The organism is Paenibacillus sp. FSL F4-0087 (genome assembly GCF_038020215.1).
Taxonomy (GTDB): Bacteria; Bacillota; Bacilli; order Paenibacillales; family Paenibacillaceae; genus Paenibacillus; species Paenibacillus taichungensis.
Genome location: NZ_JBBODJ010000001.1, coordinates 5,997,836 through 6,055,506, shown reverse-complemented (window position 1 = coordinate 6,055,506; position 57,671 = coordinate 5,997,836). Strand labels below are relative to the sequence as shown.

At 42.2% G+C, this 57,671-nt stretch carries 54 protein-coding genes and 2 pseudogenes (2 of these 56 running past the window's edge); 13 read left to right on the top strand and 43 right to left on the bottom strand.

What is annotated here, in order from left to right; genetic code table 11:
- The 4 genes from MHB84_RS27635 to MHB84_RS27620 form a co-directional block, all read right to left on the bottom strand.
- Positions 1 to 15, bottom strand: partial view of a LuxR C-terminal-related transcriptional regulator gene (locus tag MHB84_RS27635; RefSeq protein ID WP_143764641.1) — the beginning only. Its footprint begins 4,290 nt before the window's first position; only the first 15 of its 4,305 coding nucleotides appear in the window; its start codon is at positions 13 to 15; its stop codon lies beyond the left edge, outside the window.
- Between the two features lie 486 nt (positions 16 to 501).
- A complete protein-coding gene (locus MHB84_RS27630) occupies positions 502 to 1,017 on the bottom strand; it encodes a DUF2750 domain-containing protein (RefSeq protein ID WP_076288763.1) in 516 nt (171 codons plus the stop codon).
- Between the two features lie 236 nt (positions 1,018 to 1,253).
- Entirely contained in the window at positions 1,254 to 1,835 is a 582-nt protein-coding gene (locus tag MHB84_RS27625) for a TetR/AcrR family transcriptional regulator (protein ID WP_076288764.1), read from the bottom strand.
- A gap of 92 nt (positions 1,836 to 1,927) precedes the next feature.
- On the bottom strand, positions 1,928 to 2,938 hold the full coding sequence (locus tag MHB84_RS27620) for a fumarylacetoacetate hydrolase family protein (protein WP_076288765.1): 1,011 nt from the start codon (positions 2,936 to 2,938) through the stop codon (positions 1,928 to 1,930).
- Between the two features lie 165 nt (positions 2,939 to 3,103).
- Between MHB84_RS27620 and MHB84_RS27615 the strand changes: the two genes are divergently transcribed.
- The gene (locus tag MHB84_RS27615; protein ID WP_076288766.1) at positions 3,104 to 4,126 is read left to right on the top strand and encodes an MBL fold metallo-hydrolase; all 1,023 of its coding nucleotides are present in this window, start codon (positions 3,104 to 3,106) and stop codon (positions 4,124 to 4,126) included.
- 214 nt (positions 4,127 to 4,340) lie between these two features.
- Here MHB84_RS27615 and MHB84_RS27610 read toward each other — a convergent pair whose 3' ends face one another.
- From MHB84_RS27610 to MHB84_RS27590, 5 genes are all read right to left on the bottom strand, one after another.
- Complete coding sequence (locus MHB84_RS27610; RefSeq protein ID WP_076288767.1) at positions 4,341 to 5,300, bottom strand: L-threonine 3-dehydrogenase; 960 nt, start codon at positions 5,298 to 5,300, stop codon at positions 4,341 to 4,343.
- Positions 5,301 to 5,337: 37 nt separating this feature from the next.
- Positions 5,338 to 6,528, bottom strand: a complete 1,191-nt coding sequence (locus MHB84_RS27605; RefSeq protein WP_076288768.1) for a glycine C-acetyltransferase — start codon at positions 6,526 to 6,528, stop codon at positions 5,338 to 5,340.
- Between the two features lie 822 nt (positions 6,529 to 7,350).
- Entirely contained in the window at positions 7,351 to 8,052 is a 702-nt protein-coding gene (locus MHB84_RS27600; protein WP_076288769.1) for a hypothetical protein, read from the bottom strand.
- Positions 8,053 to 8,168: 116 nt separating this feature from the next.
- Positions 8,169 to 9,551: a sensor histidine kinase gene (locus MHB84_RS27595; RefSeq protein ID WP_076288770.1), complete on the bottom strand. Its 1,383-nt coding sequence runs from the start codon at positions 9,549 to 9,551 to the stop codon at positions 8,169 to 8,171.
- 41 nt (positions 9,552 to 9,592) lie between these two features.
- A complete protein-coding gene (locus tag MHB84_RS27590) occupies positions 9,593 to 10,300 on the bottom strand; it encodes a response regulator transcription factor (protein WP_076288771.1) in 708 nt (235 codons plus the stop codon).
- A gap of 158 nt (positions 10,301 to 10,458) precedes the next feature.
- On the opposite strand from MHB84_RS27590, the gene MHB84_RS27585 reads away from it, so the two are divergent.
- Positions 10,459 to 10,716 (top strand): GlsB/YeaQ/YmgE family stress response membrane protein, encoded by a 258-nt coding sequence (locus MHB84_RS27585; RefSeq protein ID WP_024630063.1) that lies wholly within the window; start codon positions 10,459 to 10,461, stop codon positions 10,714 to 10,716.
- 194 nt (positions 10,717 to 10,910) lie between these two features.
- On the opposite strand, the pseudogene MHB84_RS31455 reads toward MHB84_RS27585, so the two are convergent.
- Positions 10,911 to 11,018: pseudogene (locus tag MHB84_RS31455) on the bottom strand (alpha/beta hydrolase); the annotation flags it as partial.
- Positions 11,019 to 11,269: 251 nt separating this feature from the next.
- Between MHB84_RS31455 and MHB84_RS27580 the strand changes: the two are divergent.
- Positions 11,270 to 12,169: a dihydrodipicolinate synthase family protein gene (locus tag MHB84_RS27580; protein WP_076288772.1), complete on the top strand. Its 900-nt coding sequence runs from the start codon at positions 11,270 to 11,272 to the stop codon at positions 12,167 to 12,169.
- An 834-nt stretch (positions 12,170 to 13,003) separates the two neighbouring features.
- Here the strand turns inward: MHB84_RS27580 and MHB84_RS27575 are convergent.
- Positions 13,004 to 13,603, bottom strand: coding sequence for a TetR/AcrR family transcriptional regulator (locus MHB84_RS27575; RefSeq protein ID WP_076288773.1), 600 nt, complete (start codon positions 13,601 to 13,603; stop codon positions 13,004 to 13,006).
- A 211-nt stretch (positions 13,604 to 13,814) separates the two neighbouring features.
- On the opposite strand from MHB84_RS27575, the gene gap reads away from it, so the two are divergent.
- Positions 13,815 to 14,825 (top strand): type I glyceraldehyde-3-phosphate dehydrogenase, encoded by a 1,011-nt coding sequence (gap, locus tag MHB84_RS27570; RefSeq protein WP_076288774.1) that lies wholly within the window; start codon positions 13,815 to 13,817, stop codon positions 14,823 to 14,825.
- 270 nt (positions 14,826 to 15,095) lie between these two features.
- Positions 15,096 to 15,341 carry a hypothetical protein gene (locus MHB84_RS27565; protein ID WP_217504757.1) on the top strand — a complete coding sequence of 82 codons (246 nt, stop codon included), beginning with the start codon at positions 15,096 to 15,098 and terminating at the stop codon, positions 15,339 to 15,341.
- A gap of 216 nt (positions 15,342 to 15,557) precedes the next feature.
- On the opposite strand, the gene MHB84_RS27560 is transcribed toward MHB84_RS27565, so the two are convergent.
- Both MHB84_RS27560 and MHB84_RS27555 read right to left on the bottom strand, forming a co-directional pair.
- Entirely contained in the window at positions 15,558 to 16,304 is a 747-nt protein-coding gene (locus tag MHB84_RS27560) for a methyltransferase domain-containing protein (RefSeq protein ID WP_083678858.1), read from the bottom strand.
- Between the two features lie 588 nt (positions 16,305 to 16,892).
- Positions 16,893 to 17,798 carry a LysR family transcriptional regulator gene (locus MHB84_RS27555; RefSeq protein WP_076288775.1) on the bottom strand — a complete coding sequence of 302 codons (906 nt, stop codon included), beginning with the start codon at positions 17,796 to 17,798 and terminating at the stop codon, positions 16,893 to 16,895.
- A gap of 145 nt (positions 17,799 to 17,943) precedes the next feature.
- Here MHB84_RS27555 and MHB84_RS27550 point away from each other — a divergent pair, with 145 nt between their 5' ends.
- Together MHB84_RS27550 and MHB84_RS27545 are read left to right on the top strand one after the other, a co-directional pair.
- Complete coding sequence (locus MHB84_RS27550; RefSeq protein ID WP_076288776.1) at positions 17,944 to 18,963, top strand: alpha/beta fold hydrolase; 1,020 nt, start codon at positions 17,944 to 17,946, stop codon at positions 18,961 to 18,963.
- 43 nt (positions 18,964 to 19,006) lie between these two features.
- A complete protein-coding gene (locus tag MHB84_RS27545; RefSeq protein WP_076288777.1) occupies positions 19,007 to 19,306 on the top strand; it encodes a DUF3221 domain-containing protein in 300 nt (99 codons plus the stop codon).
- A gap of 284 nt (positions 19,307 to 19,590) precedes the next feature.
- Here MHB84_RS27545 and MHB84_RS27540 read toward each other — a convergent pair whose 3' ends face one another.
- From MHB84_RS27540 to MHB84_RS27525, 4 genes are all read right to left on the bottom strand, one after another.
- Entirely contained in the window at positions 19,591 to 21,333 is a 1,743-nt protein-coding gene (locus MHB84_RS27540) for a hypothetical protein (protein ID WP_076288778.1), read from the bottom strand.
- 176 nt (positions 21,334 to 21,509) lie between these two features.
- Positions 21,510 to 23,576 (bottom strand): hypothetical protein, encoded by a 2,067-nt coding sequence (locus MHB84_RS27535; RefSeq protein ID WP_076288779.1) that lies wholly within the window; start codon positions 23,574 to 23,576, stop codon positions 21,510 to 21,512.
- Positions 23,554 to 23,991, bottom strand: a complete 438-nt coding sequence (locus MHB84_RS27530; RefSeq protein ID WP_179087151.1) for a hypothetical protein — start codon at positions 23,989 to 23,991, stop codon at positions 23,554 to 23,556. Before MHB84_RS27530 ends, MHB84_RS27535 begins: the two co-directional genes overlap by 23 nt.
- Positions 23,992 to 24,737: 746 nt before the next feature.
- Positions 24,738 to 26,366, bottom strand: a complete 1,629-nt coding sequence (locus MHB84_RS27525) for an SGNH/GDSL hydrolase family protein (protein ID WP_076288781.1) — start codon at positions 26,364 to 26,366, stop codon at positions 24,738 to 24,740.
- Between the two features lie 512 nt (positions 26,367 to 26,878).
- Between MHB84_RS27525 and MHB84_RS27520 the strand changes: the two genes are divergently transcribed.
- A complete protein-coding gene (locus MHB84_RS27520) occupies positions 26,879 to 27,250 on the top strand; it encodes a helix-turn-helix domain-containing protein (protein ID WP_179087152.1) in 372 nt (123 codons plus the stop codon).
- 683 nt (positions 27,251 to 27,933) lie between these two features.
- Here the strand turns inward: MHB84_RS27520 and MHB84_RS27510 are convergent.
- The 8 genes and pseudogenes from MHB84_RS27510 to MHB84_RS27475 all read right to left on the bottom strand — a co-directional run bounded on the left by MHB84_RS27510 (position 27,934) and on the right by MHB84_RS27475 (position 37,184).
- Positions 27,934 to 29,084, bottom strand: a pseudogene (locus MHB84_RS27510) (IS3 family transposase).
- Positions 29,085 to 29,873: 789 nt separating this feature from the next.
- Positions 29,874 to 30,914: an NADH:flavin oxidoreductase gene (locus tag MHB84_RS27505; protein ID WP_179087153.1), complete on the bottom strand. Its 1,041-nt coding sequence runs from the start codon at positions 30,912 to 30,914 to the stop codon at positions 29,874 to 29,876.
- A 206-nt stretch (positions 30,915 to 31,120) separates the two neighbouring features.
- Entirely contained in the window at positions 31,121 to 31,696 is a 576-nt protein-coding gene (locus MHB84_RS27500; RefSeq protein ID WP_076288785.1) for a TetR/AcrR family transcriptional regulator, read from the bottom strand.
- Positions 31,697 to 31,794: 98 nt separating this feature from the next.
- Positions 31,795 to 32,358, bottom strand: a complete 564-nt coding sequence (locus MHB84_RS27495; protein ID WP_076288786.1) for a GNAT family N-acetyltransferase — start codon at positions 32,356 to 32,358, stop codon at positions 31,795 to 31,797.
- Positions 32,359 to 32,518: 160 nt separating this feature from the next.
- On the bottom strand, positions 32,519 to 34,492 hold the full coding sequence (locus tag MHB84_RS27490) for an elongation factor G (protein WP_076288787.1): 1,974 nt from the start codon (positions 34,490 to 34,492) through the stop codon (positions 32,519 to 32,521).
- A 220-nt stretch (positions 34,493 to 34,712) separates the two neighbouring features.
- Positions 34,713 to 35,795, bottom strand: coding sequence for a nucleotidyltransferase domain-containing protein (locus MHB84_RS27485; protein WP_076288788.1), 1,083 nt, complete (start codon positions 35,793 to 35,795; stop codon positions 34,713 to 34,715).
- A 156-nt stretch (positions 35,796 to 35,951) separates the two neighbouring features.
- Entirely contained in the window at positions 35,952 to 36,218 is a 267-nt protein-coding gene (locus tag MHB84_RS27480) for a CD3324 family protein (protein WP_076288789.1), read from the bottom strand.
- A gap of 294 nt (positions 36,219 to 36,512) precedes the next feature.
- The gene (locus MHB84_RS27475) at positions 36,513 to 37,184 is read right to left on the bottom strand and encodes a GntR family transcriptional regulator (protein WP_076288790.1); all 672 of its coding nucleotides are present in this window, start codon (positions 37,182 to 37,184) and stop codon (positions 36,513 to 36,515) included.
- 179 nt (positions 37,185 to 37,363) lie between these two features.
- Between MHB84_RS27475 and MHB84_RS27470 the strand changes: the two genes are divergently transcribed.
- Both MHB84_RS27470 and MHB84_RS27465 read left to right on the top strand, forming a co-directional pair.
- Positions 37,364 to 37,897, top strand: coding sequence for a YbhB/YbcL family Raf kinase inhibitor-like protein (locus MHB84_RS27470; protein WP_076288791.1), 534 nt, complete (start codon positions 37,364 to 37,366; stop codon positions 37,895 to 37,897).
- Positions 37,898 to 38,348: 451 nt separating this feature from the next.
- Entirely contained in the window at positions 38,349 to 39,752 is a 1,404-nt protein-coding gene (locus MHB84_RS27465; protein ID WP_076288792.1) for an MFS transporter, read from the top strand.
- A 479-nt stretch (positions 39,753 to 40,231) separates the two neighbouring features.
- On the opposite strand, the gene MHB84_RS27460 is transcribed toward MHB84_RS27465, so the two are convergent.
- From MHB84_RS27460 to MHB84_RS27425, 8 genes are all read right to left on the bottom strand, one after another.
- The gene (locus MHB84_RS27460) at positions 40,232 to 41,002 is read right to left on the bottom strand and encodes a stalk domain-containing protein (protein WP_076288793.1); all 771 of its coding nucleotides are present in this window, start codon (positions 41,000 to 41,002) and stop codon (positions 40,232 to 40,234) included.
- Positions 41,003 to 41,176: 174 nt separating this feature from the next.
- Entirely contained in the window at positions 41,177 to 41,419 is a 243-nt protein-coding gene (locus MHB84_RS27455; protein WP_076288794.1) for a tautomerase family protein, read from the bottom strand.
- A 29-nt stretch (positions 41,420 to 41,448) separates the two neighbouring features.
- Complete coding sequence (locus MHB84_RS27450; RefSeq protein WP_076288795.1) at positions 41,449 to 42,186, bottom strand: SDR family NAD(P)-dependent oxidoreductase; 738 nt, start codon at positions 42,184 to 42,186, stop codon at positions 41,449 to 41,451.
- A gap of 58 nt (positions 42,187 to 42,244) precedes the next feature.
- A complete protein-coding gene (wrbA, locus tag MHB84_RS27445; protein WP_076288796.1) occupies positions 42,245 to 42,904 on the bottom strand; it encodes an NAD(P)H:quinone oxidoreductase in 660 nt (219 codons plus the stop codon).
- An 88-nt stretch (positions 42,905 to 42,992) separates the two neighbouring features.
- Positions 42,993 to 43,622 (bottom strand): DsbA family oxidoreductase, encoded by a 630-nt coding sequence (locus tag MHB84_RS27440; protein WP_076288797.1) that lies wholly within the window; start codon positions 43,620 to 43,622, stop codon positions 42,993 to 42,995.
- Positions 43,622 to 44,161, bottom strand: a complete 540-nt coding sequence (locus MHB84_RS27435; RefSeq protein WP_076288798.1) for an NAD(P)H-dependent oxidoreductase — start codon at positions 44,159 to 44,161, stop codon at positions 43,622 to 43,624. The genes MHB84_RS27440 and MHB84_RS27435 overlap by 1 nt, the downstream gene beginning before the upstream one ends.
- A gap of 50 nt (positions 44,162 to 44,211) precedes the next feature.
- The gene (locus MHB84_RS27430; protein ID WP_076288799.1) at positions 44,212 to 44,535 is read right to left on the bottom strand and encodes an NIPSNAP family protein; all 324 of its coding nucleotides are present in this window, start codon (positions 44,533 to 44,535) and stop codon (positions 44,212 to 44,214) included.
- Between the two features lie 350 nt (positions 44,536 to 44,885).
- Positions 44,886 to 45,455, bottom strand: coding sequence for a TetR/AcrR family transcriptional regulator (locus tag MHB84_RS27425; RefSeq protein WP_076288800.1), 570 nt, complete (start codon positions 45,453 to 45,455; stop codon positions 44,886 to 44,888).
- A gap of 327 nt (positions 45,456 to 45,782) precedes the next feature.
- Here MHB84_RS27425 and MHB84_RS27420 point away from each other — a divergent pair, with 327 nt between their 5' ends.
- Together MHB84_RS27420 and MHB84_RS27415 are read left to right on the top strand one after the other, a co-directional pair.
- Complete coding sequence (locus MHB84_RS27420; protein ID WP_076288801.1) at positions 45,783 to 46,637, top strand: alpha/beta fold hydrolase; 855 nt, start codon at positions 45,783 to 45,785, stop codon at positions 46,635 to 46,637.
- 358 nt (positions 46,638 to 46,995) lie between these two features.
- On the top strand, positions 46,996 to 47,868 hold the full coding sequence (locus MHB84_RS27415; RefSeq protein ID WP_076288802.1) for a LysR family transcriptional regulator: 873 nt from the start codon (positions 46,996 to 46,998) through the stop codon (positions 47,866 to 47,868).
- Between the two features lie 65 nt (positions 47,869 to 47,933).
- Here the strand turns inward: MHB84_RS27415 and MHB84_RS27410 are convergent, their stop codons facing one another.
- Positions 47,934 to 48,809 carry an enoyl-CoA hydratase/isomerase family protein gene (locus tag MHB84_RS27410; protein ID WP_076288803.1) on the bottom strand — a complete coding sequence of 292 codons (876 nt, stop codon included), beginning with the start codon at positions 48,807 to 48,809 and terminating at the stop codon, positions 47,934 to 47,936.
- Positions 48,810 to 49,019: 210 nt separating this feature from the next.
- Here MHB84_RS27410 and MHB84_RS27405 point away from each other — a divergent pair, with 210 nt between their 5' ends.
- On the top strand, positions 49,020 to 49,265 hold the full coding sequence (locus MHB84_RS27405; protein ID WP_143764646.1) for a hypothetical protein: 246 nt from the start codon (positions 49,020 to 49,022) through the stop codon (positions 49,263 to 49,265).
- Between the two features lie 180 nt (positions 49,266 to 49,445).
- Here MHB84_RS27405 and MHB84_RS27400 read toward each other — a convergent pair whose 3' ends face one another.
- The 9 genes from MHB84_RS27400 to MHB84_RS27360 form a co-directional block, all read right to left on the bottom strand.
- Positions 49,446 to 49,877, bottom strand: coding sequence for an organic hydroperoxide resistance protein (locus MHB84_RS27400; RefSeq protein ID WP_076288804.1), 432 nt, complete (start codon positions 49,875 to 49,877; stop codon positions 49,446 to 49,448).
- Positions 49,878 to 49,930: 53 nt separating this feature from the next.
- On the bottom strand, positions 49,931 to 50,890 hold the full coding sequence (locus MHB84_RS27395; RefSeq protein WP_076288805.1) for an aldo/keto reductase: 960 nt from the start codon (positions 50,888 to 50,890) through the stop codon (positions 49,931 to 49,933).
- Positions 50,891 to 50,929: 39 nt separating this feature from the next.
- Positions 50,930 to 51,544 carry an isochorismatase family cysteine hydrolase gene (locus MHB84_RS27390; protein WP_076288806.1) on the bottom strand — a complete coding sequence of 205 codons (615 nt, stop codon included), beginning with the start codon at positions 51,542 to 51,544 and terminating at the stop codon, positions 50,930 to 50,932.
- A gap of 105 nt (positions 51,545 to 51,649) precedes the next feature.
- Entirely contained in the window at positions 51,650 to 52,231 is a 582-nt protein-coding gene (locus MHB84_RS27385; protein WP_076288807.1) for a TetR/AcrR family transcriptional regulator, read from the bottom strand.
- 370 nt (positions 52,232 to 52,601) lie between these two features.
- The gene (locus tag MHB84_RS27380) at positions 52,602 to 53,216 is read right to left on the bottom strand and encodes a DUF1349 domain-containing protein (RefSeq protein ID WP_076288808.1); all 615 of its coding nucleotides are present in this window, start codon (positions 53,214 to 53,216) and stop codon (positions 52,602 to 52,604) included.
- Between the two features lie 81 nt (positions 53,217 to 53,297).
- The gene (locus MHB84_RS27375; protein ID WP_076288809.1) at positions 53,298 to 54,272 is read right to left on the bottom strand and encodes an aldo/keto reductase; all 975 of its coding nucleotides are present in this window, start codon (positions 54,270 to 54,272) and stop codon (positions 53,298 to 53,300) included.
- 51 nt (positions 54,273 to 54,323) lie between these two features.
- Entirely contained in the window at positions 54,324 to 55,937 is a 1,614-nt protein-coding gene (locus tag MHB84_RS27370) for a glycoside hydrolase family 13 protein (protein WP_076288810.1), read from the bottom strand.
- 48 nt (positions 55,938 to 55,985) lie between these two features.
- Positions 55,986 to 56,822: a carbohydrate ABC transporter permease gene (locus MHB84_RS27365; protein ID WP_076288811.1), complete on the bottom strand. Its 837-nt coding sequence runs from the start codon at positions 56,820 to 56,822 to the stop codon at positions 55,986 to 55,988.
- Positions 56,822 to 57,671, bottom strand: the 3' portion of a protein-coding gene (locus MHB84_RS27360; protein ID WP_076288812.1) for a carbohydrate ABC transporter permease. The gene runs 20 nt beyond the window's last position; 850 of the gene's 870 nt are visible here — the last part of the coding sequence; its start codon lies off the right edge, out of view — the gene reads right to left on this strand; the stop codon is at positions 56,822 to 56,824. The genes MHB84_RS27365 and MHB84_RS27360 overlap by 1 nt, the downstream gene beginning before the upstream one ends.

The following is a 57,671-nucleotide window of genomic DNA, read 5'->3' as shown; positions in this document are numbered from 1 at the left end:
TACCATTTCCGTCATTATAATTGACAATTCAATGAACACAGCAAGCTCTACAGGGGGTTGCGTGATGTATTCTCTTAAAATCTTGATGACGATGCACACCTATCTGGGTTATATTTTCGTTTCGAGAAAAAGCATATTTCAGAATATAATAAAAATTGGGTTAGATAAAATCGAGTTATCACTTTGCCTAAATAAATCTTAATCTATGATGCATCTAGAGTCTAGCCTGGGTGATATATGTATTCATCGCAAATAATACTTATTGTATCGCTCTCTCCTATATTTACCCTTTGCTAGGGCGATTCTTCTTAAAAGAGTCATTCACCCTGCGTATGATGGTAGGATCCTGATAAAAGAGCATCAGATCCGCGCATTGGCTTTCTATACCTTTTTTTGCCGGGCAACACCCACTGTTTTCCCTTTATATCCAGGTACGTGATCGCTGACCCGCACTTGGGGTGTCCTGGTCTACGGAGGAGCCCTTTTTTGTGATTTAAATACTCATATACAAAAAAGGATCGTCAGCATTTCTGCAACGATCCCTGTTGACAGTCCGCTAGTTGAAATCAGCAACTGATCAATTTGATGCCTTCTTAAGTTTATTAAGCTAACGTTCCCCGTCGTAACGAAGGAACAATACTTTTTGAGTTCCTTCACTAAATCATTTAGTAGCACTTGAATCTCAAGAACTGCAGAATCATCTCTGTTCCAAAAGATCGACAGCTTATGCTGATCCTCCACCATATTGGTTAACCAGTCACTAATGAACTCGTCTAATGAGATACAATGTGCTTTATAATTTGACCACTCTTCATAAGCACAGTACTCTGCAAACTCTTTCCTAGGCCAGAATGAAATAAGCAATCTCTCTTTATCATCTGAAGACATTGCCCAACCGTTATCATACAACCCCCAAATTGCTCCTGAATCAGTAACCTTCTTTATAAAATATTCATATCGAATGTTCGCAGGGAGTTTAATAAGAGCTTCAAACTCTTTCGAGGTTATCGAATTCATTTGCAGCCTCCTTGTTAGAACTTTAATTTAAATATACCACGCTAACCTGCCCGTTAGTTATATAAAGGCAGCCGATCAATGATCACCATATTTATGGTATATAATCTACGTTAATACTGATAAATGCAGACTAGTTTTTGAGTATAAAAACGCTGAGATGAAGAAGTTCCACGGTATAGCAACAGCCTAGTACCGAGGTCCATTTCGTATGCGAATACAGACATATCTCACAAACCTTATGACTGAGACAAAATTCCTTTTACAAACAATGAGACACTGTGCTTGTAGAAATCTTTCTCGGTGACGAGTTGGGACTGATATTGCCCGTGAATCAGCTCGCTCATCTGAAATCCGTAGCACATAGAGAGAAAAGACATGGCGGCAAGGCGCTCATCCTGTCTGGCTATAACTTTTTTCTTCTGCAGACGTTCAAAATATTCAACCAGCAAGGAGTGCAGCTTCACCGGCGGATCGGCCAGCACTCTGTCTAATTCGGGAAACATTCCTTTGTCGCGGATGCCAATTAAAATGATGTCCGCATTTTTATGGAAGAACAATCGGTACTGCTGACTTACATTCAGCAGATCGACTTCCGGATTATCGGTCGCGTCCTCTTTTAACAGCTTCTCAAATTGCGGGATATCCGAATGTCTTTCAATGATGGCTTCCAATATGCCTTGCTTGCTTCCAAATTGCCGGAAAATCGTAGATTCATTGACTTTAGCTTCCGTTGCAATGGCTTTGGTGCTTACTCCCCGATAGCCGTTCTTTTTGATGAGCTGTGTCGCGGCTTCAATGATTCTGTCTGAAGTTTGCATTGTATTTCTCCTTTTGCATATGTTAAATCTATTCTACTACAAGTTTTGTATATGCAGCAGGGTAGGGGTTCATCATTTTCATAAACGTTTATTTAAGGTAAATCACTTCTTTTATCCCAGCGGCTTGGTTCCGTAATTTTGATATGATCAGGCACCAATTGCGTGAGCGTGCCTAATTTATCAAATGTAATCTGGATTCGGTCAGAGGGCAACAGCCATTCTTCGGTCTCGATTGCGCAGCAATCCGGTATCGTCCCCATTCCTATAATCGTGCCCGGGAGTGGCGTGAAAACTTTGAGAACCTCCTCCATCACTTTTGCAGGGTGTGCAGAATACTCGGATGTGCTTCCCTTCCAGTGCAGTCTCTCCCCGATACGCACATCCACGTCCAATGCTAGAGGGTTGTCGATTTCATCCGGCGTTACCAGAAATGGTCCTATTCCTTTGCTGCGATCGAAATCTTTGCAGCGCGTCGGTCCGGTCATCGCCTGGAAATCCGGCCACTGCACATCGCGGACAGTACTGTCGTTAAAAATAACATAACCTGCAACGCAGTTCCCTTTCCCTGTAACAAAGGCCAGCTCCGGCTCAATATCCAGGTATGAAGAGTATGATGGCCAATGAATCGTATCCCCATCGCCAATTACAGCATTATGGTTACACTTGTAATAACTGAAATTCACTTTATTCGGATCTTGCTGGAATTTTTCGGCGATTTTCCGTTTAAGTTCTTCTCTTTCCGGCCCTGTATATTCTCTTTGCAGCAGATTTACGCCAGCATTTCTCAGATGTCTTGGCGTCAGCCCAAAATCGATAAGCGCAGCCGGATTCGGAACCGGCGGTAGCAGGTTTACCGCTGAAATCAGGCTGATTTCATTTTCATTGAATTGATGCAACTGTTCGATAGCATATTGCATCATTTCCTTAGCAGCATCATAACTCTCCGGCAAATAATGAAGATAGCTGTCCATACTTTCAAGACTGTCAGAGAACGTTCCCTGCTTTTTCATGATTGCAGCAAAAGACACGATAAATCTCTCGTTAATTACAAGCCCAAACAAAGGTTCCTGGGATGTATTGGTTTGAAAGGTTACTAGTTTCATATTGCAGCGCCTCCATCCATGTAGTGTGATGTTGTTCTGTTAGTAGCATACAGTATGGAATCAATGCATGCAAGTACATGCTTGTATTTCTGTTTTCCATTTTCTATAATGAGGACATAGTCAGTATGACTTACCAAAAAAACATATACACGAAGGAGAATTTTTATGAAGTATGGACGTATTATTCAAAAACCTCGCGTTAAATTTTTTGAAGTCGCAGATGGCGTCTTTGCCGGTATTTCGCCGTATCGCGGCATCAGTTGGGCCAATGCCGGATTCATCAACAAGGGTGAAGGGCTGGTGTATGACACGTTCTTCGATTTGTTCCATGCGCGGGAAATGCGGGAGGCTTTTAAGGAAGTAAGCAACGGCGGCTCTCCCGCATATGTGGTGAACTCGCACTATAATAGCGACCATGCCTGGGGAAACAAAGTGTTTGAAGATGCTTGCATTATTATGCACAAGGAAGCGTCCAGAGAGCGTCTTACCGAAAATATCGCCTGGATGGACAGCGTCATCAAAAGAGGAAAGGATTCTCCGGAATCGACTTCGGGCGAGCGGTTTTTTGCAGCGGAATTTGAAGGATTCGACCTGGAAGGCGTAGAATGGTTGCTCCCGAATATTGAGATAAAAGACGATATCAACATCCGTCTTGGCGATACGGAAGTAATGATTTACAACGTTGCTCCAGCACACTCTGACAGCGACTTGCTGCTGTGGATGCCAAAAGAAAAAGTGCTGTTCGCCGGCGATGTCGTGTTTAACGGGTGTACTGCATACAGCGAAGAGGGAACCCTCAATTGGGTTAAAGTGCTTGACCGCATTATTGATGAAATTAAACCCGAAATCGTTATTCCAGGACATGGCGCCATCTGCGGCCTGGACTTCGTGAAGGAGCAGAGAGACTACCTCCTGAACCTGATCAGCGAGTTCAACAAGCATTACAATGACGAAATTGATGCCTTGTCCCTGACCAAGCAAATTGATATTTCCCGCTTCCTTCATTGGATTCAGCCAGAACGCTTGTATGTTACAGTGGACATCCTATTGAAAAGCAAACGAGGGTTACCCCCTCTTCCAATTTGGAACGAGGTGCCTGCTAAACTGGAAGACATGAAAGTTTTTTTGACCGCAAAATATGGTAATCAAATCAAGCCATGGGACCCTATGAGTGTTTGGCAAGTGTGAATAGCAATTTGAAGTTAGCCTACGAAAAACAAAAAACGACCCTGTCGCAAACGATGCGAACAGCGGCCGTTTTTTTGAATTGTTCCACGGAATTAAAATGGGTGCTTAGAAACCGATTATGAAGAAAAATGGAGTTGGACTTATGACTTACTAGTAGAACTCTTCAGCTTCTTTTGTATTTCTACTCGGTTTGCACAGCGAATTCATAATAACTTTAAGCCTTGCGAAGCATTTGTCTCTCGCTTAGCTGTGAAAGCATATCCTTCGTCATGGCCTTCAGGTCGTAACGGGCATGAAATCCCCATTCTGTTTTCGCTGCCGTCGCATCAATGGAATGCGGCCAGCTATCGGCAATCGCCTGTCTCTTCGGATCAACGTCATAATCGAGGATAAAGCCGGGAAACTCATCCCGTATCGCTGCAGCGATCGCCTCCGGATCCACGCTCATTGCGGTAACATTAAATGAATTTCGGTGTATCAACCGGGAAGAATCCGCTTCCATTAATTCGATGATAGCGTTCAGGGCATCCGGCATATACATCATGTCCATGTTTGAGTCCTTGGCGATATAAGATGTATACCGGCCAGTCGTCACGGCTGCGTAATAAATTTCCACAGCGTAATCTGTCGTTCCTCCGCCGGGAGGCGTCATATAAGATATCAAACCCGGGAATCGCAGCCCCCTAGTATCCAGGCCATATTTGTGAAAATAATAATCACAAAGCAGTTCGCCGGACACTTTATTCACACCGTACATCGTATTGGGCCTCTGGATCGTATCCTGCGGGGTATTGTCTTTCGGAGTCGAAGGACCAAAAGATCCAATGGAGCTTGGAGTGAAAAATTGGCAGCCGAGCTCCCTGGATATTTCAAGTGCATTCATCAATCCGCCCATATTCAAATTCCAGGCAAGCAGCGGTTTCTCCTCTGCGGTAGCCGACAGCAGCGCAGCCAAATGGATGACGGTATCAACTTCGTACCGCTTGGCGATTTCGAACATCGCCTTATCATTCGTCACGTCCAGCAGCTCGAATGGCCCGGATCGGGTAATTTCGTGGGCTGATGACCTGAGATCCGTTGCAACGACGTGATCCGCACCATAGATTTCACGTAATTTAACAACTAACTCAGAACCGATTTGGCCCAGTGCTCCAGTCACCAAAATCTTGTTCATAAGACATTCCTCCCGAAATATACTCCCGCGAATGCAGCTAAATCAGCTTCATTTCCTTGCCAACTTTCTCATAAACGGAGATCACCTGATCGAGCATCTCCTTGGTATGGGCAGCTGTCGGCATGTTACGTATTCTTCCGGTTCCCTTCGGAACTGTCGGAAACAGGATTGCCTTGGCGTAAACGCCTTCTTCATAGAGCCGTTTGCTGAACTGTTGGGTGGTTACTTCATCGCCAATGATACAAGGTGTGATCGGCGTTTCGCTTTGGCCTACATCATATCCAAGCAGGCTCAAGCCATTTTTCAATTTATTGCCGTTCTCCCACAGCTTCTCGATCAGTTCTTTGTCATTCATCAAAATGTCGACAGAAGCGCTGCAAGAAGCGATTACAGCCGGAGGTAGCGATGTCGAGAACAGAAACGGACGGCTTCTCAGCTTCAACCATTCGATCAGTTGTTTTTTACCCGCCACATAACCTCCGACAACGCCGATCGCCTTGGAAAGAGTACCAATTTGAAAGTCAATGCGGTCGGACAATCCAAAATGCTTCACGGTTCCCGCACCTGCTCCGAGAACGCCCGAACCGTGGGCATCATCCACATAAGTAATCAGATCGAATTCTTCTGCTATTTTCACGATTTCGGGCAGCTTTGCTATATCACCATCCATGGAGAAAACCCCGTCGGTGATGACCATAATTTTATGGTACTGACCGGATTCCTTGGCATCTTTCGCCTGCTGTCTTAAATCATTCATATCCGAATGCTTAAAGCGAATCACCTTGGCTCTCGACAGGCGGCAACCATCAATAATCGAAGCGTGGTTCAGCTCATCAGATAAAATCGCATCATGCTGGTCCATTACCGCGGATATAGCAGCCATATTGCAGTTAAATCCCGATTGATACACGATAACGGCTTCCGTTTTTTTGAAACGGGCCAGTTTTTCTTCAAGCTCAATATGAAGATCCATCGTACCATTAATGGTTCTCACAGCCCCTGCGCCTGCCCCGTATGTCTGCGACGCCTTAACTGAAGCATCAATCAGGCGGTGATCTGTTGCCAGTCCCAAATAGTTATTGGAAGACAAATTGATTAGGGACTTTCCGTCGATACGAATAACAGGACCATTTGCACCCTGCAGCGTGTCGATGACGTTATATAGACCTTTAGTCTTTAGATCCTCGATGTTCGAAATTAAAAATTGGTCCAATGCTTGACTTGACATTCCATTCCCTCCTCGATATACGTATGTCCTCGTACAGGAGACATAGTATTCTTTAAAAAAACCCTGTTATAAAAGGAGTTAAACTAATTTCAATGTATCATCTTTTTTATTTTTTGTACACATGTGGAGGACAAAAAAATAAAAATATCCGCACGAAAACATAGCGATTGCTTCCCCATTTCCGGAAGCAATCGCTACTAAATCTTTGCTTGATACAAACGAAGTTCTGGTCGAAGAAGCGAAAGTATTTCGAAATAGATTTGTATTTTCATCTGGACAAACAATTAAGTGGGTTGGAAAGAAATATGTGTTCCGGCGTGAAAACTATTTAGATCAACATCAAATCGGAAATGACTCAATGTTCTTGTCCTTGGCTCAACGCGAACATGTCGATTCTAGCCAACGTACGTCCTAATGGTAGTGTGTGATGGGCCGAGCGTTCTCTCTTCATCAACGGAGCTCGCTTCGAATTCATGCTAGTTGGATTTTCAGGCGTCTTCCTTACTGTACTCAGCAATTTTCATGTGGTTTAAGAATGTTTATTTACGGTACTTAACTAATCGGTAATGGGAACAGGTTCTTATCCATTTCGGTAATCGAACTATGTTCTTGTCCTCCGACAACTAAGCAATTGTTGTCGCCGTTCACCTAGAATTATTTTATCAAGCTAAAAGAGTTCTGAAATTAAGTGGTCCACACTTGCTAGAACGTTGAAAGTTCGTTCAAAACTTCTATTTTTGATTCGTTATATAAGAAAATACCTGCCCTCTCACAGGCAGGTATTTAAATCGTATAATATCTTACCAACATCGATACTAATTATTAGTCCAAAAGGCTGTAGATCTGAATGCTCTCCACCTTGGCATCTTTGATATGAAACGACATCACATCCACATAATTGGATGGCTCGTAACGGAAGTCATCCTCCTCATTAGCGGCTCCATCACCAAGCAGTTTCCCCTCAGGGTAGGCGTCTTTGAGTGTATCCAGGCTATCTCCTGCTTTAATGTTTCGCACTGTCGCATACTTAGGATCTGTAATTTCGATATGAAAGATGGAGTCTTGTTTCCCCTCCGGTATACTGATAGTTTTAATCTCCAGACCAGGATACGTATAAACCTTTTCTGTAAAACCGATTAACGTATCCATGTTTGTTCCATCGTCAGCACTGTACGTATGAGATTTCACGTTATCCGGTTTGCCCAGCATCTGTTCCATCTGATCTTCATTCGCTGTATCCGAAATCGCAATGGTGTGCTCATTATAGACAAAAGCAAGCTCCTTCAGCACCACATTGCCTTCCTTCTCCATCGAACCTTCTTTAATAGCTTCAGTACCCTTTTCTTCAGAACTTTCGGAAGCAGGCGCATTAGCATTTGTTGCACCTTCGCCGGTGTTCTGTTCATTTGCTGTGTTCTGTCCGGTTGCTGGAGATGTAGCTTCACTAGATTGACAGCCCGTTAATGCCACCGTTAGTAAAGCACCTAGTACGATAAAACCTGCAGCTTTCTTTGTTAATTTCATCATGATCCCTCCATAAATGTGTGATTTCTTCTTATGAAGTGATTATAAAAAAAGCATTTGTTAGTCTCATAACAGAATTGTATCAATCTTGTAACGTTAACTATTTAAGCGAGTGTTTACGCACGGGGTAACACAATCGTAACGGTCGTTCCTTCTCCGATTTGACTTTCCATGTCGATATATCCATTAAACCGCTCTACAATCTCTTTGCAAATCGAAAGTCCAAGACCTGAACCGTTCGCTGTGCTTGCATTTTTCGCCCGGTAAAAGCGTTCCTGCACTCGCTCCAGCTCATCGCCCGCGATACCGATCCCTTGATCACGTATCCGTATAACTACCTCGCTTGGCGTATGTTCCAACTTTAATTCGATTAGCGATGGACTGCCTGAATATTTGATGGCATTGTCCACAAGGTTGACGATCGCATGGGACATCAGCATTGGATTCACGTTGGCGTGGACTCTTGTCAGAAGCTTATCCTCCAGTTCCGCTTCCGCCTCTCTGAACATAATCTCGATTCCTTTATCTTTAGCCTTGGCACCCATACTCGTAGCAACTTGCTGAATCAGTTCGTTTATTTCCGTCTTCTCGACTTCCAGTTCGTTAGAACCAGCCTTGTCGAATCGGGATAGCAACAACAATTCATTAATCAAGCGCGTCAGCCGATCTGATTCCTGCAGCAGATGAGCATAGATTTTTTGCAGTTCCTTGTTCTCGTTCTCCCCTTCAACCAAGTACTGAGAGAAACCACGAATTGCTGCCAAGGGTGTTTTTAACTCGTGAGATACGTTGGAGACAAATTGTTTCTGGTACTGAATGTAATCATGAAGCTGCCGCCCCATGGAATCCAGCCCATCTGCCAGCATGCCCAGCTCATCCTTCCGGTTTAGTTGAACTCTCCGAAACTCCTGTTTAGAGAAACTTTGTGCAGCGCCAAGCAACAGTTTAATCGGCTTGGTTGTGTTGCGGGCAATCCACAGACTGGATAACGTAATCAGTATAATAAATCCGCCTGCGCCGACAAACAGGATAAAACGGATTTGATCCATAATCGCATAAAAGTAGGAAATGTCCTCCACGAATTCATACACATAGGCGTTTTCGTAGAATTGATCCTGAATGGGCGTCGCAAAATAAAGCAGATGATCTTCCGTGACGGTGTAGGCATAACTGCCGCTCAGTGCTTTCTCTATATTTTTGTCAAAAATAAGCGGTTTGCCATCATTAATGATGATGCCATCCACAGCCAGGCCGAGCAACTGCTTGGAGCTGTCATAGATACGTACTTCCTTGCCTGAAGCTTTCAGCTTCTCCAGAGCAAGTCTGACAATTTCCTTCGTCTGGGGCTCACCTGACGATGACCTATGCTGTGCCAACACCTCACGGAAGGACAACTCCGACAGATCTGCCTTCTCCATCATCTGTTTCTCAATGGTAATGAAGCTGTAGTAATCGATAGCTTTATTTACCGCAAAAATGATGATGCCAAAAGACAGCACGGAGAAAAATAAATAATTCAGCAGTAACCGGGTTGCATACTTCAGGCTTCGCCACCTCCAAGTTGATAGCCAAATCCATAGATCGTCCTGACGTACTTTGGTTCGTCGGCGTTATCCTCCAACTTCTTCCGTAATCGCATGATGGTCATATCCACACTGCGACTATCTCCCATAAAGTCATATCCCCATCCGATCTGCAGCAGCTCATCCCGGGTAAAGATTTTTTCTGGCCTTTTCAGTAACGTTTCCAGAATTTTAAACTCTTTGGCCGTTAAAGACACGGGTACACCGTTTTTCATCACTCTTCGGCTCTCCAGGTCAAAAGTCAGCTCTTCATGAATGATACGTGTCGATTGTACTTCTGTCCCTTCACTTGTGTCCTCCCTGCTCTCGTTTCTTCTCAGAATCACCTTGATTCGAGCGAGCAATTCACGATTGTCAAAGGGTTTCGTCATGTAATCTTCCGCCCCTAGCTCTAGTCCCAACACCTTGTCGATTACCTCATTTTTGGCAGAGAGCATGATCACAGGAACGGCGCGTTTCCCGGTGATTTCCTTGCACAAGTCATATCCGGAGCAGTCTGGCAGCATCAGATCAAGTACCACTAAATCGGGTTGAAAAGACTCGAGCAGCTGCAGGCCCATTTTGCCATCCTCTGCGGTCTGCACATCGTAGTTTTCTCGTCTTAGCACCAGCTCAATTAAATCTCGAATTGCGATTTCATCATCAATGACTAGGATTCTCTTCAAATGTACACCCCTATCTAGCCTTGTTTTCACCAGCTTCAATCATCATTTATCCTCATCTTAGCACAGGCACTTTAGATTCCTCCACCAACTGGAAGATGAGGTATATTCCAATGAGCCCAACATAACTTGTAATAAACCCGAAGAAAGGAGAACAATCCATGGATCTGCTCTGGGTACTCATTGTTGGTGGACTTATCGGCTGGTTAAGCGGCAACTTGATTGGGCGGGACGTACCGGGCGGTGTACTTGGAAACATTATTGCGGGTTTTATCGGTTCCTGGTTAGGAACGGAATTGCTGGGACCAAGGGGGCCGGTGATTGGCGGATTTCATATTATTCCAGCCATTGTTGGCTCGATTATTGCCCTGCTCATCTTCTTCGCTCTGGCACGCGGTGGAGCCTTCCGAAGACGTTAACAAAGAGAGGCGAAAACCGATACCGTCGTTCATTAGATATTTTTATAAAGATGCTGCCAGGGAATAAAGGTACAGGATAAACATAAAAGGACTGAAAGCATTCATCGATGTATGATGAACACTTACGGTCTTTTTTTATTGTTGTACTGATTTCATCCATTCTTTCAGTGCCTGAACAACCTGCTGAAGCTGTTTCAATCCTGTAACCTTAGGCATGCTCTCACTCCCTTTTGCATCACGTCGGAGCCAAATTGACCATGGTTACCACCCTTTATATTCACTAATGTCGTGTTTTTCAGAAGATTGGGTCTGGCTTTTCCTCACGCTTCCCAGTTCAGAACACCATCAGAACAAACAACGGACTAATGTTCTTATCCCTCGACCCTAATTAGTTTTTGGTCCATGTTCATGCAGGTTACCAATATGGCTACTATGAACTCATTCTGTAAATTGGCATATTAAACTTTATGTAAATTGGACCTGTTGAATCATCCAATTTGATTTATAATTCGTTGATGTAATTCTTTACCTAATTATTAGAGGAGTGAGATTAATGTTTCATGGACTATCTGCTTTTCCTTTAACCCCTATGAATGAGCAACATGTTAACGATAGAGAATTTGTAAACTTAATTCAACGTTTAGTTTCAGCAAGAGTGGACTCTATTGGGGTTCTGGGATCAACAGGAAACTATGCCTATCTAAGTCGAATGGAACGATTGCGTGTCTTGCAGCTTGCTGTTAGTGCAGCTGAAAACACCCCCGTAATGACAAGTATCAGTGCATTACGCACACTTGATGTACTTCATTTAGCGGAAGATGCCCAAAAAGCAGGAGCTAGTGCGGTACTACTTGCTCCTGTTTCTTATCAAACACTGACGGACGAAGAAGTTTACCTATTGTATGAACAATGTACAAAGTCGCTCTCTATTCCACTTTGTGTGTATGATAATCCTGGAACTACGAAATTTCATTTTACCGATGAACTGCATGGTCGAATTGCTTCCCTTCCCCATGTGCGTTCCATTAAGATTCCTGGTGTGCCTTCTAACCTTGAAGCAGCCAACGTAAGGATTAACAATCTTCGTGAGCTAGTTCCCTCACATGTTACGATCGGGGTAAGCGGTGATCCATTTGCAGCTACTGGCTTGAATGCAGGATGTGAACTATGGTACTCCGTTCTGGGTGGCTTATTTCCAAAGCTGTGTTTAAGAATGACTCAGGTCTCTCTGAAAGGTTATAGTGCGGAAGCTGATCAAATCTCCACACAAATAGAACCGATTTGGTTGCTATTCCGCCAATACGGAAGTCTTCGTGTTATTTCTGCAGCTGCAGAAATCATGGGGTTAATTTCAAGTCCTAGTCTCCCTCTTCCTCTCCAGCCTCTCAATTCATCAGCAAGAGATCTCTTGAAATCATTTCTAATAGAAATCAGTTCAATGGAAGAATCTTAGTAAGAGCCTTGTCAATCTGAAAAAGGTAACTTTTTATTAGTTAGTATCTTATTCTGAAACAGCAAACAAGATTTTTTATTTTTCTTTGTTAATGTATTAGGAGGACAACAAGATTTGGCTTGTAGCTGCAGTTGGGGCTGCGTTTTTCTTCGGCTTACGAGGTGTCTTATATCAATGGACATCTCAACGTTCTATTGATCGCAATTTCTTGTTCATTGGGATTTACATCTCAAGCACCATTCTAGTTCTAATATTAAATCGATTATTAAGCAGGCACGGAGAAAGGTATACGGTTCGGACTATTATTGTTTTTTTTCATTCCTGGCTATCACATTCTCACATAAAGGTTAGGACTCGTAAGTGGTGTGGGTATTGCTCTATTTGGAGTTATTATTCTGAAATGGATGCAGTAATACCTGATCAGCCACAAGACTAAATCATTAATAAAACCTCAAAGAAGTTTACCCTCTATATTGAATTACTTACCGAAAATATTTAGATAATAATCTAATGGTAGATGATCTATGTTCTTTTCAATTTCGGAAATCGGTACAAGTTCTTATCCTTGGCTCAGACATGAACTTGTACCGATCACAAAAAAGCCGCCAAATTAGCGACTTCATTGGGAATATGTTCTTGTCCCTCGATATTACTGCAACAAAAAAACATTCTTTCTTATAACTGCGTGAAAAATATAAAAAACACCCGTTCGGGCTAGGCTATTGCATAAGACAGCTTATACTTAAAAGAGACGATCCATCGAAAGTTTAGATTCTTGAACTTGAGTTGTCATCGATGATGCCCAGCTTTATTCCAATGTGCCAGTACATCAGATTAACTGATCTTTAAGCAGCATTCCTGCAAATAGGACGAGAAAATTTTTTTGTTCATCAGCATATGCTTGTTATCCCCATCCAACTTGCTGAGCAAAATCCCTCCCTCCAACAAGGAAAATGCAAATGATGCTAGCGCATCCACATCCAGATCCTCCTTTAACTCTCCAGCTTGAATGCCGTCACGAATAATACTTTTCATCATATCCAAGAAGTTATGCATCCCTTGCCTTGCCTGACCACAAAGCTCCAAATGAGTATCGTCACTTTCTACAGCTGTATTCTGCATGGGACATCCACCAATAAATGGGGGGTCGTTGACGACATTCTCATAGACACGAAAAAAAGATAGCAACTTTCCTGACGCAGACTGCTCTTGATCGACCGCTTCAGAAAATTTACTGGCGACCATACTGGCCGCATAATTGTAGGCTTCAAGCGCTATCTCGTCTTTACTAGCAAAATGTCGATAAATGCCCCCCTTTTTAATTCCTGTGTCGGCAATAATATCGTTTAGCGATGTACCGGCATATCCTCTCTGGTTAAAAATTTCAGCCGATTTCATAATGATGTGTTTTCGTGTTCTGTCCCCTTTTTTCATGATCTCCTCCATATGAACCGTATATTTGCTTTAAACGAATTATCCAATTCGTCCTTGCAATTCACTAATATCATGCTAATATAAAGATACCTAACGGTCTCTTTTCACATTATACAATAAGCTATTCTAGAATGAAATAGCGCTGGGTCATTTTTATTTCATTGTAGGCATTGGCTTGTTGGAATAAATAAAACTTATAGGGGGATTTTCAGTGACTGTAAAAGTAGGTATAAACGGTTTTGGACGAATTGGACGACTCGCTTTTCGCCGAATTCAAGATGTGGAAGGCGTCGAGGTAGTAGCGATTAACGACCTTACGAACGCTAAAATGTTAGCTCATCTGCTCAAATATGATACGACGCAAGGTACTTTTCAAGGTGACATTGAAGTCCATGACGGAACCTTCAAAGTAAACGGCAAAGAAGTTAAGGTTTTGGCTAAACGGAATCCTGAAGAGCTTCCTTGGGGAGAGCTTGGCGTTGATATTGTCCTCGAATGTACAGGCTTCTTCACTTCAAAAGAAAAGGCCGAGCTTCACCTGAAAGGCGGAGCGAAGAAAGTCGTCATTTCCGCCCCTGCTACAGGAGACATGAAAACGATTGTATACAACGTGAACCATGACACACTGGACGGAACGGAAACCGTCATTTCCGGCGCCTCCTGCACAACCAACTGCCTGGCCCCTATGGCTAAAGCTCTACACGACAAGTTTGGTATTCAATCCGGGCTGATGACGACCGTTCACGCTTACACGGGTAACCAAAACACGCTTGACGCTCCGGATCCAAAAGGAGATTTCCGAGCTGCGCGCGCCTCAGCGGAGAACATCGTTCCCTACTCCACCGGTGCCGCAAAAGCCATTGGTTTGGTTCTTCCGGAACTGAAGGGTAAACTGGATGGGGCATCTCAACGTGTACCTGTACCAACAGGTTCTGTGACTGAACTCGTTGCCGTTTTGAATACCAAGGTAACAGTTGAGCAAGTTAACGCTGCTATGAAAGAAGCTTCCGATCCAGAGACTTTCGGCTACACGGAAGACGAGATTGTATCTTCCGATATCAAAGGCATCACATTCGGTTCGCTCTTCGACGCCACACAGACGAAAGTTCTGACTGTCGGTGACCATCAATTGGTGAAAACCGCAGCTTGGTACGATAACGAAATGTCTTATACAGCCCAATTGGTTCGAACTCTGGAGCACTTCGCTAAGATCGCTAGATAAATAATCGTAAGATGAAGAGAAGTAAAATTCTATGAAGGATGCGCTCCAGAGTACGATGATCGATTGTTCGGTATTAGTCTGGTTTTGACCGGATGCGCGTCGGTTGAGCTAAACCATCAATCCGTGGCGACACCAGGCGGACTATCCTGAATTCCGAACCGAAAGGAATGCGCTCTTGAACACGGAGAAGGCGGCCATGCCTACTTTATCAAGGATCAGGAAGGGCAGAGTTTCCGTGAGTTTGTCGCCTCACTTGCGAACTTGCAGGGCTTGTCCATCGATAAGATGCGTTCGCTGTCCTACTGGCTCGTCTCTGCGATTGGCCGGCTGTTCGACACGATCTGGGACATCACACGGAAAGACGGCGATCCGCCGATCTCACGCTCGATGATACGCATGATTGGGCGTGAGTTCACCGTCAACGATGCCGCTGCACGTCGAGAGTTAGGCTATGTCGGAAGAACTTTGCGCGACACCGGCTTGCAAAGCTATGAGGAACCATCTGCTCGAAGATAGGGATTTGAAGGGCAAACGACTGCAATCAGTGGTAAGTCGATTCTTGGGCTGGCTCTTTTGGCCAATTTGGTAAACATGAGCACTACTGGATCATCAAAAGCTTATTAGCGTAATAAAGGAGCAGTCGCCGCCGACGATACTGCTCCTTTATTTTTTTGATCTAAAGTGCTCCGTTAGTTCAGTGATTTCTTCATTAAGTATGAGATAATTGCTGTTTTAGACAGTTTTGGATCCTATCCCATACTGAAAGTACTTAGAGGTGCAATGGACATGCAATTCAATTCCCACACTAGCAGCAATTTGCTCGATCTCGTTATCGTCAAAGAAATTCTTCACTATAGTAGCATGATCACCATTATTAAGCTTCCGAACCATCGTTTGCCCAGATGTCCCCACTACATGAGACTCGCGGGTTCCTGATACTTCTCGATCATCGATAAAGAACATTTTCCCTCCGGGCTTCAAACAGCATGAGACCATGGTGAAGAAGCTCGCCAGTCTTTCTCTGGGTAAATGAGATATCCAGAAAGTAAAAGCAACTGAATCGTATAACTGATCCGGAGACCAATTGAAAAGATCTGCAATGATCGTTCTTACATTGGGTTCAGATACTACCGGATTATGCGAAAGCATTTCTTCGGAACCGTCTACAAGGGTCAATATAAGGGCTTCTTTTAAGAACAGACTACTCCAAGTCCCAGTCCCCGCCGCAAGTTCAAGAAAGTCACCATGAAAATGTTCAGCTTTAAAAGCATCCTTAACCGAATTAATCTCATCGAACCAGATTTGGTTAGCTTCGTCTCCTTGATTAAATGTGCCTCGACGGTACCACCAGTCATCATACTCTGGAGCTCGTTCTTTATAATATTTCAACTGCTCCTGAAGCTGCTGATCTGTCACACTTTCGTACGAAGCATCGTTGGTTTCCTTGCTGTTCACGCAAACATCTTTCCCTTCTCCCATCAGGGCTTAAGTCAATGGCAGCTTCACACATAGTAACACCGTTCAATTGGAAGCAAGCGAATTATCCAGAACACTCTCTTGCTTCAAATGCACTGCATCAATACTCTGTGTAGTATTGTTAATATTATAATCATAGAAACAACATTTATATGATTCATCAACTTTAAAACTTGAAATTATTTATTCTAAAATCATAAGACAATGATTTCAGACATGCAGGGAAATTTAATGGACTATAAAGCATCCTTTCAAGAGATCGAAACCGCACTCCTGTGCTTTTATCTCGCCAGATGATCTACATCATGATACTATTTAGATAATTAACTAAACCGAAATGACACAATGTTTGTGTCCCGCGACAATAACACTTAAAAAACCGCTCACCCGAGTATTGGATGAGCGGTCTTTATATTTTACTTCTTGTACTGATTGCCGTGTTAATTCCAATTCTCGGTTTAAGGATCATCGATTGAATTTCTTATTTAGCATGTTCACTTCAAGAATTCAGGAAAGAATCTCCTGGTGGATTTTCATTTGGTTAACCACGTGTACGAAACGGTACCTGCTTTTGCTCATTTATACATAGTCTTACAGTTCATTCTCTTTTTGCAAACGAAAAACTTCCCTTGATGTTTCTATAAAAGATAACAGGATTGGTGAAAGCCACTTGTCTTTATGCCACAGCATCTGTGTATACACCCGCAGATCCGGAATTTTCCATGGAAGAACAACAAGTTTTCCTCGTTCAACTTCGGCTTCTACAACGATTTCAGGAAGAAATCCGATACCGATTCCCGAGATCGCACATTGTTTAATAGCCTCGGCACTTTGAAACTCTAGATACGTGATGCTATCAATGCCCTCTTTCTCAAATGACCGGTCAAACATCGTTCGATATGGACAACCCTTCTCATTCGTCAGGAACACTTCTTCATGAAAATCTTCCAAGTGCAGCACAGTTCGTTTGGCGAGTGGGTGATCTGGAGCAGCTAACAATCGGAAATTTTCTTCCAGCAAAGGTTCCACGGAAAGTCCACTCGAGCGGATGGGTTCATCCAACATATAAACAATATCCGTGGTTCCCTCAAAGAGCGTTTGCTTGAGCTCTTGATTCGGAACTGAGCGGAAGATTAGACGAACTCCCGGATGCTGCGAGCGAAACCGTTGGAAGACAGGTGGAAGCCGGTAGGAGCAAATAACCTCATTCGCACTTATCGTTAAGGTACCAGTTAGTTCTTCATTATCATGGACAGCACTACGAGCTTCGTCCATTTTTTCAAGAATACCTTGGGCGTGTGTTAAAAAGCGTTTGCCCGCAGTTGTAAGAGCGAGTTGCTTGCCCAACCGATCAAAGAGGCGAACACCCAGCTCATCTTCCAATGCTTTAATTTGCATCGTGACGTTGGAAGGAACGTAGCTCAGCACTTCTGCTGCCCGCGTGAAATTCAATGTTGTTGCAACCGTACAAAACGTATTCAGTTGACGCAATTCCATCCGATGCTCCCCCCTTCATCTTTCAATTTTATTGAATACTACCTTGAATTCTATTCACTTTTATTGAGAGTACCACGGCTCTATACTAAGTACAAGAGATCACACTGAACATGTGGTTTTTCATTTTGAAGGGAGCGACTATACGATGGACTATGAAATTTTTAATTTGGGTGATGTACTCTTACAATCAGGAGTGACGTTACCAAATGCTTTTCTTGCTTATAAAACTTACGGAAAACTAAATGAACAGAAGGATAATGTTATTGTCTATCCAACGGCTTTTGGGGATCAGCATGTTCAGAATGAATGGCTCATTGGCAGCGGGATGGCACTCGATCCAGAGAAATATTTTATTATCGTTCCCAATTTGCTGGGCAATGGGCTATCTTCCTCTCCCAGTAACACGCCTCCTCCATTTGATCGGGCTACCTTTCCACAGGTAACCATCTATGACAACGTTCGATTACAGCACCAACTGCTGACCGAAAAATTCGGTATTCAAAAGATTGCTCTCGTGGTCGGGTGGTCGATGGGCGGCATTCAGGCATTTCAATGGGGGGCAAGTTACCCGGAGATGGTCGAACGAATCGCACCTTTCGGAGGCATCGCCAAACCTTGGCCTCACACATTTGTGGTCCTGGAAGGAGTGAAAGCTTCGCTGCTATCTGCAGTCGGCTTCGACTCAAGTAAAATGAACCAACTTAGTTCTACAGACATGCGTGCAGTTGGTCGGGTGTATGCGGGATGGGGACTATCACATGCGTTTTATAGAGAAGAACTTTACCGTGAGATGGGATTTGACACATTGGAGGATTTTGTAGCTGGTGTCTGGGAAGATAGCTTTATGAATATGGATCCTCATAATGTTCTGGCAATGTTATGGACAGGCCAACATGCAGATATTAGTGCCAACCCCTCCTATAATGGAGACTTTGATAAAGCGCTTAAAAGCATAAAAGCTCTTGCCTGCATCATGCCAGGGAGCACGGATCTCTTCTGCACAGCGGACGATAATGAATACGAAGCTAAGCGTATACCTAATGCTGTCTTGAAACCAATCCAATCGATCTGGGGCCATTTTGCCGGTCGTGGAATCAACAGTGCCGATAATCAATTTATTAATGACAATCTAAAACACTTGTTGTCACTTAGCACTAATGAATAGATAGTCGCTTGCATTGGATGTCTGTCAGGGCTAGCAAGATTCCTTGTTCTATAGCCCGGTTATTTCTCTTGTTAGCCCTTGCTGGGATCTTAAAGAAGCTGAAAATGACAAGTATAAATTTCTTATCCTCCAATATATAAGTAGGGAAGATTTGAAAAATGGAAATCTTGAGGATTTTGTAAGACTAGCACAAGACCAAGAAGCTGCGTATTACTACCTCGATAAAGAGAATTTTGAGTCAATTGATGTAGGACAAAGAGTAAAAATCACTGCTGACTTTAACCAAAATGAATCCAATCCACCTATTAGAGCAGTTTTGGATATTGAAAAAATCAATGAATAAGCTATTCACCAAATTTTTTTCTCCAAATAACTTGATATGCAACGTTTCGTTTATTGAACTACAAATACACCGGTCTTTCTATACGAGTGTTTATGCATGGATTGAATATGCAGTTTAATTTCTCTTATATATATCTTTATATCTTTTATTAATTATTTTTTTCTTTCTTGAGGGTCTATTGTCCACCACTAGCATTAATGATTTATTTATATCAATGAATACTATGTATAAAAAAATGCCCTACTTCCCCTGTTAACTCAACGGGGTGTCGGGCATTTTTTTATTTAGATTGTTATCTTGTCTTCAAGCCAGTCCGTTCCAAGAACGTTACCTGTCCCACTTGTGAGTCTGAACCAACCTTTAGTGACAACCCCAGCTATAATTGTCGGCGCAGTGTTGGTGATATAATCCGACCTTTGCCAACTTCCTACTGTCGGCATAGCTGATCCCGCACCTTGTCTATTCCATCTGCCGCCTATATAGGTCCTTACACACTCATAACTTGCGTTGCTTGTATCTACATAGAACGCCCCTTCACGAGGGTTTAAAAGCGCAGTAGACGATCTACCAGGGTTTATTAACTCATCCAGCAGGATTGGTCGCCGGAAACGCAAAGTGTTTCCATCAGTTGCATACATTAGTTCGGTACGCGTACCATTTTTAAGGTGGGCTAACTGAAACCCCGCTCCTGTTGTTCCATCCTGAGTGATATTTAATTCATATCTGTTATTCGCCCGGTCACTCCTGGACAATAGGTGTTGTTGTGGGGCATAGGATCCGCCTTGTTGCAAAACAAAGTCTGAACCTACGGTTACACGCTTTATACCGCTCACCACTTCAATATGATCGGTAGTATTACCATGACCTATAATAGTCACTGGTGCAGAGGCTTGTTGTTCTCTAATACGCATCATATTGACTTTACCTTTGGTGAATGGGTAACTGTCGTTGTGAAGCATAATCGGACCGTCTAAAGCCATTCCGATATCAATAGCATAGTCACGGGGCCAGTCGGGAAGTTCCAACCACTTCCCCTTGTCCGCATCCCAACTGAATCCCATGTCCAGAATGCGAATGCCCTCGACGCGAGGATTGGCACCCATGGATGGGTCACTGTAGATTGCAGCATTTCCGACCTGCTCGAATCGAACATGATCTAGAACCAGGTCTTTCAAAAATATATTTGAACCACCTGGTTTGTTAGGCTCCGGTTCGCAATAGAAGCTGAAAGGCGAGTACCCGCAGTGACTGGAGCGCATCGATAGTGCCTCGATACCAGATGACGCATGAGTAGCAAAGTTAGCGAATGCGTTTTGGTTGACCGTGGACATTTCCACCCAGTAATCACCAGAGTTATGGGATACATACACGCCGTACCAGCAATATTCAATATTGGTGTGGAATAATTTTATATGACCAGCACTGTTTGCCCAATCCATGCCCCAACCAAAGTGACGTATTTGCAGATTTTCAAAAAGCGGCATTGCTGAATTTACTACTTTAATACCTGACCCCCAAGCTGTCCTTACCCCGCGTACATTGCGGTCATAAGTCCCCGGACCAACTACTGAGATATTGCGCCATACCTGCCTTTTTCCGCTGCTGCGGTCTACAGTTATTGCTGGGTTGCCCTCCCAAAATTCAGGAAATACTAATGTAGCTGCTTGGGGATCACCGTCCACTGATATATCCAACCCGTAAAGAGGTACGTTACACAAGTAGCGCCCACTAGGGAAAAATACAGTGCCTCCATTGTTAGGTCCTATTGTCTGCTCCGATGCCGCATCGAACGCTGCTTGTATGGCACAAACATCAATTTCGTCATTTAAAGATTTTGCCTTTGGATATTTTGTTTGTGCCTCTTCCAATGATGTATAAATGCTTGATAATGGATGTGAATTCCCGTCACCAATAGCCCCGAATAACCTGACATTAAAAAATTCTAAATCAGATAAAAAATCTACCGATTCGGCGGTTACACTGACTTCATCATTCACTTCTTCGACGTTCCCATCTTTAATTGACATATCCACAACTCCTTTTAATTAATATATATTCTTGGAGTATTAACTTGATGTAATCTACCATATAGAGGGACCAGTCACTTAACATTTAGATTAGGAGTACTTCGAGTGTCTAATTAAAATTAATTAGATAAGAATACGCCATACTCGCAGTACTCATTCAGTTTTTCTGGCATATTTTATACCGTTATTCCTTCGTGACTCAAGACTACATCACGATTTGAACCCAGAAGGTTTTTAACTGTGATGTTAGCGTTAGCCCCTAAATAAATATTGAGTTTTCCAGCCTCTGAGCCTTCAGCTGTTGAAAGATTTGCTGTAGACCCAACCGAGATAGGAAACAGTGCCTGACCAGTCGAAAAGAAAATTGCAAAGCAATCAGAATTATGCGTTGCCCAGACTGTGAATATCCCTCGTCTGCTGGCGTTACCTGCAGAGGGTATTGTCCATGTAGCGGTTGCTGCGTTAGATATGGTCTTCTTTTTCCCGGCTCTGGATGTTGATGACAAAACCCCCTCTGTCGTCAATTTCATACTGTAATCGGACCAATCATAATTCTTGTCAGTTGTCTGGGTATATCCGAATTCCAATTCATTTGTGGCTGGTTTGTGAAGCCATCCCCACTTACGTGTACGTGCTGCCGGGCTTGCCACCGTCATTTTGTCAGGGAACATAGGCGGATTGCGCGGATCAAGTAATGGACCATTTACCTGTAACGGTGTCTCTCCATTACTAACATGAGGCACCGAAGCAGACGACTGCCAAAGATCATTTATCGATGTATCAGTACCAGAATTAAGAACACCCCCATTGATAACAATGCCACCAACTGTTGATCCTAGCTCAAAAACTTTGTTAGCAACATTAGCAGTATTTTTTACGTCTTGACGCGTGATTGTGCAGTTATAGAAGTGGATAGAAGATGAATTTCGAAACTTGAACATAGGAACCATTTGGGATTCCGTTATCCCACGCTTCTCACCTTGGGTGTTGTTATGGGTGAATTGTGTGTTGTAGAAACCGACCCGGTGAGTATATTCAAGCTCAACCAATGTTGTATCCCAGTTCCGAGCCTCGAAGTGGCAACCGAAAAATCCGTAATTGTTGTGTTGAAGGGTTGCATCAGCTCCGCCTACTGAGCGAAGGAATACACCGCCTGGTAATTGCTCCATATGACATCTGTAAAACATAAGGTTGTTGGTTGGGTCTTGAGCATGTTTGAGCACATCAAAAGCAACTGGACTTATACCGCTAAAGTTGAAGAATCCGCAGTTATCAAACTTAACATCGAACATGTGACCAACCTCAAAAACTTTGTTCCAGTAATACCATTCACAATCGCGGAAATGGGACTGTTTCAGCATTACATCCCCGAGTGGGCTGGTTCCCGTTTGCTCACGTTGCGTTCTGCCCACTTTCGCAAAGATGGCCGTTCCTTTGCCCAAAAACTTAAAACCTTCCATAATAACCTGTCCATATTTCATGTCAAACATCTGTGTCGCATTCGGTCCAATTTTAATAACCGTTCCTGAAGGGCCACCACCGCCGCCTTTAATGTGCAATGTGATTGTATCCGAAACATAATCGTTACTCACCAAGGAACAATCAATTACGATTGTTTTATCAATCAGGTATTGCCCCCTAGGGAACGTCAATTCGACTGTGGAATAAGTTTTACTGTTTGTATTCACTCCGACAACTTGGTACTCTTTCAGGGCGCGGTTAATGTACTGTTGGATGATATCAGAGGAATCTGTAACTCCTGTTCTATCCAATGGTGCATTGAAAAGATCGATAATAACTCTTTCTGTTACCTTGGCTGCCTCCAAAGCTGCTGCTGCATACAAAAATTCTTTTGACATTATCCCTAGAACTCCCTTTATAGATAACATGCCGCCACCATTAGGAGCCGTGTATTCAATTCGAAGTATGCACCCAACAGGAATAATATAACTTACTAGGTCGCCGACACTTGCTTGGGTAATTTGAGCTATGTTGATATTATTTCTGACACCAGGAAGTACTGCCTTTTTACCGTTAATGTCGATAATGTAAGTGTTAAAAGTTCCCTGAGTAGCATTTGTCGATCCACCATAGTTTAAAGTAATTTCGAGATCTGTCCCCGTTGGCTCGGAAGGATATTGCACACTCCCAGCACTGGCTCCAGCAGATAGTAGTGTCACAATCTCAGGGGTAGCTACATCTTGTTGATCGGCTAATAAATTATTTTCTTGTTTGTTTGGCACATTCATCGCTCCTTATGACTTTTTTTAGAAGACTTAACGTGTTGTATGCTCCCCGACGGAATCGAATCGCCACTTCCCGAATTTCACGAATTATGCCAATGAAAAAGCAAAATTCAAAAATACTTCTCTTATTTGCAATTCGGTTAAATTTCACTTCAATTAATAAATTTATGGAATTAGCATGCCGAGGCCGGAATCTTTGAGTGCAATCCTCCTTTTTGATGTGGTCGCCTGGAAAGGCGCGAATTAACTTCTGCGGAACCGCAACCAGTTTGAGCGGCTCTTTGAACACTTCCCATTGCAGCCCTAGGTTGATGCCATAAGACGGGCCAAGTCCGTCATCCGCTTGAATCAGCAATCCACAGATTAGTTCCAATCCGTTAATAGCGCGTCTCGATTTAATCTCAGCAACCACATGAGTAACTCCGTCCCGATCAGCATTCATAGGCGGATAAATGAGGTATAGCTTTAGCTGCGACATTTTGGCCAGCCTTGGGTTGTAATATCTACAGGGGAAATAGCATTTCCGGTTAAGGTGTTACCAGGCAAAGCGGGTCTATCCGATTTGAATTCATCACCCGCGATGTTACTGCCCATGTTAAACAAACCAATTTTCATCGTTAATGCTGCTAATTCAATTGGGTAAATACGTTGTTTACTCCGTCCCCCCTCGGAAATGTGTTCGCCGCAAAGTAGTCTTAATTACCATTGACCGACAACCTCAGAACTAAGTCAACGTTACCCGCGCCTTATGCTTCGAGAATAAGCGGATTTTTGTGTAATTGCTATGTTATAGTTCTCGGACGATGTGACTATAGTCGTATTGCTGGACGGGACCGCCATCGCTTTAAAAAACTGAGGCTTCCACCGGTATCTACGGGTCAGTCCAGCTTAATTCGGCTGAAAACAGATGAACACCACCTTACTGCTTCTCCCTGGTGATCAGTTATTCTCGTTAACACCTCCGCTTCCTGCACCAGCACCGACGATCGAACCCGATGACAAACATGTTTGCGATTCCATCACCGTTAGGGATTTTGGTTCTTTAAGCCTTCCGACGCCTTAACCTAATGTCTCCGTTGTTAATCCTTGTTTCTTCGCATTCTCAACAACCTGGTCACGCGCTTTGCTTGCAAGCTGTTTGCCTTTGTCAGCCAACTATCATACGTTAGTAAGAACTTTGTACAGGCTGGATGAAATATCTTGGTGGCCGTAGTCGTTCATATGAGTGTTGTCACTTGACACATATTGTAATGTTTCTTTTGCGAATGTGAAGCTATTGTCATACCGTGCGTATGTGTCGTAGAACGCGCAATTGTTCAATAAGGCAAGCTCTCTATAAATCTTAGAATACTCCGTGATCGGTATAGATTTGTCCGCTGGCGTGATTCCAACTGGAACCAGGAGGACATCTCCGAAACGCTTGCATTGTGTGATTGCTGTTTGCGTCTGCGTTCGGAAAGTCGCTAGGTCTGTTTGTCCGCTGTAGTCGTTTGACGAAAAACAGATGATGGACAGATCTGGCTTCCAAAAATCAACTGTAGTCGGCTTGTAATTCGTTCTGTTCGTTGCTATTTGATCCGTTTTACCGCCTGCATATCCGATTTGGTGAACTTTCACCCCGGTTTGGGACGTGCTGCCGTACATCACACCGATAAGAGCAAATCCGCTTCGGGCTTTTCCCGCGACAAGCTCCGTAACCGTGATGACTGCTGTATGGCTCGAGTTTGTCAAAGTTCCGTTGTATTTGTACTCTTTAGCTGCTTCGCTGGAACCATTTGAATTGAATTCCTGTGGTGTTCCGCCATCCATTGTAATGGTGAACTTTCCGCCCTCTGAGCCCTCGATACCAACAACAGAAAATGATGTACCCGTGAATGTCACTGTCACCGATGAACCAACAGTCTCGCCGCGCTTGGAATGGATGTTTAACATACCGCCGACACTGGAATCAGCCCAGGTACCTGCGAATGTGTACCACCAGGTCCACCAGTGCGGAATGATGCCAGAACCAACATCACCTGCCTGTTTTGCCAAGGCAGAACGTAGACGACCAACAAAACCCTTTTCAAGTTTGTTTTTTCCATATGTTAAGAGACCAGCAACGCCGCCGCCCCCTGCGCCTTGCCCAACCACTGAACTAGAACCATATACGCAAATGGTGGAAAGGACGTCACCGTTCAATGCCTTAGCCAGTGCTGCACGCCAACGAAACAAACCACGTAGTCCGTTGTACAGATATCCGTCCCTGATTGATTCTGTCTGGACTCTGTCAAGGAGAGCACCCGATAGTTGATAACCTTTGTCCGCCATCAGTTTTACAACCCCCTTAATGTTGATTGTTCCTCCCCCTGTTGGTGCTGTGTATTCGACCTTGAATATGCAACCCGCCGGAACAGTGTACAATACAACATCGCCAACGTTTGCGCTTGTCACCTGAGCAAACCTTTGGTTTTGACGAATACCAGGCAATACACTCTCTCTGTTGTTGATGTCAATCAGGAAAGTGTCAAACGTTGCTGTTGTCGTTGCTGTTGACGATCCGTAATACACCACGATATCCGTATCTCTTCTTGTGACCCCGTCTTTTGGGTAAAAAGTGCTTCCTGCTGCAGCTCCTGCACCCAAAATACTGATCGGTTCCGAAGAAGCATCGCCGCCGCAATTTATCTGGTAAAGCGCAAGGGGATTATCAGCGCTCACTGGCTTGTACTGGCCAGTTTCGTCTTTGGTGTAAATCTGCTGATCCTCCGGCGGACTTCCTGACATACCATTAATGACTTCTTCCATCTAACCAACTCCTTAATTATTTTATATGTCATCGGCTTGAAGCCTAGATGTGACGTAAATTCATGCCGGAATGACTAACAGTCGAAATCTAAACTCAAGCTTTGATACGCGGCGGTACTTGATTGAGTACGGTTCCTGATGCCTTCTTTCAAAGCTCCTTGAAAGAGTTGGGCCGCCACCACCTTCAGGAATTCCAGCTTTTGCTGAGATTGTTTTAATGGGACACCTGAAGACGTGATATGGGCACGAATACGTTTGATAAGAGGAGTAAGATATTTCTTTTTTTTATCCTCAGTGATAGGACTAAGGACTCGCCGCCGTGTTGTTGTTCGTTTAAATTCCTAATTTCTAAGAATCCGTGAGTTCAATATAACTCTTAGTTTCTAAGAAATCAATCCCTTTTTTATAACCCATTATATTAAATTCCTATTTTCTAAGAATGATTTCCACGTTTCTAGGACAATATGATAAGATCGTTAATCAAGGAGAGGTGAAGGAGAACCATGCTCAAGTTGTACAGCGAACGCCTTAAAGAAGCACGGTTAAAGGCAGGTTTTACACAAATTCAAGTTAAAGATCATACGGGGATTAACAATAAAACATTGAGTGGTTATGAGAATAAAATCAGCGAGCCGGATTATGAAACATTAAAAACATTGTGTGATTTGTATGGAGTTACAACAGATTGGGTTTTAGGACATACCAATAATCCCCACAGCGATTTAAGAGAAGCTGAAAGGGAAATGGTCGAAAAAGTAGACTTGGATGATGATTCATTCATCAAAGGGGATTTCAATTTTGCGGGACGTGAACTAACCGTAGAAGAAAAGAAAGAACTGCAGGCTATGACTCGTCTGTTTCTGAATCGGAAGAAAGGGAATTAAGGAACTCTGTAATGAGTTCTTGGTTTTCTGAAGTATCTTCTGCAATAGCTCTTAGGAAGTGCTCGACATCAATGCTATTCATTAGGCATGCCCCCCGGTATGTGATACTGTAATTATATACGAACTAATGTTCTCGTGAAAGACTAAAAACTTAATAAGGAGGCATACATAAATATGGTGCTGACCTTCGGAAAGTGCTTGTTGCGCGATTGCAGGACCCGTGCAAATGTCACTCAGACTGATCTGTCTGAGTGGCTACAAAAGGAATTGGTATTGAGTGTATCCACCACCTTATTGTCACTTTACGAGAATGCCAAGAGAACCATTCCATCCCTTACTATGCGTGGTATCTGCATTATTCTTGAATGCTCTGAGAATGACATGTATGAGTGGCCGTGATAGTGCATCAGGCCGGAGCAATCAATGCTCCACCCGGAGGTTTTCATTTATCCTCGTTGCAGAACATAATCTCGGTCAATAGGAAAACTCGTTCCCATTCTCCATTCAATTCCATGTTACAATATTTGTAATTAAAAATTGGGCGTCTGAATTTTGTGCGTTCGACACCACAATTCGACAATATAAAGCATACTGAATGTGTTGTTATTTTTAATCGAATTTAAAAAGAGGTGCCACCGTGGTCATAGCCCCGTCAAGTAGACAATAAAAAAAGAGAAATTCCATTAAGCGGCGACTTTTTCCCTGAATTCAATCGGGGAGAGGTCGCCGAGTTTGTTTTGGAAACGTTCCTTTTTGTAAAACAAACTATACTCTGTAATTTGGTTCCTTGCTTGCTCCAGATTCTGAGGCTTCTCCAAATACAACTTTTCCGTCTTTAAGTGGGAGAAGAACGACTCAATACATGCATTGTCATAGCAGTTCCCACGCCGAGAATGGCTTCCTGTTAGCTTCTTCTCTTCAAGCAACTTGGCATAGCTCTGTGTTGTATACTGGAACCCCTGGTCGGAATGAACAAGGTAGGTCCACATTTCAGTTTCTTCACCGTGTCCATAACGAGTTTTAAGTCATTTCGCTCGGAGAGTTCCCAAGCTACAATCTCGTTGTTGTATAGATCCATCACAACCGAGAGAGACGCAAAATCATGCCCAATCCGGACATACGTAATATCCGTCACGAGTTTCTGCAGAGGAGCTGCCGCCGAGAATTCTCTATTTAAGACATTACGGAACAGAACGGACGGTTTCCGGCCAGCAAAATGGACGTTTCTTGCGAATCACGGAACGAATCTGGAGTTCTCTCATTAAGCGGCGTACCTTTTTGTGATTCACCATGAGGCCTTCCTTTCCTATCGCGGTTCGCATACATTTGTAGCCAAAATAAGGACGAAGCCGGTGAATGCCTAAAATATGTGCTTTTAGATCCGCATCCCGATCTGCTCGTTTCTCTCTGAGGACGATATTCTTCTTCCATTTGTAGTAACCTGCATGAGAAATTTCAGTCATTTTACACAACCAAACCACAGGTGCCCACTCGCTTATTTCTCGATCGGACTGGCACCGGATTTCGAAATCCTGCTTCCCTCTCCGGACAAATTTGGATTGAGCTTTTTTAGATATTCTACCTGCGCTTTCAGATAAGCATTTTCTTCTTCTGCACTGCTAAAGTGCTTCTTCGTCCAACGTCCTCGATAATCCTCAAAACTCTCTCCATTTTGGCTTTTACGTACCCAAGTAATAATCTGGCTCTCACTCTTAATACCAAACTTCTCCATGATCCGACTGTATGTCCAACCTTCTTCCAATCGCAGACAAACAGCCTCTTTCTTCGTTTCTTCACTATATTGATTAAAGGTTTGGCCTTTTTTAGCTGGCATAGCAAAAATCCCCTCCGGTTTTCAGTGTTGAGTTCATTTTAACATGACCTCTTTTTTCACTGTCTAGCTTGAGGGGATAATACCACCGCAATTTGACGGTGACCCCTCTTTTCATTGACATACAGGGACAAGTTTATGTTGAAGCTCTTCATATCCTGAAAATTCTTTCAACAGATCGTTGAAACCTCCCGCAGATTGGGCATTTTATTAACAATCAATCGCAGGATGTCTGTACGTCTAACTCATGCTTTGCGTTCAATTTCTACCGGGACACCCTATTCCCGAAACCAAGGCGAAATCGTCAGGCTCTTTAGATACAAATCGTTGAATTCGCCTATCTCACGAATTGTATAAGTGAGAGTATGGCTTTGCCTACCTATGGACCAACCTCAATCAGTTGAATCCGTGGATAGCTCATTCCATTCGACTTTTCTATCGCATTGAATTTTCTGACTTAAATACTAATTGTATAGATGATAAGGCCTCTTGAACCTTTGCATATTATCTAAACAAAAGAGCCGCTGCACCACGCTAACCTGCCGTTAGCTTAATGAATTAATGGGCAAAATGCGATTAGATAGACGTCTAGTCGGAAATAGGAACATGTTCTTGTCCCTCGATATTGCCATTACAAAAACACCTCCAAGATGATCTCCCTATCTTATGACAGGGCTTCATTTTCTTGAAGGTGTTTTATTTCTCCCAAGTTATGGGGTCAGTCCAACTGCTACGTTGGTATGTCACTGCTTTTCTTTATCAGATACATCTTCCTAATGAGTATAACTGCAATTAAGTAAGTACGGTCATCGCCTCTCTTGTAAATGGAACCAGATCATCGGTGCGTCCTTCTTGAATTTTTTTAGCCCATTCAGGGTCGACCAGAAGAGCGCGTCCTACAGCTACCAAATCAAACTCATCATTCTGAAGTCGTTGTACCAATCCATCGATACCGACGTTACTTGCGCCTTTACCTTCTGTGAACAGACTTGTAAAGTCACCATCAAGACCAATCGAACCAACGGTGATTGTCGGTTTGCCAGTCAGTTTTTTGGTCCATCCAGCAAAATTCAGATCAGAACCTTCGAATTCCGGCTCCCAGAAACGGCGTGTGGAACAGTGGAAGATATCGACTCCAGCTTGAACCAACGGTGCGAGAAGCTGCTCCAGTAATTCCGGTGTTTCAGCCAATTTAGCCTGATAATCATCTGTCTTCCACTGAGATAAACGCAGTACAATCGGGAAGTCCGGTCCAACTACTTCACGGCAAGCCTCAATCACTTCAACTGCAAAACGTGTGCGAGCCATCATATCTCCACCGTAACGATCCGTACGAGAGTTGGTTTTCTCATACAGGAATTGGTCGATCAGGTAGCCGTGTGCTCCATGGATTTCAACACCATCGAACCCAACGCGTTTCGCTTCTGAGGCTGCTTTTGCGAATTCCTGAACGATTGTAGCAATCTCAGCTTCCGAATAATCATTAACATGACCTTTGGCTCCCATATGCCAGATCTGTGGAATAATTCGACCGCCAGCTTCATGTACTTCAGATACAACATGTGCCCACCCATTCATTGCAGCTTCCCCATAAAAGTGCGGCACATTGGCTTGATTGGATGCATCCGGGTGATTAATTATCGTCCCTTCCGTCACAATAAGCCCCACTGCGTTCTCTGCTCTGCGGCGGTAATAGCCCGCAACATTCGAACCCGGGATACCTTCCGGAGAAAATTGACGCGTCATCGGCGCCATCACGATCCGATTGGATAATTTCAATTGACCTAACTCTATAGGCTGGAACAATGCTTCTATGGATTGAGAATAATTCATAATAACCTCCAAATATTTAGTTTTATATAAGTTGAACTAGGAGATGTTAAACAGCTACCAGCCTGGTTAACAGCTAGACGTTACTTCCAAATGAATCAATACACGATTTTTATTGAAAAGCCCCACCTCCTTCAAGGTTTCGTGGTGTATTAATCCGCCTTAAATTTATTTTTGACTTCGTAGTCAAGAATTTAACAAAAAAAAGATCAAGACATGATCATGCCAAATGAAGTACGCAGAACCGTCTCGATCTGTTCACGGGATGAACCTGATTTCTCCATAACTCTCACACCCAGGATGGTGTTATTTAGATAAGATGCAAGCTCTATACTCGTATACCGGTTGGAAATTAACTGTTGTTTCTGACCGCTACTTATGATCTTCTCTAATACCAGTTGAATCTCTTCTGCCATGAGCTCAGCTTCGCGTGTGACTTGCTCGTCCTCTGTTCCGAATTCAAGGGATGCATTCACAATTAGACACCCTTGGCAGCCAATTTCATCGTCTAAAAGGGACTCTCGTAAGGCATCCAGTTTATCACCGGGAGACGAATCCAAGGCTTCAATCTCCTTCAGTTTCGCTATAACCTGTTCACGGTAAAGTGCCAGCGCCTTCAGGAACAATGATCGCTTGTCTTTAAAAACACAGTACAAACTTTGCTTTTTGACTCCTGTAGTACGCGTAAGGTCCTCATAAGAAGTTGCTTTGAAGCCTTGATTCCAGAACACTTCCATAGACTGGTGTAATACACGATCGACATCAAATTCTCTTGGTCTGCTCATGGGATTAATATATCAGTTATTGACCATGTAGTCAATAACTGATCATTTTACGTCAGCTAATCTCTACGGAAATTTCCTGCAGGTCCCTTGAATGCAGTCTAACTCTTCCGGTAAGCAACCTTGTGAAAAGCATTGATATAACGAAACAATGCTTCACCATCATCAGGCACATGCGTGCTTTTATCCAGCGGAAACATCATTGCCTGATACGGCTCTGGCACCATTTTATATTGATGGACATAGGAGGTCAGGATGAACCCGTTACGTTGCCAGAACTGAATGCGTTCCTGATGAGCCTCCGTTGTCCCGGACTCCGCCTCGATAATCATACCTTTGATCCCGTGTTCCCTTAACGCCCAGGCTCTAAGCTGCTCCAGCATCCAGGTCCCTATGCCCAACCCGCGCAGCTTCTGTTCAACCGCGAGGTAATCGAAGATCAGAATGCGGTCCGCAGCCTTCCCCTCCAGTCCAGTAACAGCCATCGCAACCACTTCTCCATGATGCACGCCCGTGTGTAAATAACCAATCCCCCGGTCAAGCATACTGCGCAGAATCGCTTTTGTCTTAGCGCCGCTTTGAAAAGCCTCATGATAGATTCGCTCCATCCGCGCCCACAATGCTTCATCCCACTCATCTATAGTAGTAAACTCTAATTCCAGCATCTCATTCGCCCCCAGATTTCTATCATAACAAATAACGCCTCTACTAATAACAGTGTTAAACGTCTGTAGAAGGCACTCTACTGTCTAGTTCTTTTATAAATGAGTCAAAGAAAAAGCAGTGTACACCACTTGTACGCTGCTTTTTACTCGCTTTATCAGCTTACACCGAATTCAAAACATGTAAGAGATATTCCTTCCGATTTAATGGATTATGATCGTATCTTGTACATGATGGCACTTCACCATCGAAGGGCTCATAGCCATAAAATTCGGATAGCAATACACCTTCACCTTGGGTCCAACCCGGAAGTTGGTTCTTGAATGACTGAATATTCTTAATCGGGATCATGCCATATATCATAAATACCTGGTCATTCTGAATCGGATCCTGATAGGTTGAAGAGGCTTGAGTTAGTTTAAATAAAATCCTACTTAGATAATTAGCAGGAACCTCTAATTCGAACCGATGAATGGGTTCATAAATTTGAGTAGTTGCTTCAGCTAGTGCTCTCATTAACACAAGAGGCGTTAATTTTCGAAAATCACTAGCTGTACTAACTGCACTTGCATAGGCGGTATCCGTAAGTGTCACAATTAGATCGCGAACTTCCCAACCATATAGTCCTTGCTTAAGCGTCTCATAGACGGTTTCTTCAATTGCCTTATGAAACGATAAAGGTAGGGAGCCGAGCTCTACTTCTAAATGATATTCAATACCGGTTGAACGAAGATTCGGGTCAATACGAAAGCCTATAGTACTATAAAATGGGTTTCCCTTGTCTCCCATTCTCTCAACTGCCTCCCCTGTAAAGATAGGCTTTTCAATATAAATAGGCTGTGTCTCAAGAAATTCGATATCGATTTGAGCGTCTTTTTTCAGTTGATCCCGAATCACTTCTTTTTGAATTTCACCATAAAGATGAATAGATAGCTCCCTTTGAAGAGAATTCTGTTTGATATGAATAAATGGATCCTGTTCGGCTAATTTTTTCAATGCTCTGAATAAATGAATGGTCTCGTTTTCGTCAGAGGCTTTGATCGTTGTTACTAAACTAGGCGGCGAGAACAGGGTTTCGGTCGTTTCATTGGAAGGAACACCGATATCATCGCCAACCTGGCAGTCTGTTAGACCCATAATTTTTACGATATCTCCACTTGCAGCAATTGTTCCATCTGTTGTTTTTCCAGAAAAGAAGTGCTTCAACCCCGTGACCTTGTTGGTAAATTTGATAATTTCTCCTGTTTGATTCATCCGATAATAGGTAAGACTCTCACGTATTTTGATTTCACCAGAGAAAACTCGTACGTAAGCGATCTTTTCGTCGTTTTTTCCACGTTCAATTTTAAAAACTCTCCCTCTTGTAAAAGGAGTATTTTCATAATGAACGGAAGAATGGCAATTCTGTATGGCTGTAATCAAATGGGGAATGCCCCTACCAGTAATTGCTGAACCAAATAGCACCGGATAAAGCTGTGCTTGCTTGAACTGTTCTAGAAACTCCGATTCAAAGTCATCAGGGGCTAATTCTTCAGAGCTGTAAAGATATCGTTCGAGAAAGCGTTCATTATTATCAGCTAAACGATTTGCTAGGTCTTCCATAAATTTCTGATTATTTTCCGTGAACAATTCCATATGCGCAGCTGATGTGCCGATATTATAAACAAAGCCCATTGCTAAAGCATGGGGTGTCAATTTATCATGGATTTCAGTTAGTAACGATTCGTACCTAGCACCCACACGATCAATTTTATTGATAAAAAAGATTGTAGGGATTCTCAATTTAGCAAGTGTCTTCATCAAAACTCGTGTCTGAGTTTGAATACCTTCGACAGATGAAATGACAAGGATGACTCCATCTAATACTCGTAAAGCCCTCTCAACTTCAGAGATGAATTCGGGGTGACCTGGTGTATCAATCAAATTCACTTTCACATCATTAACCGTAAAAGAAACGACAGCAGATTGGATGGTAATTCCTCGTTGTCGTTCCATTTCCATAGAATCTGTTTGCGTATTTCCTTTATCTACACTGCCGATTTCAGATATGATACCCGTTTCAAAAAGTAATCTTTCAGTTAAACTCGTCTTTCCTGCGTCTACATGCGCAAGAATCCCTATATTTATATTTCTCAATCGTTATCATCCTTTTTATTTTCATATTATTCTCCTTTTGTATAGTCATAGTATTTTTTTGCATACTATTCACGCTCCTTATATGTAATACTCTTATTATACTTTTTATGAATTTTATTACAAACCTTCAACTTCAGATTCGTTATCCATCTAGATAAACTCAAAATGAAAAAGACCGTAAAGAAACTAATTCTTCACGGCCCTTTCTTTATAAGGTAGGTCAATGATTCATATAATAGTCATATAGTTGCTCGAAGGTTGTAAAGCGTTTAACTTCTCTGCCAACCTTATCATACTCGTCTAGATATTCATCCATCACTTCAAGGAACTTCTCTTTCATTACTGGTAAATTACTTGCATCAAAGTACTGCATAAGATCAAATTTCTTGGTCCCCTTCTCCACAGCCATTTCATCAAGATACCCTTGTGCTCCAAAGGCTGAAAGAAAGACGTAGGAAGCATCATTTGTTGTAACACTGTTCAAGATTTTATTGTAGTAGTTGCACCACAATTCTTCGTATGTTCCCCTCAGATTATCAAAGTTAGGAGTAGGTTTAACAATGAAGTTATCACACATCGTACTATGTAACCTTGTAACGCCATTCAACATTTTAAATGATGCTATTCGGATATCTTCAATGGTATGAGCTTCGATGATTGACATGTATAAGGATTCGAGATCATCCGGAACATAGCGAAACGAGCGTATCTCTTCCAAATATCGCTTGATTCCACGTTTGATACACGTGTTATTCATACTGACCAAGGCATTAACTAGATTGTACAGAACGTCGGCAGATGCATGTCGCACTGAACCGATATCTTCACCTAGCATCGTATCGCTGTATGCTTGCTTAGCCAGATCGATCCATTTTTTTGCTCGATTAAGACACTCTTCTCCTATCGGACTCGCAAGTGCATCAAGAGCTTTTTGCCTGAAGTCATTCAATTTCTCCAAATCCTCAGGTTTAGCATAGTAGAGTATTTTGAGCTCGGTTAGGCTCGATACGTTGGGACTCTCTAATGTCGATTGCTCTTGTATTCTTGAATCCCATGGCGTGCAATAGATGTCATATCCAACGTCATCCAAGATGAAGCAATCGGATATTCCCCATCCCCTCTCTGTATTGTTGATAATAATCAAATCAAGATCGCTCTTCTCGTGAAAGTCCCCGGTGCTAAATGAACCCGTAAGCCCAATAATGGCGATATCGTCTAGAAAATCTCTTTTTGCGCGTTCGATAACCATGTTAATCAACAGTTCATTTTTGCCCAGCAGCTTCTTCTTCATGATTTTGTTCATTCTTTACACCCCTTCATGCAAGCAGGCCGTTCTTCATCCCAACAACCTTAACTTGAGTTTATCGATGTAGAGGTGCGGTTTCTATGTATAAGTTGATTAAATCCATCTTTGCACAAAACCCGCTAAACCGTCGATACGACCATTTAGCGGGTTTCATTAGTTCTTACTATAAACAATTTTCTTTATGCTTTCGTAGGACAAGAAATACTGAGCCGCCAAATCCTCTATGCTGACTCCATTGCGAAACAAGGATTTGATCTCAGCGTTTCGAGCAGAGACCCTACTTTTGCTTTGTGTTGTCTCGCCCCATTTTAGGTGTGCCTCTTTGGGTTTGGGGATATAAATCAATTCGCCTTGAACGTATTTCTGAATGATACGTAGCAGTTCTTCGGGAAAAACGAACTCGGCATTTGAATATTTCATAAGCCTCACTCCTTATTTAATAAATCAATAAGGTGCAAAGCCAGTTAGTAGAATATTACGATTTGTCGTTGGCAATGTGATTTCCCCTAAGCTCTATGCAAAGCATTGCCATATCCTTTACTGGCTTTGCATAGAGCCATGCATATAAGAAACCTACCCCGATTGTTTTCAATAGCCTCACCTCCATAGAAAATAGTTAGATTAACCAAGAAATCGCTAATGCGAATATTAAGTATCTCCGTATTTAACCAATTCTCCAGGTAACCGTTAAGTTTTGATTTAAACTTTTGAATCTTATAAACAATGGTTGTCGAATAAGACCTCTGCGGTTAGTTGGATGTGTGCTCTAAAGATCTGTGTAGCACGTTCACCATCGCGGCTAAGAACAGCATCTGCTAATGCCTTATGTTCAGCGATTCCATCCCGTACTTGCTGTTGCGGGGGGGAACAATGTCGATAAAATTCGCTCAAATCCCAAAGGTTGCTGCAGATATCCAAGAGAACTGGATTCGGACATGCGGCAATAAGCTCGTAATGAAATTGACGATGAATCTCAGACCATTCTTCGCGGACAACAAGCTTTTCATTCCCTTCCTTGTACTCAGCCGTTTGCGATAGCTTGTGATGCACGGCAATTACATTGGATTCCCATGTGAGATCACCATAGGCGATGGATAGGCGTAAAGCTTCAGATTCATTGATTAATCTCGCTTGTATGATGTTGTTCAGCTCTTCCTCCGACGCCGTCTTTACTGAAAATCCGTGGTTAGGATTTTGCTGTACCAGACCCTGAGTCGCCAATCGCGTCAACGCTTCGCGAACAACAGCAACTGAGACTTCGAAAGCTTTAGCTAATTCCGCAACTTTTAATGGAGAGCCCGGTTCATATTGTCCAGTCAAAATATCGGATTGTAGTTTCTTCCTGACATTCTCGCTTAAGGTGGACGAACCATTCCGTTTGGCCATGAAACAGCACCTTCCTTCTTACACATTATAATTCTACGTAATTGTATGTAGATAGTTTACACCGTTATCAATAAAAAACAAACATTAAATTCGATAGTGAATTATAAAAACGATTATTGTTTACAGAATCGATTATTTAATATATTATCGAAAATGAAAATAAAAGGAGGTAATTTACAATGAACAACAATCCATTTTCCAAATTGCCAGAAGTAGCAGTCTTTCAGTTGGAGAGTAATGACATTATGGAGGGACATCCTCTACCGACCCAGCATTATTCGGAGATGTCAACACTAGAGGGAAGTAAAGATCTCTCGCCCCATTTGAAGTGGTCGGGTGCACCCGACGGGACAAAGAGTTTTGTCGTAACTGCATATGATCCGGACGCCCCAACTGGATCGGGGTTGTGGCACTGGGCCGTTATCAACATCCCTGCCAGCGTAACCGAGCTACCTACAGGCGCAGGTGACGAGTATTCCAGCGGTTTGCCGCAAGGCTCCTTGCAACTACCGAATGATTTGAGACTTGAACGCTTTATCGGTGCAGCGCCTCCAGCGGGACACGGTCCTCATCGATATTATTTTGTCGTTCATGCGCTGGACGTCGAAAATATTAGTGTCGCCCCTAATTCCACGCCAGCTCTCCTTGGATTCACCATGCTGAGTCATACGCTGGGGAGAGCAGTTCTCATGGCAACAGGGGAAATCAAGTAAACCAAGATGTTGAAGCATAGGAAAGAATGATATGAAAAATTCCGAGTATCTTATGTGTGTTTACGATTTTTTTTGCACACAACAAGGTTTGAAAAACAAAGTACTCCATACAATGCGGAGTCAAGTACGGAGGAAGTGGTGAAACTGAACGATCAGCCACATCATCATGTATGCCCCAATTGCCAGCAGCCAATTATAATTTTGAAACATACCGTCATTTGCGGCTGCGGGAGCAAGATTAAAAACAAAGTGAAATTTAAAATATATCCAGAAAAACTGAAAAGTCCTCATCATTGAGGACTTTTCAGTAAATTAGCGTTGACCATCTCTGTCAGCGAAGTATTTAAAACATTACATTGTAGGCTTAACCAGATGAAACTTTTATCATCAAAGGAATACAGGCTCGTTATTTCATCAATACAGTTTTATCCTATAGAAATGAGGCATTCCAATGCAAACTAATCATAGCGTTCAAAAAAATAAAGGAGAATTATTACTTGGTTTACTTGTCTTTACACTCATCATATCCGTCATGAATGCAACCATGTTTAATATTGTACTCCCTAATATCAGTAAACAATTTCAAATTTCTTCATCGCAAGCGAGTTGGATCATCACAGGCTATATGATTGTGTATGCAATTGGCTCGGTAACTTACGGTAAATTGACAGACAGATACAGCTTGAAGAATTTATTGACGTTTGGCCTACTACTTTTTGCAATTGGATCTGTCACTGGCTTAGTGGCTAGTGAATATTGGATAGTCATTGTGGGGCGAGTTGTACAGGCAGCTGGTGCATCAGTCATTCCGGCGATTTCTATGATTGTACCCGTTCGTTACTTTACACCTGAAAGGCGCGGTCGTGCATTAGGTACCGTTGCAATCGGATTTTCATTGGGTTTGGCCTTTGGTCCGATCATTGCCGGCGTGGTAAGCAGTACATGGAACTGGCGGGTACTATTTGTAATCTCGCTTTTATCATTACTTACTTTGCCGATGTATCGGAAATATTTAGATGATGAAAAGGGAGTTTCCAGAAAAATGGATTATATTGGCGGAATTCTTTTGGCCGGTACCATAGCCATTTTGTTACTGGCTTTAACAAACGGAAGTGTTTGGCTTGCCTTAGGCGGGATTCTTATTTTCATTTTTTTCGTACTACGTATACGCTATACACCAAACCCATTCATAAACCCGGCCATATTTCGAAACAAACCGTTTTCATTCGGTCTAATTATTACTTTCGTCATGATCGGGATTGGCTTTGCCTTTCCATTCATTACACCTCAGCTACTTTCTTCTGTAAACCACTTGTCACCGGTTTTCATCGGAATAGTTATGCTGCCGTCGTCTTTAATGGCAGCGCTTTTGGGTCGACAAGGCGGTAAATTAGCAGATGATAAGGGAAATCGTTTCCTTGTGTTTACTGCAGCTGCACTTCTTATTATCGGTTTTCTTTCTTTGTCTTCAGTCGTTGGTATGTCGCCAGTATTTATAGCGATCTTTCTTATTTTTGGTGTTCTTGGTCAATCGTTCATGCAAATTGCAATGTCAAACACGGTTTCACGTACACTCTCAAAAGAGAATATCGGCGTAGGGATGGGCTTATTCTCGATGGTCACTTTTATCGCTACGGCCACATCAACAGCTGTTATCGGCAAGATACTAGACCTGGGCACATCGACCATTCGCTTAAATCCGATACCACAAAACAGTGCAACTTTTGTATATAGCAATATTTTCCTTATACTTCCCATTCTTATCGTTGCCGTAGCTGCATTATATTATGTCCAATTCAGGCGAACAGGTAATTTGGCTAAGGACGAAAAGATGAATAACGAACCAGTTACTTAGTCACGGTACTATGGAAATGCTAGGTCAGATCGGGTTAGATAACTTCAATAATCAAATCTAGCCTGCTTAATCAAAAAATCTGCATACCAGTTCATTTAAAGTTAATAAGTGACATTCTTCTTGCTGAGAATTTATAACTCTTAGGTTCTATGCTGTTAATTAGAATCACACTTATTACGGTTTCTCTGTGCTGTCTGTATCGGCAAGGTTAAAGGCCATCCCTTTGTGGGATGGCCCTTCGGCTTTGTTAAAATATCGTATCCGTTAACACAAAAAGTCCATATCAATATAGGGAGTGTTATTTAACAAATTTTCATAGTAGAAGCGTCGGGCTTGCTCATCCCATTCGCTCCAATCAGGAGCGTTAAAATCTCTGCTTCTATAGAACGCGGCTAATACTCTAGCTTGCCTTATATTAATAAATAATGGGATTTTGTTTAACCAACTTTGACTCACCGTATTTTCCTTACAATAGCCGTCTATTTCTTCTCGAATATGAGTACCGTTTTAGGATTTGCCATGTATTCTACGGAAGATTCCAAAACATCGGATACAAAGCGTACCGGTACAAATGTACTGTTATTCTTCAACAACAACGGTGCATCAACGGATACCGTTTCTCCATTTACATTTGCTTTCTTCTCATTGACAGTCCAATGAATCGTCCTGCTGCCTTTGCGGATCGTTACCTCTTTTTTGCTTTGATCCCAACTCACTTCCGAACCTAACCACTTAGACACAAACCGAATGGGCACATACGTACGGCCCGAAGCAATAAACGGAGCATGGGTAAGTTTAAAGGGACTTTCCCAGACATAAGCGGTAGTACTGCCTATTACCAATCTCTGAAATTTTAGTTGGCTCTGGCGAGACGCTTCCCCATCTAGCTCATTGAGAATTTTAAGCGTTTTGGAAGGCGGGGGATCTCTCAGATCCAAATAGTTGTTGCTTAATTGCAAGAAGGTCACAAATCCTCCGGTATCATAATAATGATTGAACGTAAGATTGCGAATAGGTTCTAAATTCCATACCCGGTTGTTATCTAAGTATAAGACATTAAGAAATTCAAGAGATTTTAAAGGAGCTAGATCATAAACCAAATTTGACTTAAGGTCTAATTCGCTCAGCTTTGTCATCTTTTTCAAAGGATTAAGATCTTTGATCTGGTTTTCCGAAAGGTTCAATTTCGTTAACTTGGTCAGCTCTCTGAGTGGTCCAATATATTCAGGATGATCGGTTGGAGCAAGCAATCAAGGACATCTTACAAAAGGATGATAATGAAGCTGTCACGCAGAGAGATATGAACGATCATCCAAAAGTAATTTTGAACGATCGTTCTTAAATCGATTTTCTTTCCTTTAGAATAACAGCCAACAACTTCAAAGCATGCTGCGTTCAATCATCAATACTACTTTTCTATATAGTTATAGTTCCTTTTTTTTCTCAGCAAGTTGTCGACGATATTCTAATGCAGGCAACCCACCCCAGCCCCAATTCTCAGTATCTACCTCTTCAATAACGACAAAAGTTGATTCTAGTGGTTTGTTCAGAACATCAAGTAAAAGCTCACTAACCCCTTTAATAAGCTTCGCTTTTTCTTCTGCAGTGACAGATTGATGATCAGGCGTAGTACCCTCGCGGGTTACTTGAATGGTAACAATCGGCATCGATATCTCTCCTATCCCATTTGAATTAATTAGCGACCAGCATTCTGACCACCATCAACATAAATTGTCTCACCTGTAATAAATTTAGCCGAATCCAAAAATAAAACGGCATCCACAACTTCATGTGCCTCACCCATACGTCCCAATGGATGTAGCTCAGCAAGGGCTTCGTGGGATTCGACGGAATGCATCGGTGTTTTAATAACTCCGGGCGAAACTGCATTTACTCGAATACCACGAGAAGCATATTCAATAGCTAACGATTTCGTTGCAGATTTCAAACCACCCTTTGTTAGTGAAGCCAGTACGGAAGGAACCGCAGTAGATGGCCGGTCTACTAGACTCGTCGTAATGGTAACAATATGTCCTGTGCCTTGTTTCAACATCTGAGCCACCACTCGTTGCGTAATATGGAAGAATCCAATAACATTAGTGGATAAATACGTTGTAAATTCCTCTTCCGAGTACTCTGTAAAAGGCTTGGATAAGAAGATACCTGCATTATTAACCAATGTATCGATACGTCCAAAATGAGTCAAACTTTCATCGATTAATTGTTGTGCAACCATAGGGTCAGCAATATCACCTGCAACAAACCGAACTTGCTTTCCTGTAGGATCAATTTCTTTAGCAACCTCAGCTAGTGCTTGTTCTCGGCGCCCGTTGATAACTACATTTGCTCCTTGCATCACCATTTCAATTGCCATAGCCTTCCCAAGACCGCTACTTCCTCCAGTTATTACAAATACTTTCCCCTGAATAGTCATGTGTTATTATCCCCTTATGATTATTTATGTTGAATAAATATGGCTCAACGAATCTTCATTATTCTTCTAGGCTGTTTTTAATCCGTCCTGCAATCATTACAGTGCGTTTTGCTTGATGTTCAGCAGAAGCACGCACGTCTTCCTTCATAGCCCCATCTTGATTCACCGTTACACTTGTGCCATATGGATTACCTCCAGCCACAAAAACAGATGGGTCAGTAAATCCTGGAGCTGCAACAATTGCACCCCAGTGGTACATTGAAGTGTACAGTTGAAGGATCGTTTGTTCCTGTCCAGCATTGGAATTTTGAGCGGAGGTCATTGCACTCACGACTTTATTTATCGTTTTACCTTGAGCCCAAAGTCCACCTGTTGTATCAAGGAATTGCTTCATCTGAGCTGGTAGATTACCAAATCGTGTAGGCATGCTAAAGATGATTGCATCGGCCCATTCCAAGTCTGCTAAAGAAACAGTTGGAATGTCTTTGGTTGCTTCAAGATGCGATTTCCAAGATGGATTACTATCAATAACAGATTGTGGCGCAGTTTCCGCTACCCTTAAAACTTTTACATCTGCCCCTGCTTTACGACCACCTTCCGCCGCCCATTGAGCCAGCTGAAAGTTTGTACCGTTAGAACTATAATAAATAACCGCTAAATTCACTTTTTTCGACATTAGTGTAATCTCCTTTTTGAACAGTTTTTTAAATAAACTCATGGTTAGTCACTCCAAATTTAATTATTATCTGATAAAAATACAGCTTCATTTCCTTTTAATTTCCGATAAGTGCATTTAATATAGATATTTAGATGTTTTCAAATGCTTGTATAAATTCATGGGGAGATTTTAAACCAGATAGGTGGACTTCATTATTGATTACAAAATAAGGAACACCTCTGATCCCTAGATTTTGAGCGTCACGTTGGCCCAACTTAACTTCTTCAAGCCCTTCGCCGTTTAAAAGGCGGAATTTTAGTTCAGCAGCATTGTTAATTCCGATTGTTTTTCCTAGTTCCACAAGTTCATTAACATCACCAATATTAATTCCATTTTCAAAGTAAGCCGTGTATATATTCTCAATCAGTTGCTCTTTCAACTCCTCTGGAGTAATAGCAATTAACTGATGAGAAAGCGTAGAATTAGGAGTGAATTTCACAATATCCATATTAAATTCAAGGCAGAAATGAGCTCCATATTCGTTGTACTGCCGCATTCTGGCTTCAAACTGTGCAGCACCGCCTAAACGGCCAATCATAACTTTCCGATATTCTTCTCCTTCAGGACGCATACCAGGGTTAAGCTGAAAAGCATGCCAACGGACGGTTATCTCTGTATCTTCAGGCAATTGTTTTAAAGCGGTTTGCAAACTTGATGTTCCCATGCGGCACCACGGACAAACCGTGTCCATGAACACGTCTATACTTAAATTTTTCATTATTTAACCACAACTGGCTTTACCGTTTGAACATGATGAACGTAATCAAGACTGCTTTTTTCCAATCGTTCCTCCGTAACATCGGAAGTGTCATTTAATGAAAAATGAGGAAGATAAGATGCGCTGATAAAATGAGCCAGTGCTTCGATCGGTCGCAAAATTTCTTGCAGAGTAAATCGATTGAACTCGGTAGCTTGATACGATTCTGCAGTTCCGTAGGTTGAAATAGCTACACCGATTTCTTTACCTACTGTTTTAGTACCTTCCGGACCAAATGCCCAGCCATATAGCAGTACAGAATCAAACCACTTTTTCAACAGTGACGGCGTGCTGTACCAAAAAAGCGGAAACTGGAAAATAATTCGGTCGTGCGCCTCAATCAATTGCTGCTCCCTAGAAACATCAATTTTTTCATCAGGATACGTTTTGTACAATTCATGAATAGTAATATCATCATGTTTTTGTAATTCCTTCATCCATGATTTATTCCAGCTGGATTCTTCGATATTGGGGTGTGCAACGATTACTAAAGTTTTCATTTTATTAGCTCCATTCAAGTTATTTTTATAATTACATTTGAGTTTGATAGTTATTTATTCTCAAAAAAAGGTACATCTTTCATGAAAATACTTTCTTGTTTATGAATCAATGCTCCACCGAGCTCAGAGATTCTCTTTACTTCAATCCACTCAGGATCATTACGGAAGCGATCATAGTTAAGATTACGCAACTCCATATTCTCATGCTCAACAATGTAATATAGACGATTGTTCACTTCATCAGAATCTTCCCAAAAATGTGTTATCTTCATATTATGATTAATAAATAACTGAATAACATGATCCCTAAATCTATCTTGAACAACCTTCATCTTACCTGAGTTAATATGATAAATTCGCAGCTCATATAGCACCTTTTTCCACCTCCTTTGTTAAATACTTTTTCGAAATCTATCTATTAAAAGATAGATAAAAGTCAAAAAAATATTCTTTTATACAATGAATTCTTACAAAGCATTCCTTTATCTCACCAACAGTAAATAGTGAATCTATATTAATTTGAATGCCTTCATAAATAATAGATAGAAAATATTCAGATAAATTCGATATGAATATTTACTGTTTGACTGCATTCTATCTTTTAATAGATAAAGTGTCAACTCTAAATTTAATGTATAGAGGACCTTGCCATTTCATTTATTAAGAACAATAGTATTATATCTATTAATAAATAGATTTTGGGCAAAAAAATGTCCGCTTTCAACTATATTAAAGCGGACATTAATCCATCGGCAATCAGATTAAATCTATTTTGATCCCGGTAACTTCTTGCTATTAGTTGGGCACCCTGAAGTGAAGCAAGGAATTGATGCGCAAGTACATCTGCAGAACCAGTAAATTTTAACTGGCCTTCACTTCTCCCTTGTTCTAGTACTCGTTTTAACCATTCCAAATTGGTTGTAAACAACTGGGCTATTCCTTCTTGTGTCTTACTGGATAAAGAAGCTAGGTCAGTAGAAAGCATAACACCCATGCATGTACAATAATCTTTGACTGGTCCACCATAAAGAAGGATGAACTTGCGTAGTTTTTCCAGATTATTGTGTGTTTCGGTATCAACTTGAGCAAGTGAAGAAATAAAATTTCTGTGATACCTCTCGATCAGTGCTTCTCCCAGATCCTCCTTATTTGGGAAATAGTAATGAATAGTCGGAGTACGTATCCCTACTATTTTAGCGATGTGTGCATAACTGAAACCGTTGAATCCAAATTCTTGTACAATTGACTGAGCAGTGTCTAAAATAGCTTCTGCTGTATTATTGTTTTTTATCATGCATGAATTCTACCTTTTAATAGATACGCTGTCAACTATGAGTTAATACCAGCTGCTGCTTCAGCTCTCAGTTTCTTCCTGACCGCATATCGGCGATCACCTGCCTTCAGGGATTCATTTTCGAGATTCCTCTATAAACCAAACTTAGGTATCTGAAATGAAGATACTTGATATATTTTTTCTGTATTATACATGATGACAAGAGCGATGTATCATCATAAGGCAAAGTAAAGAGAAAGAAAGCATGGATACTGGTCAAGCTGGTCGTAATATCGTTTACTTTTCTGTTGGTGGGGAATAATCATTGTTAAAATAGGAGGTTAAAATATGACAGTGTATCATTCAGTAGAAATCGAAGGATTAGAGGTATTTTATCGTAAAGCTGGTAATCCACATAAACCAGTCATTTTATTGCTTCATGGATTTCCGTCTGCTAGTCACATGTTCAGAGAACTAATTCCTGTGTTAGAGAATGATTATTATGTCATTGCTCCTGATTATCCAGGGTTTGGGAATTCATCTTCACCTGAGAGAGATAATTTTCAGTATACATTTGATCATATTACTAAAATTATGGAGTCTTTTATCGATAAACTAATGCTGACTAAATATGCGTTATATGTCTTTGATTATGGAGCTCCGATTGGCTTTCGTATAGCAATGCATCGTCCAGAGCGTATAACAGCTATAATAAGCCAGAATGGAAACATCTATCGTGAAGGACTAGGTGAAAAGTGGGCAACACGAGAAGATTATTGGAATAATCCTACTCCTGAGAAAAGAGAAAGTTATCGGACAGCATTTGCACCTAACACGATCAAAAATCAATATGTTCAAGGGACACAGGAAAGCAGAGTTTCTCCAGATGGCTATACTCTAGACATTGCTTATATGTCTCGTGCTGGAAATGATGAAATACAATTAGATTTAATTTTTGACTATCAAAGCAATGTAAGATTGTATTCGCAATTTCAAAAGTATCTCCAAACATACCAGCCGCCCTTATTGGCAGTATGGGGTCAGAATGATGTATCATTTATTCCAGCTGGTGCCAATGCTTTTAAAAAAGATGTACCCCAAGCGGAGATTCATTTATTAGACACAGGGCACTTTGCATTGGAGACACACGCGCTGGAAATCGGCGAATTGATGCTGAACTTTTTGAGGGATAATGGAATTTGAAGGATCGATAACAGGATGACTATGGGATGATGTTATATATCGTCCTTTTTGAACTTGTAATTATATCGTAAATGATGTGTCAAACCCAGCCGCCCAATACTGCTTCATCCTATAAATGTAGGCGGCTGGCAGTTTGTACCCCAGTTCTTGCTTCACAGGCGCAATCAGTTCATCTTTCGGAGGCCTCTTTATACCACGTTGAAGCTCCCTCGATCTCTTTTCGCTACTTCCGCACTTATTCTTCTTGCTCATGCCATTGTTATAATTACAATAAGGTCTTGAAAGTGTGTTCATAAAGTAGAAATAACATGTTAAGTATCATTAATGAAGGTATCTAAGCCTTGCAAAGGAGGTTAATATGGATATTCAGCTGCTCAAAGTGTTTTATACCACTGCCCAAGAAGGGAGTATCTCCAAGGCTGCTAATAAACTAAATTTTGCCCAATCCAATGTTACACATAAAATTCAGCAACTAGAGGCAGATCTACAGACACAGCTCTTTTACCGTCATAACAGAGGGATTACGCTTACGCCTTCAGGTCAAATTCTGGTCCCTTATGCAGAAAAAATACTTCACGTCATACAGGAAGCCAGATCCGCAGTCAGTGATTCTGCCGTCCCGTCAGGACCGCTACAGATTGGATCAGTAGAGACAACCGCCGCTGTCCGTCTGCCTGCCCTCCTAACCCAATATCACACGAATTATCCGTCTGTTGCAATTTCGCTAATTACAGGTCCAAGCGATAAGCAGCTCGAGGCCATCCTTCATTATGAATTGAATGGAGCTTTCGTATCCGGTCCTGTGGAGCATCCAGATCTGGTTCAAGAAGAAGTGGTTACAGAGGAACTGGTACTGGTGACTTCTGTGTCCCATCCTCCTATTGCTTCGATTCATGATATGGAGCTGCGCACGCTTCTTGTCTTTTTCGAGGGATGTTCTTACCGGTCCAGATTTAATCAATTGCTCCAAGAAGAGGGCTTGGTTCCGGTAAATCTAATGGAGTTCGGGTCGCTAGAGACCATCATCGGCTGTGTTGGTGCTGGACTAGGTATATCTCTCTTGCCGCGTTCTTTTATTATTGAAGCGGAGCAGCAAGGACGAATTAAGTGCCACGAAATCCCCAATAAATACAGCCTGCTCAAAACCGTATTCGTCAGACGCAAGGATGCGTTAGTTACACCAGCTTTGGCAGCATTCTTATCTGAGATGCGGTCTCATTTTCATGTATAAAAAAGGATCCCAAACGCCATCTATGGCACGCTTGGGATCCTTTCTACCTTAGTAACCGTACTTAGTTATTTACTTATGAAAGAAATGTTATCTTTTGTTTCTTGGCCAGCATCCTCCTGAATGGAGAGTCCCAGCAATCGTTGGCCTAAATTAAGCTCAAACTCCCCTTGTCGTCCAAATCCAAGAGCTATCGCTTTCGAAACTTTCTCCTGCGTACCCGGGCTCATGGCTCCCAAAATAAACGTTGATCTGGATTCTTGCAATTCTGAAGTCTCAGGTAGTCCGTTACGATTGATTAGCCGTTTAGCATCACTTAACACCTGGCGATCAAGGACCGATATTCTTAGAGCCAGGTTTTCTACGAAGCCTTCCAATTCCACGTCGGTGATCGCCCTGTTTATCCATCCGTAACGTTCCGCCGTCAAGGCATCATAATCGCCCGCGCCTAGAATTATTTCCAACGCACGCGCACGACCTGATAGGCGGGACAATTGCTCAATCGCTCCACCGCCCGGTACAACACCTACTGCCAGTTCCGGTTGTCCGAAGATGGCTTTCTCCAGGCTAGCAAATCGCATGTCACATGCCAGGGCAAACTCGCTGCCGACTCCCCGAATCCGGCCCCGTATTTCAACGATACTGACGACTGACGATCTGGAAAGCCGTGTCGTGAAGTCCATAAGCGGCGGGAGATCGATGTCTTTCGGCGTTTTTTGCTTCTCTCCGGCCCGTGTCATGTCATAATGAGAGATGAAAAAATCAGGATCGGCGCTATCGAACACGACGACTTTCAACTCGGGGTCGCTCTCGATTTGATCTATGAGCTCCAAAAGCTCATATACTGTATCTGGATCAACCATATTAATCGGTGAATTATGAAACGTTACGCGCCAGTAAGCAGGCGTTTTGCGATTTATAGTTAGTTGGTTGGTTGTATTCATATCAGATACTCCTTTTATTAATGGGATTGGACTTGTTTACGACCGGATACATAGTACCGCAACAGCACGATTAATGAGCAAATACGGATCACAGTCAAGACTACGTACACATATTTATAGGCATGAACTAGTGAAAACTTATCTTGAAAAGTAAGCAGCATTCCGCAAACCGCAACGGAAAATGAATCCCCGAAAAATTGAATTAGCAGCATGAAGCCCATAGTGACGTTGATGAGAGCGAGTTCCGCCATCGAACCAGCGCCTGCGGACTGCGCGATCCGCGCAATTAGCAACGTGTTAAAACTGCTCACGAATATACCGAAGACGGAAGAAAGCCCAAGTATCGTGAGCCCGACTGACAACAATCTTCGAATTGGCAGCGTGTCGGAGAGCCTACTTTATATGACCGTAGCCATTCGAGTAGCTGGAAACAATCCAAGAGCCGAGGTCTGCTGAAACGCTATCCCGAATGATGCTGGGAATGGAGACATTTATACATCGTCGTGTTCATGATGACGATGAACTTTTTTAAGAACGATCGTTCAAAAATAATATCGAATAATCGTTCTTAAATTTGAAACCATTCAACATCAATATTTTGCAACCATTGCAAACTCTACAATCCGTGCTCTAAGATCAACCCACCACGTTCGTGATAACTTCGATATTCCCACGGGTTGCTCGAGCATAAGGGCAAACATCGTGAGCTTCTTCGACCATTTGTTTTGCAATGCTCGTTTCTACACCCTTAATAGCGATGTCCATGATTACTGACAAGACAAAACCGTCATTTACATCCTTGCCGATCGTAACATGTGACGTTATTTTTGTGCCTTCCGATTTGATTCTATGTTTTCTCAGAACAACACCTAGCGCACCTTCAAAACATGCGGCAAATCCAGCTGCGAACAGTTGCTCAGGGTTAGTTCCGTCTCCGCCGGGTCCTCCCATTTCCTTGGGAACTTTTAAGTCAACATCAAGGATGCCATCGCTGGACACCGCTTTGCCTTCTCTTCCGCCTTCCACCATTACGGTAGCCGTGTACAATTTCTTTTCCATTTTATCCATTTTCGATCTCTCCTTTTCGTTGTTGATTTCCTTAAATTCGTTTCACGCATCATTTAGATCATGCTATTTTCCCATGTACCTCGAATTTCCACATCGGTCGATTTTGCGGCTTGTTCCAGATCTTCAATTTCCTTATTCGTCAATTTGACGTCAACGGCGGAAATAGCACTGGTGATATGCGATGGTTTTGTCACGCCAATAATCGGTACCGTTCCCTTAGCGATTGCCCAGGCAATGGCGATTTCTGCGGGTTTGACTTGATACCGGAAGCCAATTTCTCGCATCACTTCGATTAGATTTTCCAGTTTGGCAAATACCTCTTCATTGAAGGCGTCTCCTCTCCGGGTTCCAGCCTTAAAAGGATTCTGCGCACTATATTTACCGGTCAAAGCCCCTTGTTCCAATACCATATAGGAGAAAAATAGCAAGTCATTGGCTTTGCAATACTCAATGATGCCTGCTTCTTCTGAGGAGCGATAGAGTAGACTGTAATGGTTTTGGACGGCGGAGAGCTGAAGTTCCTCTTGTGCCAATATGTCCACCGCGATCTTAATCTCCACCAAGCTGTGATTAGAAACGCCTACGTATTTGACTTTTCCGCTTTTCATTAACGGAATCAGCTTGGAAGTCCAACGCTGGACGTTTTTCGGATTGTGAATCCAGTAAATATCCACATGATCCTTTCCAAGACGTTTTAAGCTCCCAGTAAAGGACTGTTCAACAGCATCGTCTGACTGATTACCCATCGGTGTGAATTTCGTTGAGATCAGGACGTCATCTCTGCCAAGAATGAATTTTCCTAGAATCGTTTCCGAAGCGCCCATGCCATAAACTGCAGCCGTGTCCCAAAGATTCAATCCGGCATTCATTGCCTCATTAAATATGGGTTTTAGATCCTCGTCCATCAGGTTATTCCCAAAAATTGCGTCTCCTCCGTTGGCACCGGTTCCCCAAGACCAGGTTCCTAGGGCTACTGCTGGGATATGTGTGTCTTTTAACTGAACAGTTTTCAAGGTATATCTCTCTCCTTCTAAAGTAAGATCTATAAACTTTTACATCTCAGCAAGAAGTTCTTTTGTTGTTAAAATGGCATGTGCAAACGTAGGGCCATTAATTTCATGCGCCACACGCATAGCTTCTTTACTGAAAGCAGCTGTTGCATCTTTTACAAGTGTGACATGATAACCAAGCTCCATGCCAAAGCGTGCTGTCGCTTCGATGCACGTATTGGCCAACATACCAACAACGATTATCTTTTGTACACCATGCATTTTAAGCTGATGATCCAGGTCAGTGTTTGCGAAGCCGCTGCTTCCCCAGTGCTCTTTAATAATTACGTCGCTCTTTTGAGGTTGAAAATCCGGATGGAATTCCCCTCCCCATGAACCTTTAGCAAATGTCTGTCTTTCTTTAACGCCAAGCTGATAAGGTGTTGGGTACAGCCAATTCTCAAAATCATCGGGTTCAGATCTGTGATGAGGAACAAAGAAAACTTGAATGCCAACTTCTCGAGCAGCGCTAACGATTTCTTTTAAATGCTCAAGCAAATGTACGGAGTCTGCTACTTCTTTAGCACGAGGGAAACTTTTGCCTTCAGGTGATAAGAAATCATTGTATGGGTCAACTAAAAGAAGCCCTGTTTTTGTCTTATCGTATACGTTTGTCATGCATCTGCACTCCTTTTTATTGATATCAATAGTTTATTATCAGAAAGGTAAACCCACGCCTTCATGTGATGTTCTGACCACGTAATTTTTTAACCAAGATTCAGATTATTTTTCATGCTCTAATAACGACATATTCATTTCAATTATTTGTCGTAATTTTTCCCTGTCCGTAATAGTTTTAACCATAACGCGAAGTCCTACCAGTGAATTGTTAAAAAATTGAGCAAGCCATTCCGCGTTGAGCGTCTTGGAAAGTTCCCCGGATTGTTGACCTGCTATTATAACGTCACGTATTAACTGTTCAGTATAATCCCAAAACTGATGAACATAATCTCTTGCCTCAGAATCATGTTTTGCCAATTCAACTGCAGTATTCACTATAAAGCAGCCTGAAGGAAACTCCTCTCCCGGTTGAATTGCTCTTTCAAACAACATTCCTATCGCTTCCTTGGCAGAAAGACCAACCATACGAAGTTTATATGATTGCTCTAACTTATCGCTATATCGCTTTAACGCTTTGATATACAAGGTTTTTTTATCGCCAAAGGTATCATACATGCTCCCTTTATGAATTCCCATATGTGATACTAGTTCCTGCATGGATGTTTTCTCATATCCTTGTTCCCAAAATAGCTCCATGCCTTTAAGTAAAACAGCATCTTCATCAAATTCCTTTGCTCTGGCCATTCATTCCTCTCCTTTCAAAGCAAATTTAGCATATTAAGAACGATCGGTCAAGAATATTGTTGACCGATCGTTCTTAAATCCGTGATCAATGTAACTAGCAGTCCCAAAGCCGCTATAATAGCTACTTTAAAGGCAATATGTTCTTGTCCCTCGACATTACTGGACACCTCATCTTACTTAAAAGTATCGAGCTAACACAAATAATATAGTATCATTATCCAACACGCTAACACTCGTACTTTTAGAAGATTTTTCCTGCTAATTCAACTTTCTAACCAAACTTGGTATATGATTTATCCCACCACTTTTATGATTTTGTAATTAGAAAAGCCATTGCCTGTAAAAGACAATGACTTTTCTACCTTATCACTCATATGGAGTTATTTGTGATCTTTATATCCCTAAATGATGCTTTCACCGTATTGTTCTCATTATGCGAAGTGACAGCTAACCCTAAATAGACAGTTCGGTCAATTTTCATTTCATGAATCGCATATAATATCCATGTCTCACCGTCTGTGCTATAGAATCCATAAAAAACATTACCAGACCTCTTTAGCCTTAACCAAGTATTTGGATAATTAATTGGGAACTCTGCTGGTTCTGAGCTATAATCCTTAGGATATATTGCTAAAGAATCACCGCCAGACTTTTCCCGATATTGAAATTCATAACCACCATTATTTTTATTTCGTGAGCTATTATCAGGAAAAACCATAAAGAATACATGCTCACTATCAGCAAGTAAAGATTTACGAGCCATAAGGCCCGCTTTCGTGTAGAGATCGGCCATACTAAGTGATTCTAACCTTACTGCCATATCGAAATCATCATGAATCGTTACATAGCTAAAATGGAATTGATCTGACCTCCCCCAAATGTCTTGCCCGCCTGCAATTACATCGTATCCTGTATCAACTTTTTCAACAGAACCTTTTATATCAACGCTTCCAATATCTTCATTTATAAAATCCACCTGATTCATAACTACCTCCAGCAACTCTATTGTGAGTATTGTTGATTTAATAGTCATCGTATATTGTATACGGACAACAACACATTTCTCCTATGGTAGTCGTCTGCCTCTTGAACTTACAAATAGAGAATACCACTCTTCTCTCGTCATCGTTAGGTTCATTGCCTCCCCGCATTTCCGAATACGGTCTGGTCTAGTAGTACCTAAAATAGGTTGAATCCCTGCAGGATGTCTCATTAGCCATGCTAATAGAATTGCCTCAGGTGATGTTTGTTTTTGATCAGCCATATCTTTAACGAGTAATGCTGTTTCTTTTATAGATTCGGATTGACCATCTAGATTTCTTCCCGAAAACAGCCCTTGTGCTAAAGATCCCCAGGCTTGAATTTGTATATTTTCCAGACGACAGTATTCTAAAGTTTCTTCAGGGAAATGAGCATTTATACGTTCATTATGGTTTACAAGTACTCCCATTTCCAACCAATCAAGTTTAGCCAGACTCATCTCCAGTTGGTTGATAATTAATGGTTCATTAGAATAGGATTGTAGCAGTTTGATTTGTGCTGCACTCATATTTGAGACACCAAAGTTTCTTACTTTACCTGATTCTTTTAATTCATGAATTACTTCAGCCACTTCTTCCGGTTCCATCAGTGGATCTGGACGATGTAGTAGTAAAAAATCAATATATTCAACTCCAAGTCTTTTTAGGATTCCGTCGACGCTGTTGCGAATATAGTCAGAAGAAAAATCGTATCTTCCGGGCCTTCCCGGACCGTCTTCGAATCGAATACCACATTTAGATTGAATTAATATTTTTTCTCTCAGATCTTTACGTTCCTTTAAGACTTGCCCAAATACTATTTCTGCCTTTCCAAAGGTATAGATATCCGCATGATCAAAAAAATTAATACCAATTGAGAGTGCTGCATCAACTGCCTGATGGGCCTGCTTTATATCTTCTTCTGTGATTGGATTTTGATTCCAACCACCGCCCAATCCCATACATCCCATCACCATACGACTTGTGGATATTCCTCGTTTTTCCAATTGCAATGGTTTCATTTTCCATCCTCCATATCATGATGTTTTTGTCATTCTTAAAACATGTTTTTCTTACACACGATATACAATAGCCTCGTAAGGTAGGAAATCGATCACCGCATCCTGATTGGTTCGTTCAGGGTTATTGCCGACGACGATATCGCCCAGCTTCCCTACGCCGAGATCAGAGATGCTGCAAGTCGCTGGTTGCTCTGAGATGTTCAGCAGCACCAACCACGACTCCTCTCCGAGCGTTCTTGTATAAGCATAAATCTGATCATGCTGATCCAGATATGTCTCGAACTCGCCATAAACCATGACCTCGTTACTCTTTCTTAAAGCGATGAGTTGCTTGTAGTAATAGAAAACCGAATTCTCGTCCGCCAGAGCTTGTTCGACATTGATCTCCTTGTAATTAGGATTGACGTCGATCCACGATTGTCCTTCCGTGAAGCCGGCTTGTGATCCAGCATTCCACTGCATAGGAGTGCGGGAATTATCGCGAGACAAATGCTGAAGCTCCTTCAGTACTGCCTCCGAATCGCGGCCTTTTCCGACCTCTTCCTTATACTTATTCTTCATCGCAATATCGTTATATTCGTCGATAGAATCGAACCGGATACCCGTCATCCCGATTTCTTCGCCTTGATAAATATAAGGCATGCCCGGCAGGGTGTGGATGAGGGTGGCGAAGCATTTGGCCGATTGTTCTCGATATTCGGTATCGTTACCGAATCGCGATACAACCCGCGTATGGTCATGATTGTTCAAAAATTGGGAGTTCCACCCCTTCCCCCACAAGCACTCGTACCAGCGATCCTGGATTTTCTTGAAGCGCTGCAAATCCCAATGGGCCATATAATCGCACACTTCAAAGTGGAAAAGCGTGTTTAATTCCCCACGTTCCTCGCCGACATAGAGCACGCCGTCCTCGGGGTTCACGAACGGAATTTCGCCGACCGTAAACACATCATAATGCTTTAACACTTTGTCGTGCATTTCCTGCAGATACTCGTGAATTCCCGGGTTATTGCCCAAATAAGAAATATCTTCGGGCCGCTCGGCGTCCGGGAAGCCCGGAATTTTGGCAAGCAAATTGATGACATCCATCCGGAAGCCGTCGATCCCTTTATCCAGCCAAAAACGCATAAAATCATAGACTTCCTCCCGTACCTTCTCGTTCTCCCAATTCAAATCCGGCTGCTCGTCAGAGAAGGAATGGAAGTAATACTCGCCCGTTGTTTCATCGTATGTCCAAGCGGAGGGGGCGAAGTAGGAACGCCAATTATTCGGTTGCTTGCGCCAAATGTAATAATCACGCTTTGTAGATTCGATGCTGGATCGCGACTCCTGAAACCAAGCATGCTGATTAGAGGTGTGATTCACAACTAAATCCATAATAAGCTTCATTCCGCGATTATGGACGGCAGCCAGTAACTTCTCGAACGTGGCCATCGTGCCCGCCTTTGGCATAACCGAACGGTAATCCGCAATATCGTAGCCGTTGTCTACGTCAGGCGATTCGTAGCATGGATTCAGCCAGATGACGTCCACACCAAGGCTTTGAATATAATCAAGCTTGCTGTATACTCCCTCAAGATCCCCATATCCATCGCCGTTGCTGTCATAAAAGCTGCGCCAATACACCTGATAGACAACCGCTTCTTTCCACCATGTTTTGTTCATTTATGCTCTCCCCTTTGCAATTCATCTGGCTTGTACAAATGATAAATTTCACTTTACTGCCCCTGCTGCAATCCCTTTAATGATATATTTTTGTGCTATAGCATAAAAAATAACTATAGGGATAATGGTTAATGTTAAGCCTGCCATCGCTTGATTCCAAACAATTGTAAACTCGCCGAAGAAATAGAACGTTGATAACTGAATAGTTCGCAAACCTTTTTCAGATAGCACAAGTGACGGAAGCAAGTAATCATTCCATGAAGCAATAACATCGAGAATCGCTACTGTGACAGATATGCTTTTTAGTAAAGGAAATACAATTTTCCAGAATACGCCTAATGTACTGCAACCATCTAGAACAGCCGCCTCCTCCAAAGCTACAGGGATTGATTTAATAAAACCGTGATATAGAAATACAGCCATGCCAGCGTGGAAGCCAATATTCATAAAGATCAGTCCGCCATGCGTATTAAGAACAGGCAAATGTAAATGAGTACGTATCCAATCCATGACTTGCATAAGTGGCATCATTAAAGTTTGAAATGGAATAAGCATCGTCGCTACGAACAAGAAAAAAATGATCTTACTCATGACATTGTCGCGACGTACAAGCATCCATGCCGTCATTGAAGCAAGCACAATGACAAAAATAACAGTTACAATCGTCACATATAGTGAATTTCCAAGTGCAACTAGGAAGTTCATCTTCTTAATTGCTGTTATATAATATTCGAAGCTGAACGTGCTTGGTAAAGAGAGTACATTTTCATATAATTCAGCCCGTGTTTTAAATGAATTAACAATCACAATGTAAATTGGTGATAAAAACACCAGTGAGATAATGACGATTAACAAAGAGAGTATTCCATTTTTAGTTTTACTCATTACATCTGCACCTCTCTTCGCTTGGTAATGATGACTTGAGTAATCGTTACAACCGCAATAACGATAAAGAACAGAATTGCTTTTGCTTGACCAAGCCCATAATTACCATATCCAAATATCTCATTAAATACATTCATAGCAAACAACTCGGTATGGTGAATTGGGCCGCCATTAGTTAATGACAAGTTAACATCATAGATTTTGAACGCGCCCGACAAAGTTAAAAATAAGCAAATCGTGAACGATGGCATTAATAACGGAAATACGATTTTGGTCATGCGATGCCATATATTTGCTCCGTCAACTTTAGCTGCCTCCATTACTTCATCAGAAATCCCTTGAATACCAGCAATATAGATAACCATCGTATAGCCTGCCATCTGCCAAGTGAAGACAACCACCAATGCAATCAGAGCATAATTTGGATCTATAAGCCAATTAAAGAATATATTATCCAATCCAGTTAATAACCCTATTTGGTTACCTCCATCCGTAAAAATGAAGCGCCAGATGTATCCAAGAATCAAGCCACCAATAAGATTCGGCATAAACAATAGCGTGCGAACAAGATTACTTGTTTTGAATCCAGAAGTAACCAGCAAAGCAAAAACTAAACCCAATAAATTGACGCTAACCAATGCGAATATAGTGAATTTTATTGTATTCCACGAAGATGCAAGAAAACGCTCATCCTGCAACAAGGCAGTGTAATTATCAAAACCAACAAATACTTTAGGGGTACCTTCAATCCCCCCCCATTCAATGAAGGAATAGTAAATTCCAATCAAAAACGGAACAAGAACAACAATTAAAAAAACCAAAAACAGCGGCATAGTGAATATGAAATAC

Bases quoted from the DNA above. Each gene is read 5' to 3' on its own strand.
- MHB84_RS27630 (WP_076288763.1), bottom strand. From the start codon at position 1,017: ATGAATTCGATAACCTCGAAAGAGTTTGAAGCTCTTATTAAACTCCCT.
- MHB84_RS27625 (WP_076288764.1), bottom strand. From the start codon at position 1,835: ATGCAAACTTCAGACAGAATCATTGAAGCCGCGACACAGCTCATCAAA.
- MHB84_RS27620 (WP_076288765.1), bottom strand. From the start codon at position 2,938: ATGAAACTAGTAACCTTTCAAACCAATACATCCCAGGAACCTTTGTTT.
- MHB84_RS27615 (WP_076288766.1), top strand. From the start codon at position 3,104: ATGAAGTATGGACGTATTATTCAAAAACCTCGCGTTAAATTTTTTGAA.
- MHB84_RS27610 (WP_076288767.1), bottom strand. From the start codon at position 5,300: ATGAACAAGATTTTGGTGACTGGAGCACTGGGCCAAATCGGTTCTGAG.
- MHB84_RS27605 (WP_076288768.1), bottom strand. From the start codon at position 6,528: ATGTCAAGTCAAGCATTGGACCAATTTTTAATTTCGAACATCGAGGAT.
- MHB84_RS27600 (WP_076288769.1), bottom strand. From the start codon at position 8,052: ATGAAATTAACAAAGAAAGCTGCAGGTTTTATCGTACTAGGTGCTTTA.
- MHB84_RS27585 (WP_024630063.1), top strand. From the start codon at position 10,459: ATGGATCTGCTCTGGGTACTCATTGTTGGTGGACTTATCGGCTGGTTA.
- MHB84_RS27580 (WP_076288772.1), top strand. From the start codon at position 11,270: ATGTTTCATGGACTATCTGCTTTTCCTTTAACCCCTATGAATGAGCAA.
- MHB84_RS27575 (WP_076288773.1), bottom strand. From the start codon at position 13,603: ATGAAAAAAGGGGACAGAACACGAAAACACATCATTATGAAATCGGCT.
- MHB84_RS27560 (WP_083678858.1), bottom strand. From the start codon at position 16,304: ATGGGAGAAGGGAAAGATGTTTGCGTGAACAGCAAGGAAACCAACGAT.
- MHB84_RS27555 (WP_076288775.1), bottom strand. From the start codon at position 17,798: ATGGAATTGCGTCAACTGAATACGTTTTGTACGGTTGCAACAACATTG.
- MHB84_RS27550 (WP_076288776.1), top strand. From the start codon at position 17,944: ATGGACTATGAAATTTTTAATTTGGGTGATGTACTCTTACAATCAGGA.
- MHB84_RS27540 (WP_076288778.1), bottom strand. From the start codon at position 21,333: ATGTCAATTAAAGATGGGAACGTCGAAGAAGTGAATGATGAAGTCAGT.
- MHB84_RS27525 (WP_076288781.1), bottom strand. From the start codon at position 26,366: ATGGAAGAAGTCATTAATGGTATGTCAGGAAGTCCGCCGGAGGATCAG.
- MHB84_RS27505 (WP_179087153.1), bottom strand. From the start codon at position 30,914: ATGAATTATTCTCAATCCATAGAAGCATTGTTCCAGCCTATAGAGTTA.
- MHB84_RS27500 (WP_076288785.1), bottom strand. From the start codon at position 31,696: ATGAGCAGACCAAGAGAATTTGATGTCGATCGTGTATTACACCAGTCT.
- MHB84_RS27495 (WP_076288786.1), bottom strand. From the start codon at position 32,358: ATGCTGGAATTAGAGTTTACTACTATAGATGAGTGGGATGAAGCATTG.
- MHB84_RS27485 (WP_076288788.1), bottom strand. From the start codon at position 35,795: ATGAACAAAATCATGAAGAAGAAGCTGCTGGGCAAAAATGAACTGTTG.
- MHB84_RS27480 (WP_076288789.1), bottom strand. From the start codon at position 36,218: ATGAAATATTCAAATGCCGAGTTCGTTTTTCCCGAAGAACTGCTACGT.
- MHB84_RS27475 (WP_076288790.1), bottom strand. From the start codon at position 37,184: ATGGCCAAACGGAATGGTTCGTCCACCTTAAGCGAGAATGTCAGGAAG.
- MHB84_RS27470 (WP_076288791.1), top strand. From the start codon at position 37,364: ATGAACAACAATCCATTTTCCAAATTGCCAGAAGTAGCAGTCTTTCAG.
- MHB84_RS27465 (WP_076288792.1), top strand. From the start codon at position 38,349: ATGCAAACTAATCATAGCGTTCAAAAAAATAAAGGAGAATTATTACTT.
- MHB84_RS27455 (WP_076288794.1), bottom strand. From the start codon at position 41,419: ATGCCGATTGTTACCATTCAAGTAACCCGCGAGGGTACTACGCCTGAT.
- MHB84_RS27450 (WP_076288795.1), bottom strand. From the start codon at position 42,186: ATGACTATTCAGGGGAAAGTATTTGTAATAACTGGAGGAAGTAGCGGT.
- wrbA (WP_076288796.1), bottom strand. From the start codon at position 42,904: ATGAGTTTATTTAAAAAACTGTTCAAAAAGGAGATTACACTAATGTCG.
- MHB84_RS27440 (WP_076288797.1), bottom strand. From the start codon at position 43,622: ATGAAAAATTTAAGTATAGACGTGTTCATGGACACGGTTTGTCCGTGG.
- MHB84_RS27435 (WP_076288798.1), bottom strand. From the start codon at position 44,161: ATGAAAACTTTAGTAATCGTTGCACACCCCAATATCGAAGAATCCAGC.
- MHB84_RS27425 (WP_076288800.1), bottom strand. From the start codon at position 45,455: ATGATAAAAAACAATAATACAGCAGAAGCTATTTTAGACACTGCTCAG.
- MHB84_RS27420 (WP_076288801.1), top strand. From the start codon at position 45,783: ATGACAGTGTATCATTCAGTAGAAATCGAAGGATTAGAGGTATTTTAT.
- MHB84_RS27415 (WP_076288802.1), top strand. From the start codon at position 46,996: ATGGATATTCAGCTGCTCAAAGTGTTTTATACCACTGCCCAAGAAGGG.
- MHB84_RS27410 (WP_076288803.1), bottom strand. From the start codon at position 48,809: ATGAATACAACCAACCAACTAACTATAAATCGCAAAACGCCTGCTTAC.
- MHB84_RS27405 (WP_143764646.1), top strand. From the start codon at position 49,020: ATGAAGCCCATAGTGACGTTGATGAGAGCGAGTTCCGCCATCGAACCA.
- MHB84_RS27400 (WP_076288804.1), bottom strand. From the start codon at position 49,877: ATGGATAAAATGGAAAAGAAATTGTACACGGCTACCGTAATGGTGGAA.
- MHB84_RS27390 (WP_076288806.1), bottom strand. From the start codon at position 51,544: ATGACAAACGTATACGATAAGACAAAAACAGGGCTTCTTTTAGTTGAC.
- MHB84_RS27385 (WP_076288807.1), bottom strand. From the start codon at position 52,231: ATGGCCAGAGCAAAGGAATTTGATGAAGATGCTGTTTTACTTAAAGGC.
- MHB84_RS27380 (WP_076288808.1), bottom strand. From the start codon at position 53,216: ATGAATCAGGTGGATTTTATAAATGAAGATATTGGAAGCGTTGATATA.
- MHB84_RS27375 (WP_076288809.1), bottom strand. From the start codon at position 54,272: ATGAAACCATTGCAATTGGAAAAACGAGGAATATCCACAAGTCGTATG.
- MHB84_RS27370 (WP_076288810.1), bottom strand. From the start codon at position 55,937: ATGAACAAAACATGGTGGAAAGAAGCGGTTGTCTATCAGGTGTATTGG.
- MHB84_RS27365 (WP_076288811.1), bottom strand. From the start codon at position 56,822: ATGAGTAAAACTAAAAATGGAATACTCTCTTTGTTAATCGTCATTATC.